This window comes from Klebsiella sp. LTGPAF-6F (assembly GCF_001753185.1).
Classification (GTDB): domain Bacteria; phylum Pseudomonadota; class Gammaproteobacteria; order Enterobacterales; family Enterobacteriaceae; genus Klebsiella; species Klebsiella michiganensis.
This window is the reverse complement of sequence record NZ_CP017450.1, coordinates 3390928-3448598: the sequence shown is the minus strand read 5'-3', so window position 1 is coordinate 3448598 and position 57671 is coordinate 3390928. Positions and strand designations below refer to the sequence as shown.

Sequence of the window (57671 nt, the reverse complement as noted above, 5' to 3'; positions counted from 1 at the left end):
AATTAGGCCGACCTGACGAAACGCGCTGGCCAGGCGCTGATTGAGCTTCCCCCCGTGCTGGCACGGGGGAGAAACATCAAGCCTGCTGCACGCGCTGGAGCAGCGCCGCTTTCTCCTGGGCGCTTAAAAAGGCGAGCTCCAGACCGTTTCTCTGCGCCTGGCGAATTTGCTCGCGGCTTAAACCGGCTGCCGGGGCGGCGACGGTGTATTCATGGATAATATCGACGCCCTGAACGGCGGGGTCGTCGGTATTGATGCAGGCCAGCACGCCGTGTTCAAGGAATGTTTTCAGCGGATGCTCGGCCAGGGATGGCACGGTGCTGGTCTGAATATTAGAGGTCAGGCAGGACTCAATCCCGATTCGCTGCGCGGCGAGATAATCCATCAGCGCCGGATCCTGCACCGCCTTCACGCCGTGGCCGATACGCTCGGCGCCCAGTTCGCGAATCGCCTGCCAGATGCTTTCCGGGCCAGCGGCTTCGCCCGCATGTACGGTGATGCGCCAGCCCGCATCGCGCGCGCGGCTGAAGTGATCCATAAACAGATTTCCCGGGAAGCCGAGCTCATCTCCGGCGAGGTCGAGGGCGGTGATGCCATCGCGATGGGCGAGCAGGGCCGCAAGCTCCTCTTCGCAGGCCGCTTCGCCAAAGGTGCGGCTCAGAATACCGATCAGGCGGGCCTCAACGTTAAAGTCGCGGCTGCCTTCTTTAACGCCGGCGATCACCGCTTCGACCACGCCCGCGACCGGCAGCTGGTGGGTCATCGCCATATAGCGCGGAGAGAAACGCAGTTCAACGTAGTGCAGGCCGTTGCGTGCGGCATCTTCGAGGTTTTCATAAGCGACGCGGCGGCAGGCTTCCAGCGAGGCCAGCACCTTTACGCCCCAGTCCAGCTTAGCGAGGAAGCTGACCAGGTCAGGCTCATTGCTGGTGACCTGTACATGAGGACGTAAGGTGTCGAGGGTGTCTGCCGGAAGGGCGAGGTTATACTGGCGGCCAAGATCGAGAATGGTTTGGGCCCGGATATTACCATCAAGGTGGCGATGGATGTCGGTTAGTGGCAAAGTTAAATCAATCATGGTCGCACTCTTTTTTTAGTTAAAGTGCGCGTCATTGTACATCAGAACGATAAATGGTTAAAAGCGGAGAAAATTACCGAACAATACAAGGAAAAACGGTGAGGGAAGGGAAGATTGCCCTCTTAAAGGGAGCAATGACGAAATCGCTCATAGCAAAACGCTATTAATCATAGACAATCAGTATTTAATTTCGCGCCCGAGATTTTCTATAGTCTCAGGCGCTGGTTTTCCTGCAATGAATGGCAGGCAATTTTAAAAAGGACTCTGGGAATATGATCTTCACGTTAAAAAAAGTCGCGGTACCGCTGGTTGTCGCAGGCTCGCTGCTGCTGGCCGCCTGCAAACCTGGCGAGCAGGACCCCAACCACATCAAAGTGGGCATAAGCGCAGGCGTTGACCAGGAAGTCTGGGCGGTGGCGCAAAAAGTGGCGAAAGAGAAGTACAATCTCGACGTTGAGGTGGTGACGTTTAATGATTTCGTCCTGCCCAACGAGGCGCTGAACAATGGCGATCTTGATGCTAACGCTTTCCAGCATAAGCCCTATCTGGACAAACAGATCCAGGAGCGCGGCTATAAGCTGGTTCAGGTTGGCACCACGTTCGTTTATCCGATAGCGGCCTATTCGAAGAAAATCACGTCGGTTGCTCAGCTGCCCGATGGCGCGCAGGTGGCGGTCCCCAACGATCCAACTAACCTCGGCCGCTCTCTGCTGCTGCTACAAAAGCAGGGGCTGATTACGCTGAAGGACGGCGTGGGTCTGCTGCCCACCTCGCTGGATATTATTAACAACCCGAAAAAGCTAAAAATCGTCGAAATTGAAGCGCCGCAGCTCACCCGCGCGCTGGACGACCAGCAGATAACCATGGCGATTATCAATACCACCTTCTCAAGCCAGGTCGGGCTGTCGCCGTCGCGCAACGGCCTGTTTGTGGAAAGCAAAGATTCCCCTTACGTGAATATCTTCGCCAGTCGTATCGAAAATAAAGACAGCGAAAAGGTGAAAAACCTGGTGAAGGCCTACCAGAGCGATGAGGTGGCCGCGGCAGCAGAGCAGCTTTACAAAGGCGATGCGGTTAAGGGCTGGTAATCATTGACGTTTTCAGGCCCGTGACGCGCGGGCTGGCGCATGTGATGCGGAAGACAGCCGGTAGCCCACTACCGGCTTTTTTCTGGCTATTTTTGAATCAAATAGCGGATGGTTGGCCCATCCTGCTGAATGTCGAGCACGGTGTAGCCGTGGTTTTTGGCATCCAGCGGGATGTTGTTAATCGACTGCGGACAGTCGCTGACCACTTCCAGAATCTCGCCTTTCTTCAGCGAAGGCATGGCTTCGAGCGTGGCGATGGCCGGATAGGGGCAGGGTTCGCCAACCATATCGAGGCGATAATCGGGGACCAGAGTTTTCATGCGCTTTCCTTAACGGTCGAGGGGGCGAGAGACTGGCGGCGGAAAAACCGTTTTTCCCAGCCAATCACCAGAATCAGCGCGATCAGCAGCAGGAGATAGGTCACCAGCAGGCCGCCAAATGGCCCGAAGGTCGCCAGCAGGTTGATTTTATCCCAGCTTGTGGCCAGCGCCGGAGAGAGCCCGTCCCAGTAGTAGGCGAGGATCGTTGAACCGATAACGTTGCCCAGCCCGACCCACCAGTAGTGCACCTGACCTTCCACCGCGCGGTACATCCAGCCGGTTTCGCAGCCGCCCGCCAGGACGATGCCAAAGCCAAACAGCAGGCCGCCGATAACCGCGTTGGGCCCCGCCCACATGATTTTCGGCTCCATACCCAGCTGCACGTAGCTGAAGATCCCAATAGCGCTGGCGGCCATGCCGAAAATAATCGCCTTCGCCATATTGGTACGCCCGGTGATCCACATATCGCGAAAGGCGGAGGTGAAGCAGATCTGCGCCCGTTCGATGAGCAGGCCAAATCCGACGCCAAACAGCAGCGCCAGGCCGAGCTTCGGCCGATCGGCCGCGGTGAGCAGGCCCCAGGCGATCATGGCGAAAAAGACCACCATGCCGAGACGGAACCGGCGCCGCGCCTGGTCAGGTTTTTGCGTCAGCGGCGAGGCCTGGGACACTTTCTGCATTTTTACCGGAATACGGAAGATGGGCAGTAAGGTAAAGCGCGCGCCGAACCAGGTTCCGATAGCGGTAGCGATGGCAAAGAACCAGGCGTGCAGAGAAAACTGTGGGATACCGGTAAAAAATGCGGCCAGATTGCAGCCCATCGCCAGACGGGCGCCGAAACCGGCGATGATTCCCCCGGCGACGGCCTGCAGAATGCGGATCCGGCTGCGGGGGAAGCGCAGCTTGACGTTATTTGCCCACAGCGCGGCGGCGAAACAGCCGCCGAACATGCCGATGATCATCATGCCGTCGATACGGGTGAGCGGGGTGCCCTCGAGATGAATGAGCTTATAGTAGCCCCACTCTTCGCTGTGCACGCCGACGAGCTGCAGCAATTGCCCACCCCAGCGGGTGAATTCGCCGGTGACGGCCCAGAAGGTGCCGGTAATACCGAAGTAGTAGGTTGAGAGAATACCCGCGGCGATAACGGCGGGGACGGGCGACCAGAATTTAATCAGCCACGCCTGTTTGAACTGTTGCCATGTCATGAAGATGCCTCTGAACTCAGAAGGTATATTACCCGTAGCGGGTAGAAGAGGGGCGATAATACGCTGCTTATTAATGTAAAACGCTCGATGGGATCAAATTGAACGATAAAGAGAATATCAAAGGCCACGCCTGGGTGGCCTTTTACGCCTGCGGATCCGCGGTCAGATATTGATGACGGATATTGCGATTAATTAAAGCCCAGGCGAATAAGGTTTAGCGGGCAATATAACCCCTGATGTCCGTCTATTTCCACGCAGTCCGCCCGGCGGAGCTGCTCCGCCGTTTTACCCTCGGCGTGGATGGCTTTGATGACGCCCGTCGCGCCGCTGTCGGCCACCATAACCATGCTGCCGGTAGCGATAGCGTTACGGTTACGATCGTAGGTGTTCATATTTTTTCCTCCTGGTGAATATTTTGACGGGAATTAAAAACGGCATTTAAATACACCTTTGTGAAATAGCGTTTTTTGAGTCTCGTCAAAATATCGTTTTATTGTGCGGGGGGGACGGATGAGTGAGCGGAGAGTCAGCGGTAGCGGACAGGCCGCTACCGCGTTGGTGGCCAGCGAAAACAGTTAGCGCAGCGAGCCCAGGGCGGCAATTAATCCCTGCACGCCTTTTTCCAGCTTTTCACGTGGGCAGCCGGCATTCAGACGGACAAAACCCTTACCCTCATCGCCGTAGGTGTCCCCTGGCATAATGGCGACCTTCTGTTCCTCAATAAGTGCTTTTTGCAGGGCGCGATCGTCCACCGCCAGCGGGCGCAGGTCAATCCACGCCAGGTAAGTCGCCTGCGGCGGCTGCCAGTTTAGCTCGGGAAACGCCTGATTCAGTTCGCGCGCGATGTAGCGCATATTCTCCTGCAGATAGCCGCGCAGGGCATCCAGCCAGGCGGCGCCCTCGCGATAGGCGGCGATATGCGCCACCAGCGCCGGTACGGAAGGGGAAGAGAGGCCATCGCGGGCCTTAAGCGCGTGCAGATAGCTTTCGCGCGCCGCGGGATCGTCAATCAGCCCGTATGCGCCGGTAAACGCCGGAATGTTGAAACTTTTCGATCCGGAGGTGAACAGCGCCCAGGGGCTGCGCGCCACCTCGCACCACGGGGTGTGCTGATGTTCGTCCCACACCATGTCCATGTGGATCTCGTCGCTAATTACCTTTACGCCGTGCTTCTCGCACAGCCGCGCCATGGTTTCCAGCTCTTCGCGGGTCCATACCTTGCCGGTGGGGTTATGCGGACTGCACAGCAGCAGCACGGTATTACGCGGCTGAGCCAGTACCCGTTCCAGCTGCGCCATATCGCAGCGCCACTGATGGATGTCGAGGGAGAGCGGAACCGCCGCGACGCGCCGCTGGTTGCCTTCAATGGTTTTATAAAAGGCATCGTAGGCCGGAGTGTGTACCACAATACCGTCACCCGTTGCCGACCACTGACGAATCATCTCCGCCACCATATAGATAACCGACGGCCCGTAAACAATTGCTTCGCGGTCGATTGGGCTATGAAAACGGCTGGCGAACCAGTGGCTCACCGCGCCGAGGAATTCATCGTTTTTCCAGCGGCTGTAGCCAAAAACGCCGTGCGCCAGGCGTTTGCTGACGGCATCGATGATGCAGGGGGCGGTGGCGAAATCCATGTCGGAGATCGTAAAGGGCAGCAGGTCGGCCGCGCCAAAACGGTCGGCGACGTAATCCCACTGGGTGCACCAGGTGCCGTGACGGTCGACCGGCGTTGAAAAATCAAACATCTGCACTTCCTTCATCATGTCCCCCTCCTGTTCGGAGGGGGCGGAGCCTATGCCTCGACGGTATTCATCAGGACAGCCATTTCATCTTTCACCGACTGCACCTGCGGGCCAATCACCACCTGCAGGTTGTGCTGGTTAAGCTGCACCACGCCGATGGCGCGATTCGCTTTCAGCGCGGCGCTGTCGACTTTGCTCATGTCGTTAACCGACAGACGCAGGCGGGTAATGCAGTTATCGAGCGAAACGATATTTTCCGCGCCGCCGAGCGCCGCCAGAATCGCCGGAACGTTATAGCCTGATTTTCCGGTCACGCCGGTGACGGCCTTTTCGAAAGCGCTATTGGTTTCAATATCGCGTCCCGGGGTTTTCAGGTTAAAACGGGTGATAGCGAAACGGAAGATACCGTAGTAAACCGCAAACCAGATGGCCGCGACCACCGGTACCAGATACCACTTGGTTGACAGACCGTGCAGAATGCCGAACACCACAAAGTCGATAACGTTGCCGTCGGTGTTGCCGATAGTCACGCCCAGAATGGCCATCATGGTAAAACCCAGTCCGGTGAGGAGCGCGTGGATAACGTACAGCACCGGGGCGACGAACAGGAATAAAAATTCCAGCGGCTCGGTCGTGCCGCCTACCACGCAGGCGATAACGCCGGAAATCAGCAGCCCCTTAATTTTATGGCGGTTTTCCGGGCGAGCGCAGTGGTACATCGCCAGCGCCGCTCCCGGCAGGCCGCCGAGGAAGGCCGGCATTTTGCCTTGCGAGAGGAAACGGGTCGCGCTTTCGGAGAAGCCGTGGGTGGTTGGGCAACTGAGCTGGGCCTGGAAAATCGTCAGCGCGCCGCTGACGCTATGGCCGCAAACGTCCAGGGTTCCGCCCGCCTCGGTAAAGCGGATCAGCGCCACCAGAATATGGTGCAGGCCGAAAGGCAGCAGCAGGCGCTCTCCGGTACCGAAAATCATCGGTCCGAAATCTCCCGCGCTATTGATGACGTGGCCGAGGGCATTGATCCCCATGGCGAAGACGGGCCAGATCAGCGGAATGACCAGACCGACCAGGCCGAGAACCACGGTGGTGATAATCGGTACAAAGCGGGTGCCGCCAAAAAAGGCCAGCGCGTCGGGCAGGCGGATATTGTGAAAACGCTCATGCAGCACCCAGACGATGATCCCGGCGATCACCGCGCCGAGGATCCCGGTGTCGATCGATTGAATGCCGATAATATTCTGGATGTTGTTCGCTTTGAGGACGGCGGCATCGGTGGTCGGCAGAATGCCTTTGGCCGTCAGCCAGAAGTTAACCGCCAGATTCATCACGGCATAGCCGACAAAACCGGCAAACGCGGCGACGCCTTTGTTTTCTCGCGCCAGACCCAGTGGAATGGCGATACAGAACATCACCGGCAGAAAGCTGAAGGCGAAGGAGCCGACTTTGCCCATCCAGATGAATACGGCCTGCAGCAGCGGCACGTCCAGCCACGGCAGGAGCGTCAGGACATCATGGCTGCTCAGAGAGCTGCCGATCCCCAGCATGATCCCGCAAAAGGAGAGCAACGCCACGGGTAACATGAAGGTTTTCCCTAACTGCTGGAAAAACTCCCACAGGGTAATTTTGGTTGCTGTTTTCGCCGTCATAACACGAATCCTGGTTCTTTAAGTTATCGGTAGGATGTAACGCCACGGAAAGATAAAACGTTTTACCAAATTTTAGTGCGATAAAAATCACATATTCCGGCGATAATAACGTTTATAAAGAGAGTATCTTGATAAAACGTTTTATCGACAGCCAAAGGGAGTCGGCCTGCAGTTATGGCTATCGCGAAAAAAATCACCATTAATGATGTCGCCCAGGCGGCGGGCGTGTCGGTCAGTACGGTATCGCTGGTGCTGAGCGGCAAGGGGCGTATTTCGTCGGCGACCGGCGAGCGCGTCAATCATGCCATTGAACAGCTGGGCTTCGTGCGCAACCGCCAGGCGGCGTCGCTGCGCGGCGGCCAGAGCGGCGTTATTGGCCTGATCGTCAGCGACTTATCGAAGCCTTTCTACGCGGAGATGACCGCCGGATTGACCGACGCGCTTGAGTCGCAGGGCAGAATGGTGTTTCTCACCCAGGGGGGGGCACAGCGGTGAAAAAAATGCTCCAGCGTTTTGATACCCTGGTGGCGCAAGGGGTCGACGGCGTGGTGATTGCCGGGGCGATCGACCAGGGAGCGGAGCTGCGCGATCGCGCGGCGCAAGCTGGAATGCCGCTGGTGTTTGCTTCCCGCGCCAGCTATCTCGACGATGTCGACCTGATCCGTCCGGATAATATGCAGGCGGCGCAGATTGTCACCGAGCACCTGATCCGCCGCGGCCATCAGCGCATTGCCTGGCTGGGAGGGCAGAGCTCGTCCCTGACGCGCGCCGAACGGGTAGGCGGCTACTGCGCCACCCTGCTGAAGTATGGCCTGCCGTTTCATAGCGAGTGGGTGCTGGAGTGCGAGTCGAGCCAGAAGCAGGCGGCAGAGGCGATGGCGGCGCTGCTGCGGCAAAACCCAACGATTAGCGCGGTGCTGTGCTACAACAGCGTGATTGCCACCGGGGCGTGGTTTGGGCTGATGCGCGCCGGGCGCCAGAGCGGCGAAGCTGGCGTCGAAAGCTATTTTGAACAGCGGGTCGCGCTGGCGGCCTTTGCGGAGTTACCCGAGGAGGCGCTGGACGATCTGCCGCTGACCTGGGTGACGACGCCCGCCCGGGAGCTGGGACAAAGCCTCGCGGAGTGTATTTTACGGCGTATGGAAGAGGGACAGGGCGCGGCGAGAAACCAGATTATTTCTCCCCGGCTGATTACCCGAAAATAGCCCCTGGGCAGGGGCTATTTGCCGTTTATTGCTGCGGCGCGGCGGGTGGCACCACGTCTTGCGGCGCGTCATCTTGCGGCTGAGTTTCCTGCGGCGCTGCGGGTTCAGAGACGGCGGGAAGCGCTAAACCGAACATTCCGGCAAACTCATCCAGCGGCATTTTCTGTCCGTTCAGCGTAACCTGGCCGTCAGCGTACTGCAGGCTTGAGGTGATGGCGTTATCTTCCATGGTGGTGATGCGGAACATCTGCCCCATCGCCGCCAGGCCTTTCACCTGCTGATCCGCAAGCTTAGCGGCGTCGGCGGGCTGATAGCCTTCCAGCCCGGCAATCTGGGTCATAAACGCCGTCGCCATATCCACCGGGATCACCAGCTTGCCGTCGAGCGATTTAACGCTACGATCCACTTCATCCGCCAGCGTCTGCGGCGGCGTGGTGGTCAGCGACGGGTCTTTGAGCAGAATCGAAAGATTCAGGGTGGTTTCCCCCTTCGCATTGCGCCAGCTCAGCGGCGAAATGGTCAGGGACGGGCTGCCTTTCAGCATCATCGGCAGCGCGCTAAAGAAGGTTTGCGTTAACGCTTGCTGATAGAGCTCAGGATTCTGCGCCAGCTGCGGATCCGCCATCAGCGCCTGCGCTTCAGCGTTGTATTTTTGGCTGAACTGATGGAAGGCTTCGCCATCAATATTGTCCAGCTTCAGCGTCAGCCGGCCGCTACCGATATCCTGATTTTGCAGCTTGAGGCTGTTGACCGTGTAGTCCAGCTGGCTGTTAATACCTTTACCGTCGGCAGTCAGCGACGAATTGCCGTCAATTTTCATCCCTTCGAACAGCGCCAGCTCTTTGCCTTCAACGCCAATCGCCAGCTTGTCCAGCGAGATAGCCTGTCTACCGATACGCTCGTTGAAGCTGGCCATTTCGGTAGAGCCGTCGGTTTTCAGGTTATTAAAGGTGAGCTGAACTTTCTGGTTGTACTCGTTAACCGCGTTAATCTGCCCGCTACCGGCTTCGCCGCTGAGGCTGAGGGTTTTCCCTTCGCGGTCAGCGTCCAGCTGGAACTGTCCGCCGCTGAAGGTCACCTTCTCATCGCCTTTCGCGTAATCAAGCGGGTTGAGCACAATAGCGGATGTGTTGTCGCCGCTATAAGCGATACGGGTATCAATGGTGAACGGCGTTTCGACTTTAGCGATGTCGAACAGCGCCTTGCTGGCGTCGTTATTGGTCAGGGTGGTTTTGACGGACGCCATCGCCGGGGCGAGGTTAAAGGATTTGAGCGAAGCCAGCGGGAAAGGGCCGTGATCGACGACTTCATCAAACACCAGCGACTGTCCGGCGGCAAGCCAGCGGGGCGCTTTGCCGGCAGCAGGCTTCAGCACCAGTTGTAAATGGCTGCGGAACAGTCCGCGCTGATAGCCCTGATACGTCAGCTCCACGCCAGCCTGCGGCGCGCTGCTTTGCAGCTGAGCATTAGCCTGCTGCACCATGTCGGCAATGCGGCTTTCCAGCTGCTTCCCCGTATACCACGCGCCGCCCGTCCAGACGACGCCCAGCGCAATGATAACTCCTGCTGCGACCAGCGATTTTTTCATAGCATTTGTCCATAAATGAAACCAGGCGGATCGGGCCGCCTGGTTGTGTTGTCATGATGGGTGAAAGTCTAGCAACTGTGGCTAAAAAGTTCAGTAACTTACTGGAGCTTATTAAACACGCGCGCCACGCGGCCGCGGCCGCTGACCTGCACCGGTGATTCATTACAGCCGATAAACGCGGATTCACCCGGCTTCAGCGTCAGGCGCTGTTCGCCTTTGGCAATCGTCGCCTCACCCTCGACGCAGAACAGGATCGCCGCGCTCTGCTGGGCGATGGTTGACGCCTGCGCTGACAGGTCGTGCAGCGAGAAGGCAAAATCGTCAACCGGGATGGGGAAGTCCAGCTCCGCGCCGTGAATTACCGGCTGGGTCAGCAGTTGGCCCGCGGGTTTTGGCTCAAATTTGACGTTCGCCACCAGTTCCGGAATATCGATATATTTCGGCGTCAGGCCCGCGCGAAGCACGTTATCAGAGTTGGCCATCACTTCCAGCGCCACGCCCTGCAGGTAGGCGTGCGGGGTTTCCGCAAACAGGAACATCGCCTCGCCGGGATTCAGTTTGACCACGTTGAGCAGCAGCGGAGAGAAGAGGCCGCTATCGTCCGGGTAGAACTCGGCGATCAGGCGGATAGTCTGCCAGGGCTCACCCTGTTCGCTGTCCAGCGCCGCCTGCAGCGCCCGTAAGGCGTGCGCTTTTTCATCGCCTTTCATGTTCAGCAGGCTGGCGAACAGCTGGCTCAGATGCCCGGCGTCAGGCTGCGCAAGGAACTGAGCAATCGCCGGATGCGCATCGGCAACCGGCTGCAGCAGGGTGACGATTTCGGCAAACTCGCGGAAGGCGTTCATGGCGAGGAACGGCGTTAAGGCGAAAACCAGCTCCGGCTTGTGGTTCGGATCTTTATAGTTACGTTCGGCGGCATCAAGCGGGATCCCGGCAGCGTTCTCTTTGGCAAAACCGATTTCCGAGGCCTGCTTGTTGGGGTGCACCTGGATAGAGAGCGGCTGTGCGGCGCACAGGACTTTGAACAGGAACGGCAGTTCGCCAAAACGCTCGGCGACTTTCGCGCCAAGCAGGGTTGCTTTATCGCTTTCGATCGCGTCGCGCAGAGAGCGCGGCGTCCCGCTATTATCCACAATCTGCGAGCTGCTCTTGGGATGGGCGCCCATCCACAGCTCCGCCATCGGCAGGTTGTCCGGGTTAGCAATCCCATAAAGTTCGGTTAAGGCGGTATGGCTTCCCCAGGCGTAGTTTTGCACTGAGTTAATGAGCTTTTGCATTCTCAATCCCTGTTTCCACTTAATAGTCATGGCACTATTAAACCAGCAATCGACCGATAAGCAACCGGCGCGAAGAAAAAGTCGTCCTTGTCTCAGTTTTTGTTAAAAAATTGTGTAAAATCGATCGACTCGCTTTTCCACGGGCAAATGGAGTGTCTGCCTGAAATATAATCAGCTAAGCAGTAAGTGAGAGCACAATGTCGAATAAACCGTTTGTATATCAGGATCCTTTTCCACTGAAAAAGGACGATACCGAGTACTACCTCCTCAGCAGTGATTACGTCTCCGTCGCCGAATTCGCCGGCCAGGAAGTTCTGAAAGTTGAACCTCAGGCGCTAACTTTACTGGCACAACACGCTTTCCACGACGCCTCCTTTATGCTTCGCCCGGCGCACCAGCAGCAGGTGGCCGATATTCTCAACGACCCGGAAGCCAGCGAAAACGATAAGTACGTGGCGCTGCAGTTTCTGCGCAACTCGGATATCGCCGCCAAAGGGGTGCTGCCGACCTGCCAGGATACCGGTACCGCGATTATTTCCGGCAAAAAAGGCCAGCGCGTGTGGACCGGCGGCGGCGATGAAGCCGCGCTGGCGCAGGGCGTTTATAACACCTATATCCAGGATAACCTGCGCTATTCGCAGAACGCGCCGCTGGATATGTATAAAGAGGTCAACACCGGCACTAACCTGCCTGCGCAGATCGATCTTTACGCCACCGACGGCGAGGAGTACAAATTCCTCTGCATCGCCAAAGGCGGCGGCTCGGCGAATAAAACCTACCTGTACCAGGAAACCAAAGCGTTAATTACCCCGGCGAAGCTGAAAAACTATCTCGTCGAAAAGATGCGCACTCTGGGAACCGCCGCCTGCCCGCCGTACCATATTGCTTTCGTCATTGGCGGCACCTCGGCGGAGTCCACCCTGAAAACCGTTAAGCTGGCCTCAACCAAGTACTACGACGGCCTGCCGACCGAAGGCAACGAACATGGTCAGGCCTTCCGCGATATTCAGCTGGAACAGGAACTGCTGGTGGAGGCGCAAAACCTCGGTCTCGGCGCGCAGTTCGGCGGCAAATACTTCGCCCACGATATTCGCGTCGTGCGCCTGCCGCGCCACGGCGCCTCCTGCCCGGTGGGCATGGGCGTCTCCTGCTCGGCGGATCGCAATATCAAAGCCAAGATCAACCGCCAGGGGATCTGGATTGAGAAACTGGAGAGCAATCCGGGCAAATATATTCCCGAGCATCTTCGTCAGGCCGGCGAGGGCGAGGCGGTCAAGGTCAACCTCAACCAGCCGATGAGCGATATTCTGGCGCTGCTGTCGCAGTACCCGGTGTCGACCCGCCTGTCGCTGAGCGGGACGATTATCGTCGCCCGCGATATCGCCCACGCGAAGCTGAAAGAGCTTATCGACAGCGGTGAGGCGTTGCCGCAGTACGTCAAAGACCACCCGATCTACTACGCGGGCCCGGCAAAAACGCCCGACGGCTACGCGTCCGGCTCCCTTGGCCCGACGACCGCTGGCCGCATGGACTCCTACGTCGACCTGCTGCAGGCGCACGGGGCGAGTAAAATCATGTTAGCCAAAGGCAACCGCAGCCAGCAGGTGACCGACGCCTGTCATAAACACGGCGGTTTCTACCTCGGCAGCATCGGCGGCCCGGCGGCGGTACTGGCGCAGCAGAGTATCCGCAGCCTCGAGTGCGTGGCCTATCCTGAACTGGGGATGGAAGCCATCTGGAAAATTGAAGTCGAAGACTTCCCGGCGTTTATCCTCGTGGATGACAAAGGCAACGACTTCTTCCAGCAAATCCAGAGCTCGCAGTGCGCCCGCTGCGTAAAATGATTTCAGCCGCCCTTCGGGGCGGTTTTTTTATGCCGCTTAGCGGCACGAACCACCAAAACAACTTATAAATCTGACCCATACTTTACCCTTTGAGCAGGTGAGCTTTGTCGCTATTACGCACGTTGAATCCAAGGAGAAAGTCATGACAACGCATCGCAGTGAAAAAGACTCAATGGGCGCTATCGATGTGCCTGCCGACAAGCTATGGGGCGCGCAAACCCAGCGCTCGCTGGAACATTTTCGTATTTCGACGGAAAAAATGCCGGCCGAGCTTATTTATGCGCTGGCGCTGACCAAGCGCGCAGCGGCGAAGGTGAATAACGATCTCGGCCTTCTGGCCGCGGAGAAAGCGCAAGCGATTATTCAGGCCGCGGACGAAGTGCTGGCAGGCAAACATCCGGACGAGTTTCCGCTGGCTATCTGGCAAACCGGCTCCGGCACGCAAAGCAACATGAATATGAATGAGGTACTGGCCAATCGCGCGAGTGAACTGCTGGGCGGGCAGCGCGGGATGGAGCGTAAGATTCATCCCAACGATGATGTCAACAAGAGCCAGAGCTCTAACGACGTGTTCCCGACGGCGATGCACGTGGCGGCGATGATTGCCCTGCGGGAGAAGCTGATCCCGCAGCTCAACGTGCTGAAGCAGACCCTGAACAATAAAGCCGTTGCCTTCAGCGATATTGTCAAAATCGGCCGCACCCATCTGCAGGATGCGACGCCGCTGACCCTCGGTCAGGAGATCTCCGGCTGGGTAGCCATGCTGGAGCACAATTTAAAACATCTCGATCATAGCCTGCCGCATCTGGCCGAGCTGGCGCTGGGCGGGACGGCGGTGGGAACCGGGCTCAATACCCATCCGGAATATGCGGTACGCGTCGCCGCCGAGCTGGCGGCCTTAAGCGGCCAGCCGTTTGTCACCGCGCCGAACAAGTTTGAAGCGCTGGCGACCGTTGATGCGCTGGTGCACGCGCACGGGACGCTGAAAGGGCTGGCCGCTTCGCTGATGAAAATTGCCAACGATGTGCGCTGGCTGGCCTCCGGCCCGCGCTGTGGGATTGGCGAAATTGCGATCCCGGAAAATGAACCGGGTTCGTCGATTATGCCGGGCAAGGTGAACCCGACCCAGTGCGAAGCCCTGACCATGCTGTGCTGTCAGGTGATGGGCAACGATGTCGCGGTGAATATCGGCGGCGCATCGGGCAACTTTGAGCTCAACGTCTATCGCCCGATGGTGATCCACAACTTCCTGCAATCGGTGCGGCTGCTGGCTGACGGGATGGCGAGCTTTAACGAGCACTGCACGGAAGGCATTGAGCCGAACCGTGAACGCATCAGCCAGTTGCTGAATGAGTCGCTGATGCTGGTAACCGCGCTGAATACCCATATCGGCTATGACAAAGCGGCGGAAATTGCCAAAAAGGCCCATAAAGAGGGGTTAACCCTGAAAGCGTCGGCGCTGGCGCTCGGCTACCTGACGGAAGCCGAGTTTGACCGCTGGGTACGCCCGGAAGAGATGGTGGGCAGTATGTCTACTCGCTAGCCAGCCACAGGTGCAGCCGCGGAATCAGTAGCCTGAGCGACTGCGCCTGCGGTTTGTAGCGATACTGCACGTTATCGGCGTCATAGTTCAGGAGTTCACCGAGGTCCGGCACGCTGACGCCCTTGGTGCCGGATATCAGCGCAATCATCGGTCCCGGACAGGCGTATTGCACCTGTTTTTGTTCCCCGCTGTACCAGACCCTGGCGATGGGCTGCACCTTCACCGGCCGCTTGATTTTCAGCTTTGCCCGCTTCGGCAGGGCGGCAATATCCTGATACTCTCGCTCCAGCTTGCTTTGCCACTGCTCGCGGGTCCACGGCGGAACCGCCCGGGGCGACTGAAGGCTTTTTTCCAGCTGCATGAGTACCCGATCGCGGGTGAGATTTTTAATCACGTGCTTATTGGCCCAGCCGAAGCGGATGGTGCTCGGATCGAGGAGGGGAGTTAGCGTGCGATAGGCGCTCAGCGTAATCAGTCCCGGCAGGTGGCGATGGACCCACTCAAACCGCGCGGCGGCAGGCAGGCCGGAATCCACGGTGATAATCTTCTCGAAGCGCGCTTTGAGGGCGTTGATATGGGTGATTTTGTCTAAGAGTTCAGCCTGTTCCCGGGCGTCAGTTTGCAGACAAATCGCGCCGGGTAAACGCACGGCGGCTTTGCTGCTGCGGGTTTCCGACTGCTGCTGGATAAACAGATGACTATAGTGCCTGAGCGCCATCTCCAGCGCGGTTTTGCCGGTGTGCTGAACCACGTTGATGCTCTCCAGCGGCTGGTGTTCTGCGTCTTTACTCACCGGCGGCAGCTCAAAGACGCGGGCGGCCAGCAGGCGGCACTGCCTCAGGGCGTGTTTTAGCGCCTGCAGTTCATGCTCGAGCTGGCGAAAGGTGTCGTTCAGACGTTCAACAAGGTCATAGCTGGCCATATTCCCCACCTTAGTTACAACATACTTAGAGGTTTTTTAACTATAGCAGGCCTCAGCTTTTGCGCAAAGGCGTATCAGGCGGAGGTAAAATCCGGCAACTGATGATAGACCGGCCAGCTAAAGCAAAAACAGGCCCCGCCCAGCGAACTCGCTTCGCAATGCACTTCTCCGGCCATTGCCTGGGCGATGCTGTGGACGATAGCTAAACCGAGGCCACAGCCGCCGGTCGCGCGATCGCGGCTCGGGTCGAGGCGTACGAAAGGCTCGAACACTCGCTCACGTTCATCAGGCGCAATTCCGGGGCCATCATCTTCGACCCGCAGCGTCGCGCGCGAAGCCTGCAGCGTCAGGCTGATCTGAATACGCTGGTTACTGTAGCGCAGGGCATTATTCACCAGATTATCCAGCACCCGTTCCATTAAGCGCATATCCAGCGCGCCGTAACTCCCGGCCACGACGTCGGTTAGCGCAATCTCGCGCTGGGGATTAACCGTCTGAATATCTTCAACGTGATCGCGGATCCACGCCGGGAAATTGGGGGTCGTTAGCTTCAGTTCGTTCTGCGGGCGGTCAAGCCGGGCGTAGGTCAGAAGTTCTTCAATCAGCGCCTCCAGCTGGCCGATATCGCGGTTCAACGCCTGCGATTCGGCTTCGGTGAGGTTCTCGCTCATTTCCAGGCGATAGCGCAGACGCACCAGCGGGGTCCGCAGCTCATGGGCGATGCCATCGATCAGCTGTTTTTTGCTGGCGATAAGCGCGTTGATGTTATCGGCCATCTGATTAAACGCCACCCCCAGCCGCGCGAAGCTGGACATGCTGTCGAAATGAATGCGTTCAGTAAGATGTCCGTCGCCGAAGCGCTGGGCGGCGGTCTCAATACGCAGCATCTCCTGCCAGTGAGGACGCATCCAGATAAAGACCGGAAAGGCCAGCGAGATGGCGATAAAAGCCATCAGGGCCAGATCGAGCAGGCGCATCTCATGCAAAAAATAGAGATACGGCACCGGACCGACGGAGAGCACGTAGTGGCTGCGCGGGATCCGCTGGATAAAGGTGTACTGATCGTCGAGGGCGACGATATCCCCGGCGCGCAGATGCTGCATCGAGTTTTCCGAGAGCTTGAATTTGCTGATGGGCTCGATATGCAGATCGAAAGAGAGATTGAGGTCCAGCTCTTTGAGCGTTTTGCTCCAGTCGCGCGGCGGGATCTCCCGCAGCTCGCTGCGCATCAGATACAGCGAACTTTTCATCAGATCGTCCAGCGACTGACGTCCTGCGCGTTCAGCGGTGAATTTGTACACCAGGCCCACCATCATGGTCATGACCAGGAAGCAGACGAACAGCAGGAGGTAAAACTGCACAAACAGCTTTTTCATTAAATCTCACTCAAAATCAAAAGGTTAAATTCCTGCTTTTACCTGCAGGGGCACTGCGGGGGCATTTATCCAGGCGCAATCTATGTGAAAAACCCTTGTTGCGTTTTATGCCCATTTGATTTGCTATGAAAGCAGGGTTCGCTGCGGCTGACAACATCCGGCACGCATAAGTATGATGGTGTGGGTTGAAGCCAAATCAGAGAAGAATGTAATGTACCGCGGTCGGCGCCGATGTGCGAAGCGTTCTCTGTTTTAATCCGTTTTATTCCACCCTCATCCCGGTAGGCTGAACAGGCGTACTTAAAGGAGAATAAAAGCATGCATCTTGAACGACACAGCATTGAACGCGTCGGATGGCTGAGGGCTGCTGTACTCGGGGCTAACGATGGTATTGTTTCGACAGCGAGCCTTGTTCTTGGCGTTGCGTCTGCTAATACGGGCTCTTCCGGGGTTTTACTTGCGGGCATTGCCGGGCAGGTCGCGGGGGCGATGTCGATGGCCGCGGGGGAATATGTTTCCGTCTCATCTCAGGCCGACACGGAAAACGCGGCTCTCGCTCAGGAAAAGAGGGAACTGGAAACAGATTATCAGGGAGAAGTACGCGAGCTGACTTTACTTTATGTGCAACGCGGACTCGAGCCAGAGCTTGCCCAAAAGGTTGCCGAACAACTCATGGTGAAAGATGCTCTGGACACGCATGCCCGCGAGGAACTGGGACTGACGGATACCAATTCTGCGCGCCCCCTGCAGGCTGCCGTTTTCTCGGCGCTGAGTTTTTCCGCTGGCGCAACGTTGCCTTTAGTCGTTGCATGGCTTTCTCCAGCAACGCTGGTTTTTCTCTTTGTTATTCTCTCCTCCCTTTTTTCACTGGCCGCTCTTGGCTATATATCTTCAATTGTCAGCAGAGCCTCTCATGTCAGGGCGATCGGCAGAATTACTTTCTGGAGCACCCTGGCGATGTTTTCGTCGATGGGCATAGGTCATCTTGCCGGGCAGGTATTGTTTTAATAGATGTCTTAACTCGCAGAAAAGAGAAATATCTGGCGTGTGGTGGGCTGAAAAATGAGTGATTTGTATCGCGTGCGCGGGACTTATTCATAACCCATTGTCATTTTTTCAGGCGCACTTCCGGCGCGGAGCGAACATTCACTCGCGCACAGGCAGCGGCCAGGGAGGCAAAAGATTTAAATCTTTAGTGCGGCAAGGATGGCGGTCTCCATTTTCTCCGGGGTGGTGAACGGCGCGAAACGCGTGAGAGGGGTGCCGTCGCGACCGATCAAGAGTTTCCCTGCAGCGTTTGCCTGAGTTCGGTGAGCAGGCTGAAATCTCGCTTCTTGCGGATGTCCAGTGCGTCATTATAGGTCGTAAAACGGTGCCCCTGGCTTATCGCTTCATGCAGTGCGCTCACCGCGCGCCGCAGAATTTCATTTGGCGTCAGGGAGCTATCGCAAATACCGGAGTCACCCATGTGAATATTCAAATCCAGGGGAACGTCCGGGCCGATCCTGGCCTGGGTTCCCTGAAGCCGTAGTGCGATACCCTCCAATGACAGCTCCATGGGTTCCGGGGTGAAAAAGGCAAAGCGTCCCACCGCTACGGCGTAAAGTTTGCTCGCCATGGGCAGGCGCGTCTGCAGCGCGACGGTCATGTCACGAAGCAAATTCTCTACCGCCAGCATCCCCAATGAGCGGGCCATCTCGTAGGCAAATGGCATATCAATGCAGTCAATAATGACCAGCCTGAAAGTACCCTCAGCCGATACCTCAATGTCCTTGAGCAGGCGCTGCCGATTGGGTAAAAGCGTGACGACGTCGATATACCCCACTGAGTGCCAGGAGGCTAAGAAATCCGATATCAGCTCGGCCAGCGCCTTAAAAATAGCGATCTGCTCATCTGAAAGTGCCCTGGGTTGGGTATCTAAGATACTCAAGGTACCCACGGTCACTCCGTCGCGGGTTTTCAGCGGGCATCCTGCATAAAAGCGAATGAATGGCGCTTCTCTGACCGCCCGATCGCGATGAAAGATCGGATGCTGATGCGTATCAGGACAAAGGAAAGTCTCACCCTGTTTCAGGGTCTGTTCGCAAAATGCGCCGCCCAGGCTGGTGTCCGTGGGGGCGATATTCTGAGCGGATTTGATGTACTGCTTTTCATCGTCAAGGATTGACACAAAACTCATTGGCATTTTTAGCAACTGGCAGACCAGATGAGTGTATTTTTTTAACGCTTCGTCTCGCCCTTCGTCCGCGTTTTTTAACAGGTCAATCGCCGCGCGTCTTTTGCTTTCATCGCTGCTGAGATCGTTCAACATATAGATGCTCCCGTGCAGTAGATATTCCGGTCATCCCAGCCCACTGAAGGTGTGAATCTCTATACTCACGACGGGTGTCGATACTGGCCAGGCGCCAGCGCTATCACTCCACAGTAGAATGTTTTCCGTTGATTGTCTGCAAAGAGTATCACCCGCCCGGCAAGTCGTGAGGCGCGCCGCGCGGTGAAGCGCGGGTTTTGCGTGGGAAAAGCAATTTTTCACCCCCGGTTTTAAAAATAATGAACAGGAGGTTGAATTGGCTCTGACGGCTAACTCCGCACAAACAGCTATTCCATCGTCACATGCCTGAATTAGTTGTCCCAGGCGTGCGGGGCGAACAGGTAACCTTTATTGCGTACCGTTTTGATACGATATGGCTCAGTCGCATTATCGAGAAGCTTTTTACGCAGCCGCGAGATGGCGACATCGACGCTGCGGTCCATACCATCGTAGCTGACGCCGCGCAGATTTTTTAATAACGCGTCCCGATCCATAATTTGTCCAGCATGGGTCGCTAACTCCCACAGGAGATCGAAATCCGCAGTGGATAAGGCGACGCTTTCGCCGCCGAGCATCACCTGTCTATTCACCGGGTCGATACTCAGGGAGCCAAAAGCGATCGCTTTATGCGGGGTGAGCGAGGAGGGGACGCTGCCGTCCGGCACGGCGATATGCTGGCGCAAATGCAGGCGCAGGCGAGCTAACAGCACCGCTGGCGGCGTGGTTTTCAGGATATAATCGCTGGCGCCCATTTCGAGTGAGAGAATATGGTTCATATCGCTGTCCAGTGAAGTGAGCAATACGATTGGCCCCTGCCACTGGCCGCGTAAATCGCGGCACAGCGTCATACCGTCTTTACCCGGCAGCATGATATCCAGCAGCACCAGGTCCGGCTTTTCGCGCGCGATAACCTCTTCCGCCCGATCGCCGCGCGGTTCTACCACCACGTCCATATCGTGTTTGCCAAGGTAGGCCGCAATCAGTGCGCCGACCTCGGCATCATCCTCAACGAAAACAATTTTATTCATATTGTGTATGCTTGCACTCATCTTTTAATCGCTTGAATCTCTTTACCTGAATCACGGCTGAGGTGGCGCATTCAGTATCTGAAGTCAGGTGCCTATTCATTCGCTACCGCCATTGTAAACCATCCGGACATTAATATGAGCTATATATTAGCCATGAAATTCGCTATGATTCCCGGAGCTGCGGTTCAGGACTATTTTTTGCGGAGCCAGACAATGATTCAGATACGAGCAGAAGCATTGCGCATTAAGGGAACAGGATGCGGCACAATGTGGGCACGGGCTGTCAGGACAGCACGTGCCCACATAGAAAATAAGTACCGGTACGCTAGCGCGAATGAGGGGGAAGCCTTATTGCGGCCTCTTTTGCCTGGCGCCGTAGGGGCACAAGGCGAACTTGCAGAGGCTTCTTCGATTGCAGATGAGCAGCATAGGGTTCTGATTACCGGGGCATTCAATATTCTTTGAAAATGTTGACCACAAATTTTCCGTATAGGGGAATGCATGAATAACCTGTAAATCGCCGGGCACACCATTAATGAAAACTTCATTTTGTGTGATGTTAATAACCGAACCAATGCTCAAAAAATAATCTCCACTATACCAAATAATTAATTTCAGATTTTTGGCACTTGCCGCAACTGAAAAACCTGTTCCTGTTACAGGACATACAAGGCTATTTTCAATATTCCACTGCATGCTTGACGCTCTCCGGTAATTTACGAGCATTTTCGCGTTGATGAATATATTTTGATGAAGTTCATGGCCATTTTTACTTTGCGTGAAGCAGGTCCGAACATGGAGATTCCTTTAACTGGTTCTTATGCTGATTAATATAAAATAATAACAATTAGATGAGTGTCTAATACTAGTAATGATAATAGCAACAAGTAAAAGATTCGAAAAACTGGCATGAGCTGAACTAAATGGCTGCATTGAGGATTGTGAATAGAATAAAATTCTGTTCTGGATATCAGGAACAGATCGAAAGATTGTGAAATCATATAATTACGATCATATCTACTACCACGCCTGTTATTAACGGCAAAGTATGCTTCCTTATGAAATCGGTTTTATATTGATGTAAATCAAAATAATTGGTTTTATTTAGCCATTTCGCTAAAAAATGTCTATGTGCGCTTATTCAGGATTTGCGCAAAAAGAATAATTTCAAAATAACCTCTTATGATAAAAATCAACCATATCAATTAACCACTTTCACTCTATTTTGCCAGTATTGATTTGAATCATTTAGTGCAAAACAATAGCTGCACTGAAGCGGTGCGGTTATTGAGCTGGGCATTTTGTAAATGCCCGCCAGGCAAGCGCGCCAGACTTTAAAATCTGTGTAAATACGTTAGGAAGAGATGCGCCGGGAATAGGCTAATTTGATTTGTATCTAAAAATACGAAAAATAATATGTTATACGTATAACTCAACAACCAGAAAAAATATCCGCTTTTTGATTTAATGAATGTATTTAGCCGAAGAGTTTTTAAGGCAGCAAAAACGGCCATCTAATAACGCGCTCCGCTTGCCAGGGATATCATCCTTGCGAACGGTTATCGCCAGGAGCGGATATTCGGCATAGGGGGGGGGGGCGGCAGTGATGAGACCGCTAAAAAATAGGTCTTTTGCTTCTACACGGTATCGGCCGCTCTTGCGCGTTTATAATTGTCGGCGCTTCCGTTATGCTGCGGGGTCTTGTTGTTTAAATGTTAAGGCTAAAGGAATGGGGTTGTTGATAAAAGCGCTGCTCGGCGCGCTGGTCGTTGTCCTGATTGGCGTGCTGTCTAAAACGAAGAACTACTATATCGCCGGGTTGATTCCGCTCTTTCCGACTTTCGCCCTGATCGCGAATTATATCGTTGCCAGCGAGCGGGGGATCGAAGCGCTGCGAACCACCATCGTATTCGGGATGTGGTCGATCATTCCGTACTTTATCTATTTGCTCTCGCTATGGTATTTCACCGGCGTTATGCGCCTGCCGTTCGCTCTGGCAGGCGCAGTGGGGTGCTGGAGCCTCTGCGCGTGGCTGTTAATTATCGGCTGGAGCCGCTTCCACTAGCGCAGATGGCGGCCGCCGTCGACGGCAAATGAGCGACCGGTCACGTAGCGGCTGCTGAACAGGTATTCGATCAGGTCGCTGATCTCTTTTTCACCTGGCGCGATTTTCATCAGCGATTTATCAAGCGCCTGCTTGCGGTATTCCGCGTCATCGCCTTCGTTAAATAAAATCAGCGAAGGGGCGATAGCATTGACCTTAATTTCCGGCGCCAGCTTGCGGGCGAACGAGCGGCTCATATTATCCAGCGCCGCTTTGCTGGCGGCGTAGGCAATGTGTTTGTCGCTGCCGCGCTCCACAACGTAGTCGGTGATATGGATAATGTCGCTGGCCGCATGGCCGTGGCCGCGTAGTAGGCTCTCCAGAGCATGGTTGAGCAAGTAGGGGGCGTTGACGTGAATTTGCATCATGCTGGCGAGCACCGTGGTTAACGGCACCCCGGGCTTTTCCGCCATCCAGCCGCTGGCGTTATGGATGATGGCGCGCAGACCGCTGCCGGCGTGCGCCTTCACCTCTTCGGCGAACGCCAGAATGCTATCGTCAGTGCTGAAATCCGCGTGCAGACAAACGGCGCCCGCTTCACGCAGCGCGTCGATGGCGGGATACCAGGTGCGGTAGCTGATAATAACGGGCTGCTGCCGGGCCAGAAAATGGCGGGCCAGGGCGAGGCCGATACGACGGCCCCCGCCGGTAATCAGGATTGGACGAGGCTGGATATCAGCCATGGGTATCTCCTTTGAGTTCAGCGGCAGGGTAACCGCTTACCCTACCAACATCCACGTTGCCGGTACGGCGGCAACCAGCAAAAAACCAATTAATGCCAGGTCACGGCGTTTGAGCGGGCGATCGTGCTGGTGTGTACGACGGGCATACAGGAAAACCAGAAGACCCGGAGCGTAAAGTATCACTGACAACAATAAATGCACAGGGCCGGACGCATATAATAACCATAAGCCATAAATACAGGCACCGACACCGACGGCCTTGTGCAGCGGGCGCTCAGCAATCTTCAGCAAAAATGCGCCGACGAGAAAGTAGGGCACCAGGATCATCTCAGAGGCGATGGTCAGCAGCGTGTTGTAATCTGAGCCGGTAAGCCAAATCAATACCAGCGAAGCCTGTACGCTGACGTTGGTGAGCCACAGCGAAGCCGACGGGGCATTGTTTTTATTGGTCCGGGCAAACAGGCGCGGGAAGGCTTTATGCGTTGCTGCCAGATAGGGCACCTCCGCCGCCATAATGGTCCAGCTCAGATACGCGCCGCAGACGGAAATAATCAGCCCGGCGGCAATAACAATCTCCCCCCATGAGCCCATCATGTTGACCATCAGCCCGGCCATTGAGGGGTTGCGTATTTCCGCCAGCTCGCTACGCGGCACGACGCCTAACGAGAGAAGCGTCACCAGCAAATAGACCGCCAGCGCGGAGAGTACTGCCAGCAGCGTCGCGCGGCCAACATCCTGTTTATTACGCGCGCGTGCGGAAACCACGACCGCGCCTTCGACGCCGATAAAAACCCACAGGGTGATCAGCATGGTGTTTTTCACCTGCTCCCATACCGGTACGCCCAGCGCCAGGCCGCTGAAATCCAGGCGGAATGTCTCCATACGAAACGCGATGGCGGCCAGCGCGATAAACGCGCCGAGGGGCAGCAGTTTGGCCAGCGTCGCGGCCAGGTTGATACCCGCGGCCGTTTGTACACCGCGCAGCACCAGGAAATGGACAATCCACAGCAGGACGGAGGCGCCGACGATGGATTGCCAGGTGTTGCCGTCGCCAAACAGGCGCAGCTCGGGGGTATCGGTAAAGAAGCTTAGCGCAGAGAAGACGATAACCAGATAGGAGACATTGGCAACAACCGCGCACAGCCAGTAGCCCCAGGCGGAGCAGAAGCCTATCAACTCGCCAAAGCCTTCCCGGGCGTAGGTAAAAATACCGCCGTCGAGTTCGGGGCGAATGCGGGTGAGCAGCAGCATGGCAAAGGCGAGGAACAGGATCCCCACGCCGGTGATACCCCAGCCGATAAGCAGTGCGGAAGGGCTGGCGACGGCTGCCATATTTTGCGGCAGGCTGAATACGCCTGCACCCAGCATTGAGCTGAGAACCAGCGCGGTCAGGGCGCTAAGGCCCAGTTTCTTTTCCATTGCATTCCCGAGGTGACAATCATCAAACTAAGAATATTTATTTGGCGAAATCGCATAAAAATGGAGGATTGCGCTAAGGCGCGGGATTTTACGGAGTGTTTTGTATGCATGCAATGGCGAGAAATGAAAAAAAGAAAAAAGGCGGCAGATCGCCGCCTTTTTGTTCAGCTCAGACGCCGTTACTTATACAGGTCGGCGCTGATGGTGATGTTGCCACCGCGCTCCTGCCACTGGCGGGTAATGTGGTAGTACTTCGCGCCTTTCTTCGCCGCGCGCTTAGCCGTCTGGTAGGAGATTTCCGTCATGTTACCGTAGTTACCGGTGAACTTGATGCTGTCGTATGGCACCATCTGCGCGGCGGTGATTTTGTTCACTTCCTCGACTTTGGTACCGTCCGGCAGAGTGACGGTGTAACGCCCGCCTTTAGATGATTGCGTTTCAAAGAAGCGGCCTACGCCGGTGCCGGAACCGACCGCTGCGGTGGTCGCTACGCCCGGGATCTCCACTTTCTTCGCGGCTTCTCCGCCTTCCGCCAGCGCAGCGCGACCGGCTTCTGAATCTGCCGGGATAGCGTCCGGGCTTTGCAGAACACGTTTTTTGGCATCGGCTTTGTAGATATAGGCGGTGATTCGCTGGTTGCCGCCCTGGTTGGCATCAACCTGGCGCACGATAAAGAAGGAGGCGGCGCCCTTGGCCTTAGCGGCTTTGGTGATGGCGTCGTTAACTTCCGGCTGGCTGCGGTAGAAGCCCTGTACGGTGACGGTATCAAACGGCTCCAGCTCGACGGCCTGGTCCTTCGGTAATTCCATTACGCCGTTAATCACACGATTTTTCGGCGCGTCGGCCTGCGGGGCATTTTCTTTATAAAAATCGGCCGTTACGCGCAGGTTGCCGCCGCTGCCAAAATCAGACGTGTCGACAACATAAAAGGATGCTGCGCCTTCTTTGTCCGCTTTACGGGAAACGGCCTGCACCGCGTCGCCAATGGCGTTAAAACGGCCGGTAACCACTACGCGATCGTAGGGCTTCAGCGCTGCCGCCTGCTCCGGAGTCAGCTCGGTCGCTGCATGGGCAGACAACGCGGTTGTAGCCAGAAGAGCAGACGCCAGGAGTGAGTTCTTAAGCTTCATAAAAATAATCCTTTGCCTTGCGCAAACCATGTACTGGTATTGTTGTTGACTGAAAACATTTGATTATTGCATTTATCGTGAGTGACTGTCTGCGTCAATTTTCAGTTGTCGCCCTAAACGTATACTGCAGAAATATAACATTTTTCGATATGTTGAAAAAACAGCCGCTTGACCAGCAAAATCGATAATCGATATCACTTTCATAAGTTAACGTAATGTTAATACGATGTTCAAGACGGCGATAAATGGTGAATTAACCCCTCTGCCAAGCGGATTATCAGGCGCTGGCATAAAAATAAGGTAAATATTGCTGCCTGGCACGGTTAGCCGTGCGTTTTACCAATAAAATCAAAATTTCTGTTTTATTGCTGTAGATCACAATCGGTATTTTCAGTAGGTTATAAAAAGTTTGTTACTGTTTTATTTTTTCAGACATATGTTGGAAGGCACGTTCATCCGCCTTCGCGACGGTCGTTTGTAAGAAAAGTAAACCATCATCAAAAACCGATGGAAGGGAAAACTATGCGTATTGGTGTACCAAAAGAGAGACTAGCCCTGGAAACCCGGGCCGCCGCCACGCCGAAAACGGTGGAGCAGCTGCTGAAACTCGGGTTCAGCGTCGCGGTAGAAAGCGGCGCAGGTAAGCTGGCCAGTTTCGACGACGAGGCCTTCGTTCAGGCTGGAGCGGAGATCGTTAGCGATGATGACGTCTGGCAGTCCGACGTCATTCTGAAAGTGAACGCGCCCGATGACGAAGAGCTCCTGCTGCTTAATCCCGGCACGACGCTCATCAGCTTCATCTGGCCGGCGCAAAACCCGCAGCTGATGGAAAAACTGGCGGCGCGCAACATCAACGTGATGGCGATGGATTCAGTGCCGCGTATTTCGCGCGCTCAGTCGCTGGATGCGTTAAGTTCGATGGCTAACATCGCCGGCTATCGCGCAATCGTTGAAGCCGCCCACGAGTTTGGCCGCTTCTTCACCGGGCAGATCACCGCGGCAGGTAAGGTTCCTCCCGCGAAGGTGATGGTTATCGGAGCCGGGGTTGCCGGTCTGGCGGCCATCGGCGCGGCTAACAGCCTCGGCGCAATCGTCCGCGCGTTTGATACCCGTCCGGAAGTGAAAGAACAGGTGCAGAGTATGGGCGCCGAGTTCCTTGAGCTGGATTTTAAAGAGGAAGCGGGCAGCGGCGACGGCTATGCCAAAGTCATGTCTGAAGCCTTTATCAAAGCCGAGATGGCGCTCTTTGCCGCCCAGGCCAAAGATGTCGACATCATCGTTACCACCGCGCTGATTCCGGGTAAACCGGCGCCGAAGCTGATTACCCGCGAGATGGTTGACTCCATGAAGTCCGGCAGCGTGGTGGTTGACCTGGCGTCGCAAAACGGCGGCAACTGTGAATACACCGTGCCGGGCCAGGTGGTTACCACCGCCAACGGCGTGAAGATTATCGGTTATACCGATCTCCCTGGTCGTCTGCCGACGCAGTCCTCACAGCTGTATGGCACCAACCTGGTTAACCTGCTTAAGCTGCTGTGCAAAGAGAAAGACGGCAATGTCGTTATCGATTTTGATGATGTCGTTATCCGCGGCGTTACCGTGGTTCGCGAGGGTGAAATCACCTGGCCCGCTCCACCCATTCAGGTATCTGCTCAGCCGCAGGCGGCAGCGAAAAAGGTTGAAGCGCCAAAAGCAGAGGCGAAACCGAGCTCGCCGCTGCGCAAGTATGCGCTGATGGCGCTGGCGATTATTCTGTTTGGCTGGCTGGCAAGCGTGGCGCCGAAAGAGTTCCTCGGCCACTTTACCGTTTTCGCGCTCTCCTGCGTGGTCGGTTACTACGTCGTATGGAACGTCTCCCATGCGCTGCATACGCCGCTGATGTCGGTCACTAACGCGATTTCCGGCATTATCGTGGTAGGGGCATTGTTACAGATAGGCCACGGCGGCTGGGTCAGCTTCCTGAGCTTTATCGCGGTGCTGATCGCCAGCATTAATATTTTTGGTGGTTTCACCGTCACTCAGCGCATGCTGAAAATGTTCCGCAAAGGATAAGGGGTAACAAATGTCTGGTGGATTAGTTACAGCTGCATACATTGTTGCCGCGATTCTGTTTATTTTTAGCCTGGCGGGGCTTTCCAAACACGAAACCTCCCAGCAGGGGAACTACTACGGCATTGCCGGGATGGCGATTGCGCTGGTGGCGACCATTCTGGGGCCGGATAGCAGCAACGTCGCGTGGATCCTGCTGGCGATGGTTATCGGCGGCGCGATCGGTATTCGCCTGGCGAAGAAAGTTGAAATGACCGAGATGCCGGAGCTGGTGGCGATTCTGCACAGCTTCGTGGGCCTGGCGGCGGTACTGGTTGGCTTTAACAGCTATCTGCAGCATGAAACCGGTATGGAACAGATTCTGGTCAATATTCATCTGACCGAAGTGTTCCTCGGTATCTTCATCGGCGCGGTGACCTTTACGGGTTCCGTTGTGGCGTTTGGCAAGCTGTGCGGCAAGATGTCTTCTAAGCCGCTGATGCTGCCGAACCGTCATAAGCTAAACCTGGCGGCGCTGGTCATTTCTTTCCTGCTGCTGATCGTTTTCGTGCGTACCGACAGCATCGGCATGCAGGTACTGTGCCTGCTGGTGATGACCGTGATTGCCCTGGCGTTTGGCTGGCACCTGGTGGCCTCCATCGGCGGCGCTGATATGCCGGTCGTGGTATCAATGCTGAACTCCTACTCCGGCTGGGCGGCAGCGGCGGCGGGCTTTATGCTCAGCAACGACCTGCTGATCGTAACCGGTGCGCTGGTAGGTTCTTCCGGTGCAATTCTGTCCTACATCATGTGTAAGGCGATGAACCGTTCGTTCTTCAGCGTGATTGCTGGCGGTTTTGGTTCTGACGGCACGGCGTCCACAGGTGATGAAGAAGTGGGCGAGCACCGTGAAATCAGCGCCGAAGAAACCGCTGAGATGCTGAAAGGTTCTCAGTCGGTCATCATCACCCCGGGCTACGGCATGGCGGTTGCGCAGGCCCAGTATCCGGTCGCGGAAATCACTGAAAGACTGCGCGCGCGCGGAATCAAAGTGCGTTTCGGTATTCATCCGGTTGCCGGGCGTCTGCCGGGCCATATGAACGTCCTGCTGGCGGAAGCTAAAGTCCCGTATGACATCGTGCTGGAAATGGATGAGATCAACGATGATTTCTCCGATACCGACACCGTACTGGTCATCGGCGCTAACGACACGGTGAACCCGGCCGCGCAGGACGATCCGGGCAGCCCGATCGCCGGTATGCCGGTGCTGGAAGTGTGGAAAGCGCAGAACGTCATTGTATTTAAACGTTCAATGAACACCGGCTACGCTGGCGTACAAAACCCGCTGTTCTTTAAAGAGAACACCCACATGCTGTTTGGCGATGCCAAAGCCAGCGTCGATGCGATTCTGAAAGCGTTGTAAGGCCTGGTCGTTTAAAACCAGTGCTTCTTAAGCCGTCTCTTCTGAGACGGCTTTTTTATATAGGCAACGAAGGGGTTATTTGCTCATAAAATAATCAGGCGAAGGTGTTACAATAGGCCGTTTTTCACCCAAACTGAGGATATTATGGATACCGAGTTAACCCCCACGCAACTGGCCATCGAATTTCTGCGCCGTGACCCCGCTGCTTTAACCCCCGCGCAGTATCTGAAAAAGCTGAAATTGCTGGAACTTGAGTTCGCCGATTTAATGGCGCTTTCGTCCATGGAGCTTAAAGAAGAGATCGATCACGCCTGGCGCTTAGGTATCCACTAACGTTTTCGTTACCCACAAAGCTGTTGAAATCGGGGCCAAATGGCCCTTTATTTTTGTTAATGGGATGCAAAAAAATCCCCCGCGCGGGCGGGGGATGACGTCTTATTACCACGAATGAAGTCAACGGACTAATCGTCTTCTTCGTCGTCCAGCTCAACCGGCGTCTGGTACTGGTCCGGCTTCAGAGCCAGCAGGTCGCAGCGCAGGTGGTCAATAACCTGTTCAGCGGTATTGCCGAGGAAGGCTGCCGAGAGTCCGGTTCGACCAATCGTACCCAGTACCACGATCCCCGCCTGAAGATGCTCTGAAAGGTCGGGAATGACCTCCTCAGGTAACCCTTTTTCAACGTGGGTGCGGCCTTCATCGATACCGAATTTTTGCCGCAGCGCTTTCATGGCCAGCAGATGCTGACCGCGAATGGCGTCGTTATAGACGCTGGGGTCAAAATCAGGGAGCTCAATCGCGATATTGATGGGCGTGACGGGATAGGCGCCCACCAGGTGAACCTCTGTATGGTTAACCTGTTCCGCCAGCTCAATGGTTTCTCTGACCAGTTTTTCATTGAGCGCGTTGTGGTAGTTCTCTTCACTGGCGAGATTGACCGCCACCAGCGCTTTACCGCCTTCCGGCCACGGCTGATCTTTGACCATCCAGACCGGACATGGGCATTTACGCAGCAGGTGCCAGTCCGTTGGGGTGAAAATCACCGCTTCCAGCTTGTCGTGCTGGTGCGCCATCTTCAGCACTAAATCATGCTTGTCGCTGATGATTTCCTGAATAATGGCTTCGAAGGGACGATTGTGCCACACCACTTTAATATCAATGGGCACGCCGGACTCTATATAGAATTTTGCCTGCACGCGGATCCAGGCGGTACGCTGCCCGATGACGCCCTGGCGCATGGCCGTGCGTTCGTCGGGGGAGAGCAGGGTGGTCATTTCATAAGAAAAATCATAGATCGGCAAAAAGGCTTTGATGCGGCCACCAATCCGTTGGTGCAGATACACCGCGCGCCGCAATGCAGGCTGGTCGTCCTGATTGGGGTCGATTACTACCAGCATGTTCTGATACTTCGCCATACAGGGTCTCCTTACAACTGTAACTACAGTCTGTATTAAAAAGATAACCTATATGGATGAAATGAAACAGGGGATGAGCCTGGCCAGATCAACAAATTAGAAAAAAATTCGCGATCCGGCCGGATACGGGAGGACTATCAGGCGACGTTGCGGGCCTGGCCAGCAAGCTGCGCCAGCAGGTCGCTGTTTTCGATGGTGATATATTTGCCTTTAACCGCCAGCATACCGCTCTTCTGGAAACGTCCCAGCAGGCGGCTGATGGTTTCAACCGTCAGGCCCAGATAGTTGCCGATATCGCCACGTGTCATGGTGAGGCGGAACTCACGCGGCGAGAAGCCGCGCTGCGCGAAACGGCGGGACAGATTGTAGATAAAGGCCGCCAGGCGCTCCTCTGCGTTCTTTTTAGAAAGCAGCAGGATCATATCCTGATCGCCTTTGATCTCGCCGCTCATCAGACGCATCATCTGCTGACGCAGGTTCGGCATCTTACCGGAGAGGTCGTCCAGCGTTTCAAACGGAATCTCGCAGACCATTGAGGTTTCCAGCGCCTGGGCAAAGCTCGGGTGGTGGGCGGTGCCGATAGCGTCAAAGCCGACCAAATCGCCGGCCAGATGAAAACCGGTGATCTGCTCATCGCCCTGTTCGGTGATGGTGTAGCTTTTAATGGTGCCAGAACGAATTGCATACAGCGATTTCAGCTCATCACCGGCTTTGAACAAGGTCTGTCCTTTCTGGATAGGCTTTTTCCGCTCGATGATGTTATCAAGCTGGTCAAGCTCATGCTCGTTCAGAGTAAAAGGGATGCAAAGCTGGCTAATGCTGCAATCCTGGCAATGGATTGCACAACCGCCAGACTGAATGCGTCGTATAATTCGCTTTTCCGGGATCATAAGTCTGCTCAGGCTTTAATTGATATTGGTCAATTTTAACATCTTTTTGGTGAGCAGGTAAGTCTCGAACCCCTGAAACACGTAATATTAAAAGGGTAAATCAGTTACCCATTTTATCTCATTGATTATGAATAAGTTATCTGGCGATGTTGGATTGTAAAATTACCGGAAGATTCCAGAAAAGGCACTTACGGTCAAAGGAGCAGATAGCCTTCGTGACGCAATAGCCACTCTTTTCGCTGCACGCCGCCGGCGTAACCCGTCATGGTGCCGTTACGCCCGATCACCCGGTGGCAGGGCACCACAATACTGACAGGATTTGAACCGTTGGCGGCACCCACGGCGCGCGCCGCGCCCGGACGTCCCAGCGCCTCCGCGAGCTGACCGTAGTGCATGACCTGGCCGCAGGGGATGGTGCGCAGCGTTTGCCAGACTTCCCGCTGAAACGGCGTCCCGCCGGTGGCGGTAGGTAAGGTGTCGATAACGGCGAGATCGCCCGCGAAGTAATCGCTAAGCTTACGGCTCAGGTTACCGGGATTACGCGAATCAACGCGTTGGTAGCCTTCACGGCGATAATGCACATCCAGCAGTTGTTCCATGCGGTCGCGGTGCTGATCCCACTCAACGGCCCGCAGGTTAAACTGCTCATCGCAAATCACCCACAGCGGCCCCAGCGGGGTGTCAATTTTATCTTGCAACAGCGTGAGCATCGGTCCTCCTTCAGCGAGGTTATTTTGGCAGGGCATCACCATAGCACGACGCGATGCGGGCAAACCATACTCCGAAAAGGTCAACAAACAGGGTCAGCATGGGCTATTAATTATGAGGTGAGGAAAGCGATGTTTATTTTTACATTCACTCGCAGACGCGTTGGCAAGGCGATTTTGCTACCTTTATCCGGCGGCGAATTCACCGGCAACCATCCGGCGCGGCAGATAAACAGACTGGCTTTCCTAGAGTCCATGATTTCCCGGCGTTTCTGCGCGGGTTTTTACCAACAAAGGTGGTGATATGCAATATATGATGACTGGCGTTGTAATTGTGATTATCAGCGGCTTAGTAATTCATCTGATCGCTTTGGCGATTGAAGGACTGTATAAAGTCATCAGTAACCGCACGACCTGGCGTTAACGTTTTTGTGGCCTTCCCTGGCCTGTCGCGACGTTAAGGTAATCGCGGATAAATACCCGGTCCGATGGGCAGCCCCACGAGGTACCAGCCAACCAGCAGCAGTAGCCAGACGGCAAGGAATATTAATGGATAAGGCAAGACCAGCGAGTAGTAGGTTCCAAGCTTAGCGTCGGGCCGGTAGCGCTGTAAGAAGCCGAGAAATAGCGGCACAAACGGCGATACCGGCGCCAGCGGCAGCACCGATGAGTCGGCGATGCGAAACAGAATCTGCGCGAATGCCGGGTGAAAGCCCAGCAGCATAAACATCGGCACGAAAATCGGCGCCAGAATCGACCAGATTGCCGAACCGCTGGCGATAAACATACACAAAAAGGCGGATAGCAGCGCCAGGCCGACAAACGCCGGTACGCCGTTCATTCCCGCGCTCTCCAGCAGATCCGTCAAGCCGACGGCCATAAATTTCCCCATATTGCTCCAGTTGAACATGGCGACGAACTGGGCCAGCGGGAAGACCATCACGATAAAACCTGCCATCTCTTTCATCGGCTCAATCATCAGCTGAGGCAGATCGGCCTGGCGGCGAATTTTGCCGGTGGCGATGCCGTAGGCCAGTGAAACGACGAAGAAGAAAAAGATAATGAGCGGGACGATCCCTTTTATAAACGGCGAAGGCATCACGGTATGCTTGATGGGATCGCGCAGGATACCGTTTTCCGGCACGACCATCAGCGCGATCGCCGCCACGAATAACAGCGCGGCCACGCCGGCCACGCGCAGGCCGAAGCGCTGTTCCGCCGTCAACGTCTGCAGCGTTTCATCGCTGTTGCCTTGCCATTGCCCTAACCGCGGTTCCACCAGTTTATCGGTAATCAATCCGCCAACCAGCGTGAGAACGATCACTGAGGTTGCCATAAAATACCAGTTATCAATCACGCTGACGTGGAGCGAGGCGTCAAGGGTTTTTGCCGCTTCGGTGCTGATGCCAGAGAGCAGGACATCGGTGGTGACGATGAGCAGATTGGCCGTGAAGCCGCAGCCGACGCCGGCGATGGCCGCCAGCAGCCCGGCAACAGGGTGGCGGCCGACGGCGAGGAACATCAGGGCGCCCAGCGGCGGCATAATCACCAGCGCGGCATCGGAAGAGATGTGGCTAAAGAAGGCGATAAACAGCACCATATAGCTGGCGTAACGGGCGCTAACGTGGGATGACATTTTCACCATCAGCGAAGGCAGCAGGCCCACTCGTTCCGCAAAACCGGCCCCCAGCACCAGAGCCAGAATGGCCCCCAGCGGCGCGAAACCGCTGAAGTTCTTAATGACGTTCGGTAAAAACCAGTGCAATCCTTCAATGCTAAGCAAATTTTTCACCACCACTCGCGAGCCGTCGGTGGGGTTCTGTACCCCGACGTTCAGCGCCGACAGGATGGCGGTGGCGACCATTAACGCCACAATCAGATAGATAAACAGTAAAAACGGATGCGGGACCTTGTTACCTATTTTTTCAACCCAGCCATAAAGCTTACCGGTGGGGGAAGGCGACGGTATGGATGACATACTCATGGGCGTTCCTCAGTTGTCGTTGTTGTGTTGGTTGTCTCTTTACCCCTGGGCGTGTCAGCCGTTATTTTTTTGGCGATTACCGCGTTGCCGTACTCCATCCACGGGGCTTTTATTATTTTAAAATCGAAGGCTTGACCTCCTGTGGAATGGGGCACCGGTAGGGCCTTTCGGCTAAGACCTGCGCCAGTTCCTGCTGGCTGGCGGTCAGTAACGCCCTGTCGCTGAACAGACGAATGGCCGTCGCGCCCAGCACTTTCCCGGCCAGCAGCATCCCTTTGTGGGCGATGGAGGTTCTGCCCTGGCTCACCAGTTGCCAGGAGTGCAGCGGCGTCCCGACGGCAAAACAGGGGCTGAAGCACTGGGCCACGGGGGCCTTCCAGCTCACGTCGCCGACGTCGGTAGAGCCCGCAAGGATGTTGTCCGTTGCCGCCCACGGCGCCACTTCATCGATCAGGCGCGTTTCGCGGTGGCGGCGGGCGAACGCTTTCCCGTCCTCGCCGCCGGTGTCGGCAATGTTTTTCAGGCTGTTATTGATATCGTTCGCGCTCAAGGTTGCGCGAATTTCGGCGGCGAATGCGCGCTCTTCCGTGCTCCAGGGCGGCGTGCCGTAATGGCAAACCGCCTGATACATCGCCGCTTCCAGCGTGCGGTTGGGCAGATAGCTGGAACAGGCTTTTTCGAAGCGACAGCTGACGCGGGTCTCGGTCATCAACGCCGCGCCCTGGGCGATTTTCTCGATCCGGGCGAAGATTTGCTGCGCGTCGGCCATTTCCGGCGCGCGAATGAGATACAGCACCTCCGCCTGCGCCTGAACAACGTTGGGGGAGACGCCGCCGGTATCGGTGATGGCGTAGTGCACCCGCGCTTTTTCGATAATATGTTCGTTAAGGAAGTTGCTGCCGGTGGTCATCAGCGTCACGGCATCCAGCGCGCTGCGGCCCAAATGCGGCGAGTTTGCCGCGTGCGCCGCGGTGCCGGTAAACCGCCATGCCGCCTGAATGTTGGCAAGGGTACGGGTGCTGAACATCCCGGCCCAGGCTTCCGGATGCCAGGTCAGAGCGGCATCGATGTCATCGAATAACCCCTCGCGGACCATGAAGGTTTTCCCCGAGCCGCCTTCCTCGCCGGGACAGCCATAGAAGCGAAGCGTGCCAGCGCCGCCCTGTTGCTGCAGCCAGTTCCTGGCGGCGAGCGCGGCGGCGAACGCCGCCGTACCAAGCAGATTATGCCCGCACCCGTGGCCGTTTTCTCCCGGCGTCGAAGACGCGGGTTCCGCGCAGTGGGCCCGCTGGCTGAGCCCCGCCAGGGCGTCAAATTCGCCGAGGAGGGCAATCACCGGTTGGCCCGCGCCGAAGCTGGCGATAAAGGCGTTGGGGATCCCGCCGGCATTGCGGGTCAATTGAAAGCCTTCCGCTTCCAGCGCATCGGCCAAACGCGCAGCGGACCAGAACTCCTGAAAGCGGGTTTCCGGATGGTCCCAGATATCATCGGCAATGGCGCAAAAATCGTTGCGCCGCCCCTCAATAACGTCATCGACAAATTGATAAACGTGTTCCATTACACACCTCGCTGCCAGGGAAAGTTCAGGGCGACGCGTGCTAACGTTTCGACGGCCAGGGTCATCACGTTCTCGTCGAAATCGAATTTTTCATTGTGGTGACCGGCGCTCAGTTCCGTGCCGAATATCATGTATGAGGCGAGACCGCCGCGCTCCTGGACCCGGGCCATCATCAGAGTGGCATCCTCTGAACCCGCCGGGGCAGCGATACGATCGACAGCCTGTTTAACGCCGGGGACCTGGGCCGTCTGCTGGCGCAGATAGTCCACCCACGCCGGCGACGGGGCGCTGGAGGTGGCCGCGCCCATCAGCTGCAGCTGGTAACTGGCTTCATACATGGTCGCCGCGCCGGCGATCGCCTGTTTAGCCCGCTCAAAGACGTACTGGTTAATGGCATCGGTTTCGCCACGGGTTTCGACTTTTAATAGCGCGGAGGAGGGAACCACGTTACGTCCGGTACCGGCCTGCATGACGCCGACGTTAACCCTTGACGCCCCGGCGCTGTGCGGCGCGATGGCGTGCAGGGCAAGGGCGGCCTGGGCCGCCGCCAGTAGCGCGTTACGGCCATCTTCCGGTTTACCGCCAGCGTGGGCGGCGACGCCGCTGAACTGCACATCGAATTTGGTGGTGGCCATAAAGTTATCGCCGCCGCAGACGACGGTGCCGGCAGGGACGCCGGTACCGATATGAATGGCGGTAAAGTAATCCACCTCATCAAGTACGCCCGCCGCGACCATGGCGCGCGCGCCGCGGGTACCTTCTTCCGCCGGCTGGAAAATCAGCTTGATCGTCCCGTTGAGCTGCGCGGCATACTCCTTCAGCACGTGCGCCAGACCCAGCCCGATTGCGGTGTGACCGTCGTGGCCGCAGGCATGCATCATACCGTCGTTGCAGGAGGCAAAACGATCGCGATGCGGGCGGTGACTATCGTCATGCTGCTCGTTGAGATCGAGCGCATCCATGTCGACGCGAAACGCCAGCGTCGGCCCCGGCCGCCCGGTATCGAGGGTCGCCACCACTCCGGCGAAGCCGCCTTCAAACGCCGGTAGCCAGCGTTCAGGCGCACCCTGCGCGCGGGCGCGCTGGAACGCCTGCGCCAGCGTCTCTTCATCAGGCAGGCCCATACGGCTATCGGCATCGATAACGTCGCGCCCCAGCGCCAGCTGATAACCCAGACCGTCTAATACTTCCGCCACTTTGCTGGCGGTGCGGAACTCCAGCCAGCCGGATTCCGCATGCAGGTGAAAATCGCGACGCCATTCGGTCATTTTTGGCGCCAGCTGGTTGATGAAATCATAAAGTTGCGGCATAACCTTTCCCGTTATAAGCAAAAACTGTGATGGTATTCACGAAGTGATAGCCTTTACTTATCACCTATCACTTTCATGCACTCTCATCCTTAACCTGCCACAGCACGATCGATTACAGTAGATGTCATTTTCTTCTGTCTGATAAACATTGGTTATCACTCACAACATGTCATTTCAGATTAAATTTCACCACATTCGCGCCTTCGTTGAGGTCGCGCGCGAAGGAAGTATTCGCGGCGCCAGCCGGGCGTTGGCGATTTCGCAGCCGGCGTTGACCAAAGCGATTAAAGAGCTGGAAGAGGGGCTCTCCGCGCAGCTGTTTGTGCGCCGTAGCCAGGGGGTGGCGCTGACCGAAAATGGCGAAAGTTTTTATCAACATGCGAGCCTGATCCTGGAAGAGCTGCGGGTGGCGCAGGATGAATTGCTGCAACGTCAGGGCGAGCAGGCCGGGCAGATTAATATCGGCCTTGGTGCCAGCGTAGCGCGTTCGCTGATGCCTTCGGTTATTTGCCGCTTTCATCAGCAGCATCCGCTGGTGAAGGTGCGGATTATGGAAGGACAGCTGCTGGCGATGATTAATGAACTGCGTCAGGGTGAGCTGGATTTCACCATCAATACTTACTATCCCGGCCCCTACGATCATGAATTCAGTTTTGAGAAGCTATTTGAGAAACCCTTCGCGGTATTCGCCCGCGCCGGTCACCCGGCGGCACAGGTCACTTCACTGACCGAGCTGCTCGATCACCACTGGACGATGCCGACGCCGCGCGGTAGCTACTTCAAACAGCTGCAGGAGATGTTTAACCAGGCCGGACTGGCGCCAAAGGTGGATATCGTTTGTGAGACTTTCTCCTCGTGCATTAGCCTGGTGGTGAAAAGCGATTTTCTCAGCATTCTGCCGGTCGAACTTGGCAACGACCCGATGATGGCGGATAAGCTGGTGATGATCCCCATCCGCGAAGCGTTACCCAAAGCCACCTATTTTCTGATTCAGCGCCGCGATACGCGGCAAACGCCCTTAACCGCGTCATTAATCACGCTGTTTCGTCGTCAGAGCCGACAACTGTTTCCATAATCGCGCGGAAGTGGTTAAACGCGTTGAGGAGGCGCCGCGAGACGGCTATAGTAACCACCCGGTAGTAGCTGGAGGAGCGCGCATGAACCTTGACGACAAATCCCTATTTCTTGGCGCCATGGAGGACGTTCAGCCTCTGAAACATAATCACGACGTTCACTGGCACCCCGCGCGCAATACCCGCGCCGCGCAGCGGATTGATCCCCTGCAGCTGGATAACTTTCTGACCACCGGCTATCTCGATATTGTGCCGCTGGCAACCGCCCTTGAGTTTAAGCGGGAAGGTCTGCAAAGCGGCGTACTGGAGAAGCTCCGGCGCGGCAAATACGGCCAGCAGGCAAGCCTCAATCTGCTGCGCCAGCCGGTGGAGAAGTGCCGACAGAATCTGTTTGCTTTTGTGGTCCAGGCGCAAAAAGAGGGGCTGCGTAATGTGCTGATCGTGCATGGCAAAGGGCGCGACGATAACGCGCACGCCAATATTATTCGCAGCTACCTGGCGCGCTGGCTGGTGGAACTCCCGGAAGTCCAGGCGTTCTGCGCGGCGTTACCGCACCACGGCGGCAGCGGCGCCTGCTACGTGGCCCTGCGAAAATCGGCGGAGGCAAAGCAGGAAAACTGGGAGCGCCACGCCAAGCATAGCCGCTAGCGCATCAGCAGCGTCAGTTCCCGGGCTGCTTTCTGTAGCTCGGGTAACACCCGCTCCAGCATCTCGTGCGTGGAGACCTGCCCGGCGTGTACGCCGACGTTCAGCGCCGCCTGAATCTGCCCCTGAGGGTTAAACAGCGGCACCGCCAGCGAGCGCAGCCCCATCTCGAGCTCCTGATCGTTAAGCGCGTAGCCCTGCTGGTGCACGCGCTTAAGTTCGGTACGCAGCTTTGCAACCGAATCAACGGTTTGCGGGGTATAGCGAATCATCGTGACCCGGCCCAGCATATCGTTCAGCTTCTCCTCCGGCTGATAGCTCAGCAGCACGCGTCCCATGGAGGTCGCCCAGGCGGGCAGGCGGCTGCCGATGTCGAGATCGATGGTCATAATGCGCGAACTCGACGCGCGAGCGATATAAAGAATGTCGTCGCCGTCGAGAGTGGCGATGGAGCAGGACTCATTGAGCATTTCGCTTAAATGCTTCAGCACCGGCTGCGCCGAACGCGCCAGCGGCGTGGAGGCAAGCCAGGCGTGGCCCAGCGCCAGAATTTTCGGTCGCAGCTGGAAATTTTTACCATCTTCGGCGTAAACAAAGCCCAGTTTGCTCAGCGTATACAGGCAGCGGCGCACCGCCGCGCGCGGAATGCCGGTCTTTTGGCTGATCTGCGAAATTGAGAGCAGCGGGCGCTGCGGAGTAAACGCCTGGATCACCTCCAGCCCGCGCGCCAGCGAAGCCATAAAGTTCGGATCGCCCTTAAACGGATCGCTATCGCCCGTCAGTAAATCATCTGGATGCTTCTCCATTTTCTTCTCCGTATTTGCCGTCGATCACATTCTTTCGCTAAACATACACGATGTTCGATTATCGCACCATATTTCGATTATCGCCCTTGACCAGCATCGTTAAGCGGGTCACATTTTGTGCGAACAACGAATAAAAGTGCGATTACCGCACATACAGGAGCGACCTGATGATTGATAAAAGCGTGTCGACGCTACGTGATGCCATCGCCGGGATCCACGACGGGGCGACCATAATGATTGGCGGTTTTGGCCCCGCCGGGCAGCCGACGTACCTGATAGATGCTCTGATAGAACAGGGGGCCCGTGATTTAACCATTATCAACAACAATGCGGGCAACGGCGAAGTCGGCCTGGCGGCGCTGCTGAAGGCCGGTCGGGTGCGAAAGATGATCTGTTCATTCCCACGTCAGGTTGATTCGCAGATTTTCGATGACCTTTATCGCCGCGGCAAAGTTGAGCTGGAGCTGGTACCGCAGGGCAACCTCGCGGCGCGGATCCAGGCGGCAGGCGCTGGCCTCGGCGCGGTGTTTACCCCCACCGGCTACGGTACGCCGCTGGCGGAGGGGAAAGAGACCCGCGAAATCGACGGGCGTCATTACGTGCTCGAATACCCCATCAGGGCCGACTTCGCGTTGATCAAAGCCCACCAGGGCGACCGCTGGGGAAACCTGGTTTATCGCAAAGCGGCGCGCAATTTTGGCCCGATTATGGCGACCGCCGCGAAAACCACCATTGTAGAAGTTTCGCAGCTGGTGCCCTTGGGCGATCTCGACCCGGAAAGCATCATTACCCCGGGCATTTTTGTGCAGCGCGTCTACTCCCTGGAAAACCTGATTGCCGCTAAAAGCGCCTGAGGAACTCTTAATGCAAAAACTGACTCGCGATGAGATGGCCCAGCGCGTGGCCCGCGATATTCCCGAAGGCGCTTACGTCAATCTGGGGATCGGCTTGCCCACCCGCATCGCCAACTATCTTCCTGCCGATAAAGAAATCTTTCTGCACAGCGAAAACGGCCTGCTGGGGATGGGGCCGAAACCGCTGCCGGGGGAAGAGGATCCGGAGCTGATTAACGCCGGGAAAGAGTATGTGACTCTGCTCAACGGCGGCTGCTACTTTCACCACGGCGACTCCTTCGCCATGATGCGCGGCGGGCACCTCGATATCTGCGTGCTTGGCGCTTACCAGGTTTCCGCCAGAGGCGATCTGGCGAACTGGAGTACCGGCGCGCCCGACGCCATTCCTGCCGTCGGCGGAGCGATGGATTTGGCCATTGGCGCTCGTCAGGTCTTCGTGATGATGGATCACCTGACCCGCGACGGGGAGTGCAAGCTGGTAGAGCACTGCACCTATCCGCTGACCGGCGTCGGCTGCGTCAGCCGTATCTACACCGACCTGGCGGTCATCGATATCAGCGAAAGCGGCCCGGTGGTGCGGGAAATCTTTAACGGCCTCTCTTTTGAGGAACTGCAGCGCATCACGCCGGTGGCGCTGACTTTTGCACAACTGGCGGAAAGCGCGTAAGGAACCTATGATGAATCAGGCATTTATCTGTGATGCGGTGCGGACGCCGTTCGGCCGCTTTGGCGGTACCCTGGCCGCCCTGCGCGCCGACGATCTGGCGGCGCTGCCGCTGAAAGTGCTGCTGGAGCGCAACCCGGGACTCGATCCGGCGCGTATTGACGATGTGATTTACGGCTGCGCTAACCAGGCGGGGGAAGATAACCGCAACGTCGCGCGCATGGCGCTGCTGCTGGCCGGTCTGCCGGAAAGCGTACCGGGTAGTACCGTAAACCGCCTGTGCGGTTCCAGCCTTGATGCGATCGGTATCGCAGCGCGCGCGATTAAAAGCGGCGAAACTCAGCTGATGATCGCCGGCGGCGTGGAGAGCATGTCGCGCGCGCCGTTTGTGATGGGCAAGGCCGAAAGCGCCTTTAGCCGCACGATGCGGATGGAAGATACCACCATCGGCTGGCGCTTCATTAACCCGCAGATGAAAGCGCTGTACGGCGTGGATTCGATGCCGGAAACGGCGGAAAACGTGGCGGACGATTTCGCCATTTCGCGGGAGGATCAGGATGCGTTTGCGCTGCGTAGCCAGCTGCGTACGGCGGCGGCGCAGGAGGCCGGACGCTTTGCCGACGAACTGATCGCCGTCTCGGTGCCGCAGCGTAAGGGCGAACCGCTACTCTTTAGCCGCGATGAGCACCCGCGCAGCACCACGGCGGAGGCGCTGGCCAGGCTGCGCGGCGTGGTGCGCGCCGACGGTACGGTGACGGCAGGTAACGCTTCCGGAGTCAACGACGGCGCCTGCGCGCTGCTGCTTGCCAGCGAGCAGGCGCTGGCCGCCAATGATTTACAGCCGCTCGCCCGCGTGGTGGGCGTCGCGACGGCAGGGGTGGCGCCGCGAATTATGGGATTTGGACCGGCGCCGGCGGTACGTAAGGTGCTGGCGCAAACCGGGCTAACGCTTGGGCAGATGGACGTCATTGAACTGAATGAGGCCTTTGCCGCTCAGGCGCTGGCGGTCACGCGCGATCTGGGTCTGCCCGACGATGCGGCGCACGTCAACCCTAACGGCGGCGCGATAGCCCTCGGACATCCGCTGGGCGCCTCCGGCGGCCGTCTGGCAATGACCGCGGCGTACCAGCTGCGCCGTACCGGCGGGCGCTATGCGCTGTGCACCATGTGTATCGGCGTCGGTCAGGGGATCGCGCTGATTATAGAACGCGTTTAAGGAGCCATAATGAGTTTGTTGACCCCGATGATGCGCACCAGTCCGCTGACCGCCTGGTTCAGCGATGCGCAGCGGGTACAGGGGATGCTGGATTTTGAAGCCGCGCTGGCTCGCGCTCAGGTCGAATGCGGCCTCGTGCCGCAGGCGGCGCTTAATCCCATTATTGAGAGTTGCCGGCACGAAAACATCGACTTTGCCGCGCTGGGGCAGGCCGCCGCCAGCGCCGGGAATCTGGCGATCCCGCTGGTCAAACAGCTGACCGCGCGGGTTAAACAACAGGATGACGCGGCGGCGCGCTACGTACACTGGGGGGCGACCAGCCAGGATGCTATCGACACCGGCTTTATCCTGCAACTGCGCGGCGCGCTGGCGGAAACGGACTCCCTGCTGCAGCAACTGCTCGACGCGTTAGCCCATCAGGCGGCGCGCTATCAGGATACGGTGATGCCCGGGCGTACCTGGATGCAGCATGCGCTGCCGGTCACCTTCGGTCTGAAACTGGCCGGGACGCTGGATGCGCTGCTGCGCTGGCAGGTGCGTCTGCGAGAGATGCGCTCAAGGGTGCTGGCGCTGCAGTTTGGCGGCGCGGCGGGCACCCTCGATTCCCTTAAAACGCAGGCGCCGCGGATCGCTGGCGCGCTGGCGAAAACTCTCGACCTGCAGCTTCCGGACGCGCCGTGGCACAGCCAGCGTGACCGGCTGCTGGAGGTGGGGGCATGGTACGCGGGCGTCTGCGGCACGCTGGGTAAATTCGCCAATGATTTTTCTCTGCTGATGCAAACCGAGGTTGCAGAGGTGGGTGAACCGGTCGCCGAAGGACGCGGCGGATCGTCTACCATGCCGCACAAACGCAATCCCATCTCCTGCGCAGCTATTTTGACCGCCGCCCAGCGTACGCCCGGACTGGTGGCAACGCTCTATGCCGGGCAGATCCAGCAGCACGAGCGGGCGCTGGGCGGCTGGCAGGCGGAGTGGGAAACGCTGCCGGAGCTGATAACCCTCGTCGGCGGCGCGCTGGCGCAGAGCGAAGCGCTGGTCCGCGACATGCAGGTCTTCCCGCATAAGATGCGCGCCGACCTCGATATCACCCATGGCCTGATTATGGCCGAGGCCGTCACTCTGGCGCTGGCGGAGTTTGTCGGCAAAGCCGAGGCTCATCACCGGGTTGAGGCGCTGTGTCGCCAGGCGCTGGATGCGTCACGTTCGCTGTTAAGCGTGCTGGAAACCGATCCGCTGGTCAGCGAGCATCTCTCCGCCAGCCGCTTAACCCAACTGCTGGACCCGACAACGGCGACCGGCAGCTCAGCACTCTTCGTGCGCCAGGTTGTGGCGCGCTATAAGGAGCAACGTTATGAATGTTGATTATCAGATAGACGGGCCGCAAGACGCGCCGGTCATCGTTCTCTCTAACTCGCTGGGCACTACCCGGGCGATGTGGCAGCCGCAGCTTGAGTCGTTAACGCAGCATTTTCGCGTGCTGCGCTACGATACCCACGGCCATGGCGCCACCCGTAAAAACGGTAAAGTGACGCTGGCGCAGCTCGGCGAAGATGTGATTGCGCTGCTCGATCATCTTAATATCGCTAAAGCCTGGTTCTGCGGGATTTCAATGGGTGGCCTGACCGGTCTGTGGCTGGGGCGCTTTGCCCCTGAACGTTTTCAGGGGCTGGTCGTTGCCAACACCGCTGCGCGTATTGGCGACCAGGCCGGCTGGCTGTCGCGCGCCCGCACGGTGCGTCAGGAAGGGATGGAAGTGGTCGCCGCAGGCGCCGCGGACCGCTGGTTTACCCACGCATTTCGCCAGAAGACGCCGGAAGTGGTGGAAGCACTGTGTCACCAGCTGACCCATATCGATGCTGAAGGCTATGCGGCCTGCTGCGAAGCGCTGGCCGCCGCCGATCTGCGTGGAGAGGTCGCGCAGATCGCGATTCCGGTGCTGATCGTCGCCGGAGAAAGTGACCCTGTCACAACGGTGGCGGACGCCAACTTCCTGCATCAGCAGATCCCGGTCTCAGAAGTCGTCGTGCTGGCGGCTTCGCATTTATCGAATATCGAAGCGCCGGGGGCGTTCAGCTCGGCGCTGCTGGGTTTTGTTCAGGGGGAAAAGCATGGACGATAAACAGCGGTATCAGCGGGGAATGGAGGTCCGGCGGAAGGTGCTCGGCGATGCTCACGTCGATAAGACGCTGGAAAAGCTGACGCCGCTGAATGAAGAGTTCCAGGATTTTATTACCCGCTACGCCTGGGGAGAGACCTGGACCCGGCCGGGGCTCGATCATCATACCCGCAGCATGATCACTATCGCCATGCTGATTGCGCTGAACCGCGAAGCAGAGCTGAAAATGCATCTGCGCGCGGCGTTTAATAACGGCGTCACCCGCGATGAGCTGAAAGAGCTGATTATGCACTCCGCGCTCTACTGCGGCCTGCCCGCCGCCAACGCCACGATGCATCTGGCGCAGCAGGTATTTGAAGAGATGGATGCCATTTAGCCGCCAGGCAGGTTTGTCGCTCATCTCAGGCCGTCATGCGACGGCCTTCGACGGTTACCCGCCGCCAGGGGCGGGTAATATCATCCTCTTTGCTGCGAACAGCCTGCGCACTGCTTATTCTGGATCTGCTGGAAGAAGTCATTGCCTTTGTCATCCACCAGAATAAACGCCGGGAAGTTTTCCACTTCGATTTTCCAGATGGCTTCCATCCCCAGTTCAGGATAGGCCACGCACTCCAGGCTCTTGATGCTCTGCTGCGCCAGCACCGCAGCCGGACCGCCGATGCTGCCGAGGTAAAAACCGCCGTGCTTGTGACAGGCATCGGTGACCTGCTGGCTGCGGTTGCCTTTGGCCAGCATCACCATGCTTGCGCCGTGGGATTGCAGCAGGTCGACGTAAGAGTCCATGCGGCCTGCGGTGGTGGGGCCAAGGGAGCCGGACGCATAGCCTTCCGGGGTTTTCGCCGGGCCGGCGTAGTAGATCGGATGATCTTTGACGTACTGCGGCAGTTCTTCACCGTTATCGATAAGCTCTTTCAGCTTCGCGTGGGCGATATCGCGGGCCACAATAATGGTGCCGTTGAGCGTCAGACGCGTCGAGACCGGATGGGCGGAAAGCTGGGCCAGAATCTCGCTCATCGGCTGATTAAGATCGATGCTGACGACCTTGCCTTCGCCCTGCTGGCGCAGATGTTCGGGAATATACTGACCCGGGTTGCTCTCCAGTTTCTCAATCCAGATCCCCTGGCGGTTGATTTTGGCTTTGATATTGCGATCCGCCGAACAGGAGACGCCCATGCCCACCGGGCAGGAGGCGCCGTGGCGCGGCAGGCGGATGACGCGGATATCGTGGGCGAAGTATTTGCCGCCGAACTGCGCGCCGAGACCGAGGTTTTGCGCCTCCACCAGCAGTTCCTGCTCCAGCTGAATATCGCGGAAGGCCTGGCCGTGTTCGTTGCCTTCGGTCGGCAGTTCGTCGTAATAGTGGGTAGAGGCCAGCTTCACCGTTTTTAGCGTCGCTTCTGCCGAGGTACCGCCAATCACAAAGGCGATATGGTACGGCGGGCAGGCGGCGGTACCGAGCGTGCGCATCTTCTCAACGAGATAGTTTTTCAACTTCGCCGGAGTGATTAACGCTTTGGTTTCCTGATACAGATAGGTTTTGTTGGCCGAGCCGCCCCCTTTGGCCATACAGAGAAATTTATATTCGTCGCCGTCGACGCTGTAGAGGTCGATTTGCGCAGGCAGGTTAGTCCCGGTATTGACCTCTTTGTACATATCCAGCGCGGCGTTCTGCGAATAGCGCAGGTTATCCTCGGTATAGGTGTTATAGACGCCGCGGGCGAGGGCCGCTTCATCACCGCCGCCGGTCCACACGCGCTGGCCTTTCTTACCCATAATAATCGCCGTGCCGGTATCCTGGCAGGTGGGCAGCACGCCTTTAGCCGCGATTTCAGAGTTGCGCAGGAACTGTAGCGCCACGTACTTATCGTTATCGCTGGCTTCAGGGTCGAGAAGGATCTGCGCGACCTGTTTTTGGTGGGAAACGCGCAGCATAAACGCCGCATCGTGAAAGGCCTGCTGTGCCAGAAGGGTGAGGGCCTGAGGGTCTACTTTGAGGATCTCCTGGCCTTCAAATTCGGCCACGGACACGTGCTCTTTGCTCAGCAGATAGTATTCAGTCTTATCTTTTGCTAGCGGAAAGGCTTCCTGATAGACAAATGGTTTAGTCGACATTGCTTTGCTCCCTAAGAGTAAAACCGCCGGGGTTCGGCCCGACGGTTATGAATCAGAACATCATGGACATCCACGGATAGCCAATCAGCAGCAGGGCGGCCAGGAAGATGGCGCCGAAAATGGTGCCGAGACGCCAGTAGTCTTTGGTCGGCAGATAGCCGCTGCCGTAGTAGATTGGGCTGGGGCCGGTACCGTAGGGGGTGATAATCCCCATCACGCCGAGCGAGGTCACCATCAGCAGTACGAACACCTGCATATTCATCCCCGGAATGGTGGAGGCGATAGTCAGCATGGCCGGCAGCAGCGCGGTGGTGTGCGCGGTGGTGCTGGCGAACAGATAGTGCAGCAGATAGAACGCCAGCAGCAGGACGATGGTCGCGACGCCCGGGGAGATGCCGCTCATCAGCGCGCCGCCTTCTTTACCCAGCCAGGCGATAAAACCGGTGGAGGAGAGGCCGTCGGCCAGCGCCACCAGGGTCGCGAACCAGGCAAAGGTATTCCACGCCGCTTTGTTGCTGGTGATGTCATTCCACGAAAGTACGCCGGTCCACAGCATCAGCACGATAACCAGCAGGGCGGCCAGCGCCGGTTCAATCCATTCGGCGGCGAAGATCCACATCATCAGCGCAAAGCAGACGAAGACCAGCAGCAGAATTTCATTGCGCGATAGGCGGCCAAGTTTTTCCAGCTCGCGGGCGGCCCACAGCGGCACTTCATCGTTGACTTTCACTTCCGGCGGGTAGAACCAGTAGGCCAGCAGCGGCATTGCCAGAATCAGCAGGATACCCAGCGGCAGGAAGGCGATAAACCAGGTGCCCCAGGAGATATTAATGCCGACGATGCTTTTCACCAGCGCCAGCGCCAGCAGGTTCGGCGCCAGTGCGGAGAGAAACATCGAGCTGGTGATACAGGCGGCGGTAATGGCCACCCACATCAGGTAGGAGCCGATACGGCGCGCGCTCGGGTCGTTGGGCTTAGAGCCGTACAGTGGCGGCAGGTTAGCGATAATCGGGTAGATAGTCCCCCCGCTGCGCGCGGTGTTGGAGGGGGTAAACGGCGCCAGCAGCAGGTCGGCGAAGGTAATGGCGTAGCCCAGCGTCAGGCTGCGGCGGCCGAGATACTTCACCAGGATCAGCGCCAGACGGCGGCCAAACTGGGTCTTATCGTAGCCGGCGGCAAACATAAAGGCGCCGAAGATAAGCCAGACGGTGGAGTTACCGAAACCGCTCACCGCCCATTTAAAGGAGGCGCCGGCAAGCTTGAACCCTGGCGCGGCCAGCTGTTCAGGGCTGAACAGCAGCCACTGGCTGCACAGCGCAATCACCACCACGCCGGTAATACCGATGACCGCGCCGGGCAGCGGTTCGAAGATCAGACCGACGATCACGCCGACAAAAATGGCAAAGTAGTGCCAGGCGTAAGGGGGAAGGCCGTCGGGCACCGGGACGAATAAGAGTAAGACGGCAACGATAATGGGCATCGCCATCATCAGCAGACGTTTATAAGCAGCATTTGTTGCTGCACCGGCAGGCGGTATGGTTGTCTTTTTCTCTTTCATAATGAGTATCTGCAAGTAGTTAAAAATAGGGTTTGGTCATCGCTTAACCGTTCGATTTCTTTAGTTGCAAAAGTTTCTTTAATTATTAATTGTCGATTTTGGTTATTGCGCTGACCGTTATTTAAAGCTCTTCGTTGGGCGTTAAATTAAAATATTGGGTTATTTATATATTGCGCTTTCATGCGCCGTTGCAATTGATTTAGATCAAAAAAAGCGGGTTGTTAGCCACTTTTTTATTATTACGGATAACCCTGTTTAGTGAGGTGTTTATTTGTCTGAAATTTGGCTTAATGTTAAATCACGAATGATTCCATGAACTGATTATTTGTTTATATTGTTGAATTTTATCATTTTATTTTGGTGTCTTCCTGGCGATGCATGTTAAAAATGGTTTCAGATTTGTTATTGGTTATATCCATTATGTGAACGAATTATATTTAATTAATAATACAAAGGAGGTATCGATGTTATTGTTGGTATTAAATAGTTTTTTAACTAACGTAATTATTTTGGTAACTAAAAAAAGCGCTATATTATTGGCATGACTTAAGGGATTACCAAATACAAACAAAAACAATTCCGTCACCCAATTCTCAATTTTCAATATTTAAAATCTGGAGCGTCATTATGACCAGTCATCCACGAATTTTGCGTCCTTTTACTTTACCGAACGGTACTGAGCTTAAAAACCGCCTGTTAATGGCGCCGATGACCACCTGCACCGGTTATTTTGACGGTACCGTGACCAGCGAACTGGTTGAGTACTACCGCGCTCGCGCAGGCAGTATCGGCACCATTATCGTTGAATGCTGCTTTATTGATGACTACGGTCTGGCGTTCCCCGGCGCCATCGGTATCGATAATGATGAAAAAGTGGCTGGCCTGGCGAAAATTGCCGCCGCTATCAAGGCGGAAGGGTCAAAAGCGATTCTGCAGATCTACCACGGCGGCCGGATGGTCGACCCGCAGCTTATCGGCGGACGCCAGCCGGTGGCCCCGAGCGCGATTGCCGCGCCGCGCGATGGCGCAGCAACCCCCCGCGCGCTGAGCGGCGCTGAAGTCGAGGGCATGATCGCGAAGTTTGGCGAAGGCGTACGCCGCGCCATTCAGGCCGGTTTCGACGGCGTCGAGATTCACGGCGCGAACACCTATCTGATCCAGCAGTTTTATTCGCCAAACTCTAACCAGCGCGACGATGAATGGGGCGGCAGCCGCGATAATCGCGCGAAATTCCCGCTGGCGGTACTGGACATCACCCACAAAATGGCCCGCCAGTACGCCGATGATGCCTTTATTATCGGCTACCGGTTCTCCCCGGAAGAGATGGAAGTCCCCGGTATCCGTTTTGCTGACACCATGTATCTGCTGGAAAAGCTGGCCGCCCGCGGCGTCGACTATCTCCACTTCTCGGTTGGCGCCACGCTGCGACCCTCGATTGTCGATACCACCGATCCCACGCCGCTGATTGAAAAATATTGCGCCATGCGCTCCGAAACCCTGGCTCAGGTGCCGGTGATGGGCGTGGGCGGGGTAGTGAACGCGGCCGATGCCGAGCAGGGCCTGGATCACGGCTACGACCTGATGGCGGTGGGCCGCGCCTGTATCGCGTATCCTGACTGGACGGCGCGCATTGCCGCCGGCGAAGAGCTGGAGCTGTTTATTGACAGCACCCAGCGCGAAGCGCTGAACATCCCGGAACCGCTGTGGCGCTTCTCGCTGGTGGAGGCGATGATCCGCGATATGAGCATGGGCGACGCCAAATTCAAACCGGGGATGTTCGTCGAAACCGTTCAGGACGACGCTAACGAGCTGGTGATAAACGTCAGCCTGGAAAACGACCGCATTGCCGATATCGCACTGGCGGCAAGCCCGGTACAGACCGTCGAGTTCACCACCAGCTTTGAAGAGATCCGCGAGCGGATCCTCAGCGCCAACACCCCGCACGTGGATGCGATTTCCGGCGCAACCAGCCAGAGTGAAGCGGTGAAAAAGGCGGTTTCCAAAGCGATGCTGAAGTCCAGTAAAGCGCTGGCCGCCGAAGAGGGCGCGGGCGATGCGGCGCCGAAAAGCTACGATGTGGTGGTGGTCGGCAGCGGCGGAGCCGGTCTGGCGGCCGCGATTCAGGCACACGATGAAGGCGCGAGCGTTCTGATCGTTGAAAAAATGCCGACCATCGGCGGTAACACCATTAAAGCTTCTGCCGGGATGAACGCCGCAGAGACCCGCTTCCAGCGCGTGAAAGGTATTGAAGATAGCAAAGAGCTGTTTTACCAGGAAACGCTGAAAGGCGGTAAGAACAAAAACGACCCGCAGCTGCTTCGCCGCTTCGTGGAGAATGCGCCGGAAGCCATTGAGTGGCTGGCGCGTCGCGGCATTATGCTTAACGATATCACCACTACCGGCGGGATGAGCATCGACCGCACCCACCGTCCGCGCGACGGGTCGGCGGTCGGCGGCTACCTGATCAGCGGCCTGGTGCGTAACATCACCAAACGCGGTATCGATGTCCTGCTGGATACATCGGTGGAAGAGATCCTGATGACCGACGATGAGGTGAGCGGCGTGCGCCTGCTCACCGATGAAAACGAATCCGTAGTGGTACAGACGAAGAGCATCGTGGTGGCTACCGGCGGCTTCAGCGCCAACAGCGCGATGGTGGTGAAATACCGCCCGGATCTGGCGGGCTTTGTGACCACCAACCATAAAGGGGCGACCGGCGGCGGTATCGCGCTGCTTGAACGCATCGGCGCGGGCACCGTGGATATGGGTGAAATTCAGATTCACCCGACCGTCGAGCAGCAAACCTCGTACCTGATTTCCGAGTCGATTCGCGGCGGCGGGGCGATACTGGTGAACCCGCAGGGCAACCGCTTCTTCAACGAAATGGAGACCCGCGATAAGGTTTCCGCCGCGATTATCGCGCTGCCTGAGCACTTCGCCTATATCGTCTTTGACGAGCACGTCCGGGCGAAAAACAAAGCCGCCGATGAGTACATCGCTAAAGGTTTCGTCACCAGCGCCAGCTCGCCGCGTCAGCTGGCGGAGAAACTGGGGATGGATTACCATGCTTTTCTCAATACGCTGGAACGCTACAACGGCTTTGTTGAAAAACAGCATGACGATGATTTTGGCCGTACCACCGCGCTGCGTGCGCCGATCAATGAAGGCCCTTACCATGCGATTCGTATCGCTCCGGGGGTACACCACACGATGGGCGGCGTGACCATTAACACCGATACCGCGGTGCTGAATGCCGGTCATCAGGTGATTGCGGGCGCTTTTGCCGCGGGCGAAGTGGTTGGCGGCATTCACGGCGGTAACCGCATCGGCGGTAACGCGGTGGCCGATATTATTATCTTCGGGACCCTCGCGGGCCATCAGGCGGCGAAACGCGCCAGAGGTTAAACGTCAGCGACACCCGCCGGGCTGGCAAATAGACGGCCCGGCTTCTTATCTCTCTGAGGAGTGCGATATGTCCGACAACCGCGTCTACAGCTACTCCGCTGTACTGATGGGTTCGCCCATTCTCCTCAAGCTCTACGTTCACGATGAACCGCTCGCCTCCCGCGTCTTTCAGCTGATTAAAGGCTATGAAGATCTTTTCACCGTTAACCGCGCGCACTCCCAGGTGATGGATATCAACCATGCCGCCGGGCGACATCCGGTGACGGTGAGCCGCCCGGTGTATGCGCTGATTAAATGCGCCAAAGCCGCCAGCATGGTGCGGGACAGCGCGTTTAACCTGGCGATCGGCCCGCTGGTGAAGCTGTGGCGCGTTGGTTTTCAGGGCCAGAGCGTGCCCGCCCCGCAGGATATTGCCGCTCGCCTGACGTTAACGCGTGCGCAGGATGTGATCCTCGACGACGCCGCCAGCAGCGTCTACCTTGCGCGGACGGGAATGGAGATCGATCTTGGGGCCATCGCGAAAGGCTATATCGCCGACCGGGTGCGCGACTATTTGCGGCAGCAGGGCGTGAACGCCGCGCTGATTAATCTCGGCGGCAATGTCCATACCCTGGGCGAATGGTCTATCGGGCTGAAAAAACCGTACTCAGCGGCGGATGCGCTGATTGGCAGCATTGCGGTGGCGGGGCAATCGGTGGTGACCTCGGGCATTTACGAACGCTACTTCGAGCAGGACGGCAAACGCTGGCACCATATTCTCGACCCGCGTAGCGGCTACCCGCTGGATAACGAGCTGGAGAGCGTAACGATTATTTCCGCCGACTCGCTGGACGGCGATATCTGGACCACCCTGATCTACGGTCTTGGCGTAGAGAAAGGCTGCGCGGCGCTGCGCCAGCGCGAGGATATCGAAGCGATTTTCGTCACTAAAAATCGCGACGTTATCCTCTCTTCACAGCGTCGTTTCCGCTTTCAGCTGCTGGATGACGGTTACCGGCTTACTGGCTGTACTGCTTAAGCAGGCCGTACTGCTCCGCTATCAGGTGGTAGCGGTACACCGGACGTCCCGTGGCGCCGTAGTGGATACTGGTGTACAAAATATTAATTTGCGCCAGCCAAATCAGGTATTTGCGGCACGAAACCCGGGATATATTTACCGCTGCCGCCAGCTCGTCGGTGGAGAACTCCACGTCCGGATGGGCATCAATCCACTGACAGAGGGTGCGCAGCGTCTGGGGCGTCAGGCCTTTCGGCAACTTGCGGGCGTCAGCGGCTTCCGGTACGCCGCCGTGCAGCAGCCGGTCGACATCCGCTTGTTCATAATAGGGTTGACCGGTCATCAGCTTACGCTTTTCGCGCCAGGCGGTGAGCGCCTCTTCAAACCGTGGAAACTGGAAGGGTTTGATCAGATAGTCCACCACGCCGTAGCGCATCGAGGCCTGAACCGTCGCGGCATCCGCGGCGGAAGTAATCATAATCACGTCGATGGCCCGTCCGGACGCGCGAATGGCGGGCAGCAGATCCAGACCGCTATCCTGCTGCATATAGACATCCAGCAGCACCAGGTCTATCTCCAGATCCTTGTCGTTAATCATCTCCCTGGCTTTACTCAACGTAGACGCCGTGCCGCTGCAGCGGAAGCCGCTGACCCGTCCCACGTACAGGCGGTTCAGTTCGGCAACCATGGCATCATCGTCAACAATTAATACATTTATCACGCACTTTTCCTTTTACTGTCCCACGGGAGATGAACAAAAAATTGAGTAAATACGCCGGGTTCGGATTCCACGGCCAGCGATCCGCCCAGTTCGCGAAGCTGCTGGCTGGCGAGAAACAGCCCGACGCCGCGGTTTTCGCCTTTGGTGGAGAAGCCTTTATTAAAAATATCATCGATAAACGCTTCCGGGATACCGGGACCATCATCGCTGACTTCGCCGCTTAACCAGCCGTTCTGGTAATGCAGCAGCAGGCCGACTTCGCCTTCGGCCTGGCCGCTCATAGCATCCAGCGCGTTTTCGATTAAATTACCCAGCACCGTAACCAGTACGGTGACCTGTTTTTCATTCGGGCAGTCCGGCACCAGGCTCTCTTCGGCGAGAGTGAGGGTAAAACCCCGCTCCTTAGCGCGCTGAATTTTACCGATCAAAAAGCCTGCCACTACCGGTGATTTAATCCGGTGCTGGATTTCGCCGATATCCGCCTGATAGGTGTGGGCGGTCTGCAGCACGTACTCTTCCAGCTTATCGTAGCTTTTCATATTCAACAGGCCGAGGATCACGTGCAGCTTATTCATAAATTCATGGGATGTGGTACGCAGGGCGTCCACATAGTTCACCATCCCGTCAAGCCGCTGCAGCAGCTGGCTGACTTCGGTTTTGTCACGGAAGGTGCTGATGGCGCCGACCACGTCATCCTCGTCGCGGACGGGGACCGTGTTGCTGATCAGCAGCAGACCGTTACAGCCCAGCTCCCGATCGTAAATCGGCTCGCCGGTTTGCAGCACTTCCTGCAAATCCGCCAGCAGCGGCGTTTGCGCGATATCGTTCCCGGGGCCGTTAAACAGAATGTCGCGCGCGGCGGGGTTAATCAGCGTCACCTTGCCGTCCGTATCCACCGCCACGACGCCCTCTTTTAATGAGTGCAGCATCGCCTGGCGCTGCTGGAACTGCGTTGAGATCTCCTGCGGCTCAAGGCCCAGCAGGACGCGCTTCAGGCCGCGAACCAGACTCCATGTACCGACGGCGCACACGAGCGCGCTGAACAGCACGGTCAGAATCACATCCCAGCGGCTGGCGGCGATCTGCGTATCGACTTTGCTCAGCGAAATGCCAATCGCCACCACGCCGATTTGCCGGCGGCTATCGTCAAACACCGGGGTGAAGACGCGCAGCGCCGGAGCCAGCACGCCGTGGTTAACGGCAACGTTCTCTTTGCCCGCCAGCGTGGGCCGGATGTCATCGCCGATAAAAGGTTTGCCGATAATCTGGCTATTGGGATGCGAGTAGCGAATGCCGTCCATATTGGTGACGACGGCAAACAGCAGGCCATTGCGCCGGGTGACGGCCAGCGCTAGCGGCTGAATAATGCCGCTGTCCGGCGGCAGCGTCAGGCCGCGCTTGACTTCCGGGGTATCGGCCAGCGTCCGCGCCACCGCCAGCGCCGTATCTTTCACGCCGTCGCGGGTGGCGCCGCTAATCTGCATAAACCACAGGGCATAGACCAGAATCAGTACTGAACCGATGACGCTGCCGATCATTAAGGTCACGGCGGTGCTCAGCTTCATGCTCATTGCGCGTTTACGCGCGGGCTGCTGCGCGAATTCATTCATACCGACCCCGGGAGAAAACGGATAGAGGCGTATTATCGCTGAATGCGCGGTTTTCATAAAGCCGCGTAATAAAAGCAAAATCAGCCAGACGGCAATTCTGGCGGACGCGATTTGCCGCCGACGGCCAGCAGATAGTCAATAAACGCCCGCAGCGGCGATGCCATCTGCTTACGGCTGGGGTAGTAAACGTAAAACCCGGGAAAAGCCGGGGTCCACTCTTTCAATAGCTGGACTAGCTGGCCTGTCTCCAGCCAGGGATCGACCTGATGGGCAAACTGATAGGCGATACCGGTGCCCTTGAGGGCTAACGGCGTCAGCATGGCCGGTTCATCGACGACGATCGGCCCTTTGACCGCAATCTCGTAGCGTTCGCCGTCGCGCTGAAACTCCCAACGATAAACGCTGCCGTCGCTGGGCCTGCGATAAGTCAGACAGGGGTGCTGCAGCAAATCCTGCGGCTTTCGCGGCTGCGGCGCTTGCGCCAGATAGTGCGGCGAGGCGACGACTTTCATTTCAAGGTCGCCGCTCAGCCTGACGGCAACCATATCCTGATGGAGCTTTTCACCGAGACGAATTCCGGCGTCAAAACCGGAAGAAACGATATCGACTAAAGCATCGTCGGTAACAATATCCAGCTCAACGTTGGGATAGCGTTGCATAAATCCGCCCAGCAGCGGCGCCAGATAATGAATCGCAGCGATGCGCGACACATTGAGGCGCAGGCGGCCCGCGGGCGCGCTGGCCGTCCGGGCATCGGTAACCGCGTCTTCCAGCGCCGCCAGCGCAGGAGCCAGCCGCTGCATCATGCGCTTGCCGGCCTCGCTCGGCGCGACGCTGCGCGTTGTCCGGTGTAATAAACGTACGCCGATGCGCTCCTCGAGACGCCGGATGGTTGCGCTTAAGGTGGAGGTCGTGACGCCGAGATGCGCCGCCGCCCGGGTAAAACTGCCTTGCTCAACGACCATCGCGAAGGCTCTTAATTCCGCAAAATCACTTCCGCGCATTATGGCTATTACCCCAAACAGTCTTATTGATAGTACTGGTATTATCAAACAGTTCTTCGCTGGTTACCATCCTGATAAATGTGATTACGCAGAGAGGGGCAATGACCATGGCGAGATTTAGCGCAAAAAGAGTTCTTATCACCGGTGCGACAAGCGGAATCGGGCTTGCCGGGGCAAAGCGCATCGATAGCGAAGGCGGTTGGGTGATCGCCACCGGGCGCGATCCCGGACGGCTGGCGTCTCTTCGCCGGCAGCTCTCGGATCGGGCGCGGGTCATTGACAATGATGCCAGCGATCCGCTGACCGGCGCGGCGCTGGCCGAGGCGATCGATTCATCCGGCGGACTTGATGGCCTCTGGCTCAACGCCGGATACGCAGCGGTTGGGGAGCTGTCGCAGGTGGATGCCGCGGCCTTTGATCGCATGATGGCGACCAACGTGCGCGGGCCGGTTCTCCAGATGGCGGCGCTCGCCGGAAAGCTTAATGCGGGAGCCTCGGTGGTGGTGACGGCGTCCACTTCCGCTTATGAAGGGGCCGCGGCGGCAAGCCTCTATTCGGCGACTAAAGGCGCGCTGATTTCGTTAACCCGCTGCTGGGCCTCGGCGTTAGGGGAACGAAATATTCGCGTTAACGCGCTGATTCCCGGCCCGATTGACACCCCATTTCGCCATTTTATGCGCGACGAGGTGCGCCGCGAATTTGAAGCCTCGGTGGTGAGCCGCCTGGCGCTTCACCGCCAGGGGACGGCGGCTGAAGCGGCTGATGTGGCGCTGTTTCTGCTTTCCGACGCGGCGTCCTTCGTGAGCGGTAGCCAGTATGTCGTGGATGGCGGGCTGACGTTGCGCTAATAGCGCATTGGCCTCGCCTCGCAACCTCGGCGCGCCGAACGCGCCGCTGGTTGGATAACGACCAATCGGCAGCTGAATGGCTTCAGGGGGATGAAAACTGTGACTCCGGTGGCGGTAAAGCGCGTCGCTTAAGCCTTACACTGCCATTAATAGCCATGGTCAATGAAAGGGTTTGCCTCAGGCCTGCGCTTTCGTCCCGGAAGGTTCTTTCGCGTTTAAATGGAGGTTTTTATGAGCAGTAAGCCAACCGCTTCAATGATGGAACGACGCCACCCTGAAACCACCCATATTGATAGTCTTGCCACCCTCGATATGCTGACGCTGCTGCATAAGGATGATAAGCGGATTGCCGATGCCGTTGAGGCCTGTTTGCCGGCGATCGCGCGCCTGATGGATAACGCGACGGCGACGCTCAGCCGGGGAGGGCGGCTGGTGATTGTGGGGGCCGGGGCATCGGGTCAAGCCGCCGCACAGGCGGTGAATGAATTTACCCCGGAGGGAAAACATTCGCTGGTCGCCCTTATCGCCGGAGGAGCGACCGCCGCGCGGCAGGAGATGGAAACCGCCGCGAGTCATTACGATCTTGGCGCTTTCGAACTTGAGGCTCTGCGATTCAGCAACCAGGATATGCTGCTGGCGCTGACGGTTAGCGGCAAAACGCCGTGGGTCTGGGGCGCGATGCGCCACGCCTGGTCGCTGGGGGCGCCGATTGCGGTTGTGACGCAGCAGCCCGCCAGTGAAGCCGCGCAGCTAGCGGATATCATTATCGCCCCGCAAACCGGGCCGGAAGCGGTGGCGGGTTTCGGGAATCCGAAAGCGCGCATCGCGCAGCGGCAGATCCTGACGATGCTGACCACCGGGCTGGCGATTCGCGAAGGACGGGTCTATGAAAACCTGCGCGTCGATCTGCAGGCCAATACGCCGCACGAGGCCGAGCGGCAGATAGCGATCGTGATGGCGGCGACGGGGTGCTCGCGCAGCGAGGCCAAAGCCGCGCTGGCCAGCTGCAATCAGCACTGCCGGACGGCAATACTCATGCTCCTCAGCGGGCTCGATGCCTGGCAGGCGCGCGAGCTGCTGGCAGAGCATAACGATCATCTGCGGATTGCGCTACGCGCGGCGCAGACGGTTGCCTGAACTTAACCCGACGGCGCGTATTTCCACAATACGCGCCGGATAACGCAAAATAATCTGGTCATCAACAGCATCGTTATTCCA

At 57.2% G+C, this 57671-nt stretch carries 48 protein-coding genes and 3 pseudogenes (1 of these 51 running past the window's edge); 22 read left to right on the top strand and 29 right to left on the bottom strand.

All coding sequences use genetic code 11. The features are described from left to right. Positions 1–6: the final stretch of an oxidoreductase gene (locus tag BJF97_RS16105; protein ID WP_032692903.1), read on the top strand. The gene continues 1035 nt to the left of window position 1, outside the view; only the last 6 of its 1041 coding nucleotides appear in the window; its start codon lies off the left edge, out of view; the stop codon is at positions 4–6. A 70-nt stretch (positions 7–76) separates the two neighbouring features. Here the strand turns inward: BJF97_RS16105 and add are convergent, their stop codons facing one another. Continuing rightward, entirely contained in the window at positions 77–1078 is a 1002-nt protein-coding gene (gene add, locus BJF97_RS16100; RefSeq protein WP_032692902.1) for an adenosine deaminase, read from the bottom strand. Between the two features lie 272 nt (positions 1079–1350). Here add and metQ point away from each other — a divergent pair, with 272 nt between their 5' ends. Then, entirely contained in the window at positions 1351–2166 is an 816-nt protein-coding gene (gene metQ / locus BJF97_RS16095; protein WP_004851417.1) for a methionine ABC transporter substrate-binding lipoprotein MetQ, read from the top strand. Between the two features lie 86 nt (positions 2167–2252). On the opposite strand, the gene yedF is transcribed toward metQ, so the two are convergent. From yedF to malX, 5 genes are all read right to left on the bottom strand, one after another. Then, on the bottom strand, positions 2253–2486 hold the full coding sequence (gene yedF / locus BJF97_RS16090) for a sulfurtransferase-like selenium metabolism protein YedF (RefSeq protein ID WP_004102619.1): 234 nt from the start codon (positions 2484–2486) through the stop codon (positions 2253–2255). Continuing rightward, entirely contained in the window at positions 2483–3694 is a 1212-nt protein-coding gene (yedE, locus tag BJF97_RS16085; protein WP_025105821.1) for a selenium metabolism membrane protein YedE/FdhT, read from the bottom strand. Before yedE ends, yedF begins: the two co-directional genes overlap by 4 nt. Before the next feature lie 188 nt (positions 3695–3882). Continuing rightward, entirely contained in the window at positions 3883–4086 is a 204-nt protein-coding gene (gene ydfZ, locus BJF97_RS16080) for a putative selenium delivery protein YdfZ (protein ID WP_004851411.1), read from the bottom strand. Positions 4087–4269: 183 nt separating this feature from the next. Further along, the gene (locus BJF97_RS16075; RefSeq protein WP_032692935.1) at positions 4270–5442 is read right to left on the bottom strand and encodes a MalY/PatB family protein; all 1173 of its coding nucleotides are present in this window, start codon (positions 5440–5442) and stop codon (positions 4270–4272) included. A gap of 47 nt (positions 5443–5489) precedes the next feature. Then, positions 5490–7082, bottom strand: coding sequence for a maltose/glucose-specific PTS transporter subunit IIBC (gene malX / locus BJF97_RS16070; RefSeq protein WP_032692901.1), 1593 nt, complete (start codon positions 7080–7082; stop codon positions 5490–5492). A 174-nt stretch (positions 7083–7256) separates the two neighbouring features. Between malX and BJF97_RS16065 the strand changes: the two are divergent. After that, positions 7257–8287 (top strand): annotated as a pseudogene (locus BJF97_RS16065) (Mal regulon transcriptional regulator MalI). A 25-nt stretch (positions 8288–8312) separates the two neighbouring features. Here BJF97_RS16065 and BJF97_RS16060 read toward each other — a convergent pair. Beyond that, complete coding sequence (locus tag BJF97_RS16060; RefSeq protein WP_032692900.1) at positions 8313–9875, bottom strand: YdgA family protein; 1563 nt, start codon at positions 9873–9875, stop codon at positions 8313–8315. Positions 9876–9973: 98 nt separating this feature from the next. After that, positions 9974–11152 carry a mannose-6-phosphate isomerase gene (manA, locus tag BJF97_RS16055; RefSeq protein ID WP_014229579.1) on the bottom strand — a complete coding sequence of 393 codons (1179 nt, stop codon included), beginning with the start codon at positions 11150–11152 and terminating at the stop codon, positions 9974–9976. A 197-nt stretch (positions 11153–11349) separates the two neighbouring features. Here manA and fumA (BJF97_RS16050) point away from each other — a divergent pair, with 197 nt between their 5' ends. Both fumA (BJF97_RS16050) and fumC read left to right on the top strand, forming a co-directional pair. Beyond that, entirely contained in the window at positions 11350–12996 is a 1647-nt protein-coding gene (gene fumA / locus BJF97_RS16050) for a class I fumarate hydratase FumA (RefSeq protein ID WP_064388331.1), read from the top strand. 142 nt (positions 12997–13138) lie between these two features. Continuing rightward, positions 13139–14539: a class II fumarate hydratase gene (gene fumC, locus BJF97_RS16045; RefSeq protein WP_032692796.1), complete on the top strand. Its 1401-nt coding sequence runs from the start codon at positions 13139–13141 to the stop codon at positions 14537–14539. Here the strand turns inward: fumC and tus are convergent. Together tus and rstB are read right to left on the bottom strand one after the other, a co-directional pair. Further along, positions 14529–15461: a DNA replication terminus site-binding protein gene (tus, locus tag BJF97_RS16040; protein WP_032692797.1), complete on the bottom strand. Its 933-nt coding sequence runs from the start codon at positions 15459–15461 to the stop codon at positions 14529–14531. The two genes, fumC and tus, sit on opposite strands and share 11 nt — an antisense overlap. Before the next feature lie 74 nt (positions 15462–15535). Then, positions 15536–16837, bottom strand: a complete 1302-nt coding sequence (gene rstB / locus BJF97_RS16035) for a two-component system sensor histidine kinase RstB (RefSeq protein WP_014229576.1) — start codon at positions 16835–16837, stop codon at positions 15536–15538. 318 nt (positions 16838–17155) lie between these two features. Between rstB and BJF97_RS16030 the strand changes: the two genes are divergently transcribed. Next, the gene (locus BJF97_RS16030) at positions 17156–17845 is read left to right on the top strand and encodes a VIT1/CCC1 transporter family protein (protein ID WP_032692798.1); all 690 of its coding nucleotides are present in this window, start codon (positions 17156–17158) and stop codon (positions 17843–17845) included. Between the two features lie 176 nt (positions 17846–18021). Here the strand turns inward: BJF97_RS16030 and BJF97_RS32680 are convergent. The 4 genes and pseudogenes from BJF97_RS32680 to iraM form a co-directional block, all read right to left on the bottom strand. After that, positions 18022–18123 (bottom strand): annotated as a pseudogene (locus BJF97_RS32680) (glutathione peroxidase); the annotation flags it as partial. Next, positions 18120–19148: pseudogene (locus BJF97_RS16025) on the bottom strand (GAF domain-containing protein); the annotation flags it as partial. The pseudogenes BJF97_RS32680 and BJF97_RS16025, both read right to left, overlap by 4 nt. 311 nt (positions 19149–19459) lie before the next feature. Continuing rightward, positions 19460–20176, bottom strand: coding sequence for a two-component system response regulator RstA (rstA, locus tag BJF97_RS16020; protein WP_004851385.1), 717 nt, complete (start codon positions 20174–20176; stop codon positions 19460–19462). Between the two features lie 348 nt (positions 20177–20524). Next, a complete protein-coding gene (iraM, locus tag BJF97_RS32675; RefSeq protein WP_014229571.1) occupies positions 20525–20872 on the bottom strand; it encodes an anti-adapter protein IraM in 348 nt (115 codons plus the stop codon). Positions 20873–21905: 1033 nt separating this feature from the next. Here iraM and BJF97_RS16010 point away from each other — a divergent pair. Beyond that, on the top strand, positions 21906–22241 hold the full coding sequence (locus BJF97_RS16010; protein WP_014229570.1) for a GlpM family protein: 336 nt from the start codon (positions 21906–21908) through the stop codon (positions 22239–22241). Here the strand turns inward: BJF97_RS16010 and folM are convergent. From folM to ydgH, 3 genes are all read right to left on the bottom strand, one after another. Continuing rightward, a complete protein-coding gene (gene folM / locus BJF97_RS16005; protein ID WP_014838648.1) occupies positions 22238–22963 on the bottom strand; it encodes a dihydromonapterin reductase in 726 nt (241 codons plus the stop codon). The two genes, BJF97_RS16010 and folM, sit on opposite strands and share 4 nt — an antisense overlap. Positions 22964–22999: 36 nt before the next feature. Further along, complete coding sequence (locus BJF97_RS16000; RefSeq protein WP_014229568.1) at positions 23000–24382, bottom strand: amino acid permease; 1383 nt, start codon at positions 24380–24382, stop codon at positions 23000–23002. Between the two features lie 179 nt (positions 24383–24561). After that, on the bottom strand, positions 24562–25512 hold the full coding sequence (ydgH, locus tag BJF97_RS15995) for a DUF1471 family protein YdgH (protein ID WP_014229567.1): 951 nt from the start codon (positions 25510–25512) through the stop codon (positions 24562–24564). Positions 25513–26034: 522 nt separating this feature from the next. Here ydgH and pntA point away from each other — a divergent pair. The 3 genes from pntA to BJF97_RS15980 all read left to right on the top strand — a co-directional run bounded on the left by pntA (position 26035) and on the right by BJF97_RS15980 (position 29296). Beyond that, a complete protein-coding gene (gene pntA / locus BJF97_RS15990; RefSeq protein WP_014229566.1) occupies positions 26035–27564 on the top strand; it encodes a Re/Si-specific NAD(P)(+) transhydrogenase subunit alpha in 1530 nt (509 codons plus the stop codon). Positions 27565–27574: 10 nt separating this feature from the next. Then, positions 27575–28963: a Re/Si-specific NAD(P)(+) transhydrogenase subunit beta gene (pntB, locus tag BJF97_RS15985; protein WP_004851370.1), complete on the top strand. Its 1389-nt coding sequence runs from the start codon at positions 27575–27577 to the stop codon at positions 28961–28963. 144 nt (positions 28964–29107) lie between these two features. After that, the gene (locus BJF97_RS15980) at positions 29108–29296 is read left to right on the top strand and encodes a YdiH family protein (RefSeq protein ID WP_004102581.1); all 189 of its coding nucleotides are present in this window, start codon (positions 29108–29110) and stop codon (positions 29294–29296) included. A gap of 128 nt (positions 29297–29424) precedes the next feature. On the opposite strand, the gene uspE is transcribed toward BJF97_RS15980, so the two are convergent. The 6 genes from uspE to BJF97_RS15950 form a co-directional block, all read right to left on the bottom strand. Next, the gene (uspE, locus tag BJF97_RS15975) at positions 29425–30375 is read right to left on the bottom strand and encodes a universal stress protein UspE (RefSeq protein ID WP_032692801.1); all 951 of its coding nucleotides are present in this window, start codon (positions 30373–30375) and stop codon (positions 29425–29427) included. Positions 30376–30512: 137 nt separating this feature from the next. Beyond that, a complete protein-coding gene (gene fnr, locus BJF97_RS15970; RefSeq protein WP_004851364.1) occupies positions 30513–31265 on the bottom strand; it encodes a fumarate/nitrate reduction transcriptional regulator Fnr in 753 nt (250 codons plus the stop codon). A gap of 194 nt (positions 31266–31459) precedes the next feature. After that, the gene (gene ogt / locus BJF97_RS15965) at positions 31460–31975 is read right to left on the bottom strand and encodes a methylated-DNA--[protein]-cysteine S-methyltransferase (protein WP_014229564.1); all 516 of its coding nucleotides are present in this window, start codon (positions 31973–31975) and stop codon (positions 31460–31462) included. Positions 31976–32429: 454 nt separating this feature from the next. Beyond that, the gene (gene abgT / locus BJF97_RS15960) at positions 32430–33956 is read right to left on the bottom strand and encodes a p-aminobenzoyl-glutamate transporter (protein WP_014838645.1); all 1527 of its coding nucleotides are present in this window, start codon (positions 33954–33956) and stop codon (positions 32430–32432) included. A gap of 112 nt (positions 33957–34068) precedes the next feature. Continuing rightward, positions 34069–35514, bottom strand: coding sequence for a M20 family metallopeptidase (locus tag BJF97_RS15955; protein WP_014838644.1), 1446 nt, complete (start codon positions 35512–35514; stop codon positions 34069–34071). Next, positions 35514–36824 (bottom strand): M20 family metallo-hydrolase, encoded by a 1311-nt coding sequence (locus BJF97_RS15950; RefSeq protein WP_014229561.1) that lies wholly within the window; start codon positions 36822–36824, stop codon positions 35514–35516. The genes BJF97_RS15955 and BJF97_RS15950 overlap by 1 nt, the downstream gene beginning before the upstream one ends. 166 nt (positions 36825–36990) lie before the next feature. On the opposite strand from BJF97_RS15950, the gene BJF97_RS15945 reads away from it, so the two are divergent. After that, the gene (locus tag BJF97_RS15945) at positions 36991–37899 is read left to right on the top strand and encodes a LysR family transcriptional regulator (RefSeq protein ID WP_032692803.1); all 909 of its coding nucleotides are present in this window, start codon (positions 36991–36993) and stop codon (positions 37897–37899) included. Between the two features lie 82 nt (positions 37900–37981). Beyond that, positions 37982–38545, top strand: a complete 564-nt coding sequence (smrA, locus tag BJF97_RS15940) for a DNA endonuclease SmrA (protein ID WP_004851345.1) — start codon at positions 37982–37984, stop codon at positions 38543–38545. Here the strand turns inward: smrA and BJF97_RS15935 are convergent. Further along, on the bottom strand, positions 38542–39348 hold the full coding sequence (locus BJF97_RS15935; RefSeq protein ID WP_004851343.1) for an IclR family transcriptional regulator domain-containing protein: 807 nt from the start codon (positions 39346–39348) through the stop codon (positions 38542–38544). The genes smrA and BJF97_RS15935 overlap by 4 nt on opposite strands. A gap of 167 nt (positions 39349–39515) precedes the next feature. On the opposite strand from BJF97_RS15935, the gene BJF97_RS15930 reads away from it, so the two are divergent. Genes BJF97_RS15930 through pcaC form a run of 6 tightly spaced genes read left to right on the top strand, consistent with a single transcriptional unit; the run spans position 39516 to position 44574 of the window. After that, positions 39516–40202 (top strand): 3-oxoacid CoA-transferase subunit A, encoded by a 687-nt coding sequence (locus BJF97_RS15930; protein ID WP_014229558.1) that lies wholly within the window; start codon positions 39516–39518, stop codon positions 40200–40202. 10 nt (positions 40203–40212) lie between these two features. After that, positions 40213–40869 carry a 3-oxoacid CoA-transferase subunit B gene (locus BJF97_RS15925; RefSeq protein WP_014838643.1) on the top strand — a complete coding sequence of 219 codons (657 nt, stop codon included), beginning with the start codon at positions 40213–40215 and terminating at the stop codon, positions 40867–40869. Between the two features lie 10 nt (positions 40870–40879). Beyond that, on the top strand, positions 40880–42082 hold the full coding sequence (gene pcaF / locus BJF97_RS15920; protein WP_032692806.1) for a 3-oxoadipyl-CoA thiolase: 1203 nt from the start codon (positions 40880–40882) through the stop codon (positions 42080–42082). Between the two features lie 9 nt (positions 42083–42091). Then, on the top strand, positions 42092–43444 hold the full coding sequence (locus tag BJF97_RS15915) for a 3-carboxy-cis,cis-muconate cycloisomerase (RefSeq protein WP_032692808.1): 1353 nt from the start codon (positions 42092–42094) through the stop codon (positions 43442–43444). Continuing rightward, positions 43434–44201 carry a 3-oxoadipate enol-lactonase gene (gene pcaD, locus BJF97_RS15910; protein ID WP_032692809.1) on the top strand — a complete coding sequence of 256 codons (768 nt, stop codon included), beginning with the start codon at positions 43434–43436 and terminating at the stop codon, positions 44199–44201. Before BJF97_RS15915 ends, pcaD begins: the two co-directional genes overlap by 11 nt. Further along, complete coding sequence (pcaC, locus tag BJF97_RS15905; protein ID WP_032692811.1) at positions 44191–44574, top strand: 4-carboxymuconolactone decarboxylase; 384 nt, start codon at positions 44191–44193, stop codon at positions 44572–44574. Before pcaD ends, pcaC begins: the two co-directional genes overlap by 11 nt. Before the next feature lie 80 nt (positions 44575–44654). Here pcaC and fumA (BJF97_RS15900) read toward each other — a convergent pair whose 3' ends face one another. Together fumA (BJF97_RS15900) and BJF97_RS15895 are read right to left on the bottom strand one after the other, a co-directional pair. Continuing rightward, complete coding sequence (fumA, locus tag BJF97_RS15900) at positions 44655–46310, bottom strand: class I fumarate hydratase FumA (protein ID WP_025105803.1); 1656 nt, start codon at positions 46308–46310, stop codon at positions 44655–44657. A gap of 52 nt (positions 46311–46362) precedes the next feature. Then, the gene (locus BJF97_RS15895) at positions 46363–47868 is read right to left on the bottom strand and encodes an anion permease (protein WP_032694457.1); all 1506 of its coding nucleotides are present in this window, start codon (positions 47866–47868) and stop codon (positions 46363–46365) included. 627 nt (positions 47869–48495) lie between these two features. Here BJF97_RS15895 and BJF97_RS15890 point away from each other — a divergent pair. Both BJF97_RS15890 and BJF97_RS15885 read left to right on the top strand, forming a co-directional pair. Beyond that, positions 48496–51273 carry a flavocytochrome c gene (locus BJF97_RS15890; protein WP_032694458.1) on the top strand — a complete coding sequence of 926 codons (2778 nt, stop codon included), beginning with the start codon at positions 48496–48498 and terminating at the stop codon, positions 51271–51273. 67 nt (positions 51274–51340) lie between these two features. Beyond that, on the top strand, positions 51341–52291 hold the full coding sequence (locus BJF97_RS15885; RefSeq protein ID WP_014838638.1) for an FAD:protein FMN transferase: 951 nt from the start codon (positions 51341–51343) through the stop codon (positions 52289–52291). Here the strand turns inward: BJF97_RS15885 and dcuR are convergent. The 3 genes from dcuR to BJF97_RS15870 form a co-directional block, all read right to left on the bottom strand. Continuing rightward, the gene (gene dcuR / locus BJF97_RS15880; RefSeq protein WP_004851320.1) at positions 52272–52991 is read right to left on the bottom strand and encodes a two-component system response regulator DcuR; all 720 of its coding nucleotides are present in this window, start codon (positions 52989–52991) and stop codon (positions 52272–52274) included. The genes BJF97_RS15885 and dcuR overlap by 20 nt on opposite strands. Beyond that, entirely contained in the window at positions 52988–54601 is a 1614-nt protein-coding gene (locus tag BJF97_RS15875; protein WP_004851318.1) for a sensor histidine kinase, read from the bottom strand. The genes dcuR and BJF97_RS15875 overlap by 4 nt, the downstream gene beginning before the upstream one ends. Before the next feature lie 80 nt (positions 54602–54681). Beyond that, positions 54682–55605 carry a LysR family transcriptional regulator gene (locus BJF97_RS15870; protein ID WP_032694459.1) on the bottom strand — a complete coding sequence of 308 codons (924 nt, stop codon included), beginning with the start codon at positions 55603–55605 and terminating at the stop codon, positions 54682–54684. Between the two features lie 107 nt (positions 55606–55712). Between BJF97_RS15870 and BJF97_RS15865 the strand changes: the two genes are divergently transcribed. Together BJF97_RS15865 and BJF97_RS15860 are read left to right on the top strand one after the other, a co-directional pair. After that, positions 55713–56453 (top strand): SDR family oxidoreductase, encoded by a 741-nt coding sequence (locus tag BJF97_RS15865; protein WP_032694460.1) that lies wholly within the window; start codon positions 55713–55715, stop codon positions 56451–56453. Between the two features lie 231 nt (positions 56454–56684). Further along, the gene (locus BJF97_RS15860) at positions 56685–57590 is read left to right on the top strand and encodes an N-acetylmuramic acid 6-phosphate etherase (protein ID WP_032694461.1); all 906 of its coding nucleotides are present in this window, start codon (positions 56685–56687) and stop codon (positions 57588–57590) included. The last annotated feature ends 81 nt before the right edge of the window (positions 57591–57671 follow it).

What these genes read in the sequence shown, in the direction of transcription:
- add (WP_032692902.1), bottom strand. Translation starts at nt 1,078, where the DNA reads ATGATTGATTTAACTTTGCCACTAACCGACATCCATCGCCACCTTGAT.
- metQ (WP_004851417.1), top strand. Translation starts at nt 1,351, where the DNA reads ATGATCTTCACGTTAAAAAAAGTCGCGGTACCGCTGGTTGTCGCAGGC.
- yedF (WP_004102619.1), bottom strand. Translation starts at nt 2,486, where the DNA reads ATGAAAACTCTGGTCCCCGATTATCGCCTCGATATGGTTGGCGAACCC.
- yedE (WP_025105821.1), bottom strand. Translation starts at nt 3,694, where the DNA reads ATGACATGGCAACAGTTCAAACAGGCGTGGCTGATTAAATTCTGGTCG.
- ydfZ (WP_004851411.1), bottom strand. Translation starts at nt 4,086, where the DNA reads ATGAACACCTACGATCGTAACCGTAACGCTATCGCTACCGGCAGCATG.
- BJF97_RS16075 (WP_032692935.1), bottom strand. Translation starts at nt 5,442, where the DNA reads ATGTTTGATTTTTCAACGCCGGTCGACCGTCACGGCACCTGGTGCACC.
- malX (WP_032692901.1), bottom strand. Translation starts at nt 7,082, where the DNA reads ATGACGGCGAAAACAGCAACCAAAATTACCCTGTGGGAGTTTTTCCAG.
- BJF97_RS16060 (WP_032692900.1), bottom strand. Translation starts at nt 9,875, where the DNA reads ATGAAAAAATCGCTGGTCGCAGCAGGAGTTATCATTGCGCTGGGCGTC.
- manA (WP_014229579.1), bottom strand. Translation starts at nt 11,152, where the DNA reads ATGCAAAAGCTCATTAACTCAGTGCAAAACTACGCCTGGGGAAGCCAT.
- fumA (WP_064388331.1), top strand. Translation starts at nt 11,350, where the DNA reads ATGTCGAATAAACCGTTTGTATATCAGGATCCTTTTCCACTGAAAAAG.
- fumC (WP_032692796.1), top strand. Translation starts at nt 13,139, where the DNA reads ATGACAACGCATCGCAGTGAAAAAGACTCAATGGGCGCTATCGATGTG.
- tus (WP_032692797.1), bottom strand. Translation starts at nt 15,461, where the DNA reads ATGGCCAGCTATGACCTTGTTGAACGTCTGAACGACACCTTTCGCCAG.
- rstB (WP_014229576.1), bottom strand. Translation starts at nt 16,837, where the DNA reads ATGAAAAAGCTGTTTGTGCAGTTTTACCTCCTGCTGTTCGTCTGCTTC.
- BJF97_RS16030 (WP_032692798.1), top strand. Translation starts at nt 17,156, where the DNA reads ATGCATCTTGAACGACACAGCATTGAACGCGTCGGATGGCTGAGGGCT.
- rstA (WP_004851385.1), bottom strand. Translation starts at nt 20,176, where the DNA reads ATGAATAAAATTGTTTTCGTTGAGGATGATGCCGAGGTCGGCGCACTG.
- iraM (WP_014229571.1), bottom strand. Translation starts at nt 20,872, where the DNA reads ATGCAGTGGAATATTGAAAATAGCCTTGTATGTCCTGTAACAGGAACA.
- BJF97_RS16010 (WP_014229570.1), top strand. Translation starts at nt 21,906, where the DNA reads ATGGGGTTGTTGATAAAAGCGCTGCTCGGCGCGCTGGTCGTTGTCCTG.
- folM (WP_014838648.1), bottom strand. Translation starts at nt 22,963, where the DNA reads ATGGCTGATATCCAGCCTCGTCCAATCCTGATTACCGGCGGGGGCCGT.
- BJF97_RS16000 (WP_014229568.1), bottom strand. Translation starts at nt 24,382, where the DNA reads ATGGAAAAGAAACTGGGCCTTAGCGCCCTGACCGCGCTGGTTCTCAGC.
- ydgH (WP_014229567.1), bottom strand. Translation starts at nt 25,512, where the DNA reads ATGAAGCTTAAGAACTCACTCCTGGCGTCTGCTCTTCTGGCTACAACC.
- pntA (WP_014229566.1), top strand. Translation starts at nt 26,035, where the DNA reads ATGCGTATTGGTGTACCAAAAGAGAGACTAGCCCTGGAAACCCGGGCC.
- pntB (WP_004851370.1), top strand. Translation starts at nt 27,575, where the DNA reads ATGTCTGGTGGATTAGTTACAGCTGCATACATTGTTGCCGCGATTCTG.
- BJF97_RS15980 (WP_004102581.1), top strand. Translation starts at nt 29,108, where the DNA reads ATGGATACCGAGTTAACCCCCACGCAACTGGCCATCGAATTTCTGCGC.
- uspE (WP_032692801.1), bottom strand. Translation starts at nt 30,375, where the DNA reads ATGGCGAAGTATCAGAACATGCTGGTAGTAATCGACCCCAATCAGGAC.
- fnr (WP_004851364.1), bottom strand. Translation starts at nt 31,265, where the DNA reads ATGATCCCGGAAAAGCGAATTATACGACGCATTCAGTCTGGCGGTTGT.
- ogt (WP_014229564.1), bottom strand. Translation starts at nt 31,975, where the DNA reads ATGCTCACGCTGTTGCAAGATAAAATTGACACCCCGCTGGGGCCGCTG.
- abgT (WP_014838645.1), bottom strand. Translation starts at nt 33,956, where the DNA reads ATGAGTATGTCATCCATACCGTCGCCTTCCCCCACCGGTAAGCTTTAT.
- BJF97_RS15955 (WP_014838644.1), bottom strand. Translation starts at nt 35,514, where the DNA reads ATGGAACACGTTTATCAATTTGTCGATGACGTTATTGAGGGGCGGCGC.
- BJF97_RS15950 (WP_014229561.1), bottom strand. Translation starts at nt 36,824, where the DNA reads ATGCCGCAACTTTATGATTTCATCAACCAGCTGGCGCCAAAAATGACC.
- BJF97_RS15945 (WP_032692803.1), top strand. Translation starts at nt 36,991, where the DNA reads ATGTCATTTCAGATTAAATTTCACCACATTCGCGCCTTCGTTGAGGTC.
- smrA (WP_004851345.1), top strand. Translation starts at nt 37,982, where the DNA reads ATGAACCTTGACGACAAATCCCTATTTCTTGGCGCCATGGAGGACGTT.
- BJF97_RS15935 (WP_004851343.1), bottom strand. Translation starts at nt 39,348, where the DNA reads ATGGAGAAGCATCCAGATGATTTACTGACGGGCGATAGCGATCCGTTT.
- BJF97_RS15930 (WP_014229558.1), top strand. Translation starts at nt 39,516, where the DNA reads ATGATTGATAAAAGCGTGTCGACGCTACGTGATGCCATCGCCGGGATC.
- BJF97_RS15925 (WP_014838643.1), top strand. Translation starts at nt 40,213, where the DNA reads ATGCAAAAACTGACTCGCGATGAGATGGCCCAGCGCGTGGCCCGCGAT.
- pcaF (WP_032692806.1), top strand. Translation starts at nt 40,880, where the DNA reads ATGAATCAGGCATTTATCTGTGATGCGGTGCGGACGCCGTTCGGCCGC.
- BJF97_RS15915 (WP_032692808.1), top strand. Translation starts at nt 42,092, where the DNA reads ATGAGTTTGTTGACCCCGATGATGCGCACCAGTCCGCTGACCGCCTGG.
- pcaD (WP_032692809.1), top strand. Translation starts at nt 43,434, where the DNA reads ATGAATGTTGATTATCAGATAGACGGGCCGCAAGACGCGCCGGTCATC.
- pcaC (WP_032692811.1), top strand. Translation starts at nt 44,191, where the DNA reads ATGGACGATAAACAGCGGTATCAGCGGGGAATGGAGGTCCGGCGGAAG.
- fumA (WP_025105803.1), bottom strand. Translation starts at nt 46,310, where the DNA reads ATGTCGACTAAACCATTTGTCTATCAGGAAGCCTTTCCGCTAGCAAAA.
- BJF97_RS15895 (WP_032694457.1), bottom strand. Translation starts at nt 47,868, where the DNA reads ATGAAAGAGAAAAAGACAACCATACCGCCTGCCGGTGCAGCAACAAAT.
- BJF97_RS15890 (WP_032694458.1), top strand. Translation starts at nt 48,496, where the DNA reads ATGACCAGTCATCCACGAATTTTGCGTCCTTTTACTTTACCGAACGGT.
- BJF97_RS15885 (WP_014838638.1), top strand. Translation starts at nt 51,341, where the DNA reads ATGTCCGACAACCGCGTCTACAGCTACTCCGCTGTACTGATGGGTTCG.
- BJF97_RS15875 (WP_004851318.1), bottom strand. Translation starts at nt 54,601, where the DNA reads ATGAATGAATTCGCGCAGCAGCCCGCGCGTAAACGCGCAATGAGCATG.
- BJF97_RS15870 (WP_032694459.1), bottom strand. Translation starts at nt 55,605, where the DNA reads ATGCGCGGAAGTGATTTTGCGGAATTAAGAGCCTTCGCGATGGTCGTT.
- BJF97_RS15865 (WP_032694460.1), top strand. Translation starts at nt 55,713, where the DNA reads ATGGCGAGATTTAGCGCAAAAAGAGTTCTTATCACCGGTGCGACAAGC.
- BJF97_RS15860 (WP_032694461.1), top strand. Translation starts at nt 56,685, where the DNA reads ATGAGCAGTAAGCCAACCGCTTCAATGATGGAACGACGCCACCCTGAA.